52 protein-coding genes (2 of these 52 cut by a window edge) are annotated in these 57,671 nt (G+C 63.5%); 30 read left to right on the top strand and 22 right to left on the bottom strand.

The window, feature by feature from the left end; all coding sequences use genetic code 11:
- From purT to QEN71_RS24485, 6 genes are all read left to right on the top strand, one after another.
- Positions 1-1,170 carry the 3' portion of a formate-dependent phosphoribosylglycinamide formyltransferase gene (purT, locus tag QEN71_RS24510; protein WP_201654050.1) on the top strand. Its footprint begins 45 nt before the window's first position, so only the last 1,170 of its 1,215 coding nucleotides appear in the window; its start codon lies off the left edge, out of view; its stop codon occupies positions 1,168-1,170.
- A 107-nt stretch (positions 1,171-1,277) separates the two neighbouring features.
- On the top strand, positions 1,278-1,415 hold the full coding sequence (locus QEN71_RS24505) for a DUF6726 family protein (RefSeq protein ID WP_322791179.1): 138 nt from the start codon (positions 1,278-1,280) through the stop codon (positions 1,413-1,415).
- A gap of 68 nt (positions 1,416-1,483) precedes the next feature.
- The gene (locus QEN71_RS24500; protein ID WP_201654053.1) at positions 1,484-1,855 is read left to right on the top strand and encodes an MliC family protein; all 372 of its coding nucleotides are present in this window, start codon (positions 1,484-1,486) and stop codon (positions 1,853-1,855) included.
- Between the two features lie 215 nt (positions 1,856-2,070).
- On the top strand, positions 2,071-3,723 hold the full coding sequence (locus QEN71_RS24495) for an acetolactate synthase large subunit (RefSeq protein ID WP_201654056.1): 1,653 nt from the start codon (positions 2,071-2,073) through the stop codon (positions 3,721-3,723).
- Between the two features lie 79 nt (positions 3,724-3,802).
- Positions 3,803-5,239 (top strand): aldehyde dehydrogenase family protein, encoded by a 1,437-nt coding sequence (locus QEN71_RS24490; RefSeq protein ID WP_201654059.1) that lies wholly within the window; start codon positions 3,803-3,805, stop codon positions 5,237-5,239.
- A gap of 430 nt (positions 5,240-5,669) precedes the next feature.
- Positions 5,670-7,121, top strand: a complete 1,452-nt coding sequence (locus tag QEN71_RS24485; protein WP_201654062.1) for a DEAD/DEAH box helicase — start codon at positions 5,670-5,672, stop codon at positions 7,119-7,121.
- A gap of 59 nt (positions 7,122-7,180) precedes the next feature.
- On the opposite strand, the gene gluQRS is transcribed toward QEN71_RS24485, so the two are convergent.
- Positions 7,181-8,065, bottom strand: a complete 885-nt coding sequence (gluQRS, locus tag QEN71_RS24480) for a tRNA glutamyl-Q(34) synthetase GluQRS (RefSeq protein WP_201654065.1) — start codon at positions 8,063-8,065, stop codon at positions 7,181-7,183.
- Positions 8,066-8,134: 69 nt separating this feature from the next.
- Positions 8,135-9,010 carry a sulfurtransferase gene (locus QEN71_RS24475; RefSeq protein WP_201654068.1) on the bottom strand — a complete coding sequence of 292 codons (876 nt, stop codon included), beginning with the start codon at positions 9,008-9,010 and terminating at the stop codon, positions 8,135-8,137.
- 283 nt (positions 9,011-9,293) lie between these two features.
- On the opposite strand from QEN71_RS24475, the gene dnaE reads away from it, so the two are divergent.
- Positions 9,294-12,854: a DNA polymerase III subunit alpha gene (dnaE, locus tag QEN71_RS24470; RefSeq protein WP_201654071.1), complete on the top strand. Its 3,561-nt coding sequence runs from the start codon at positions 9,294-9,296 to the stop codon at positions 12,852-12,854.
- A 46-nt stretch (positions 12,855-12,900) separates the two neighbouring features.
- On the opposite strand, the gene QEN71_RS24465 is transcribed toward dnaE, so the two are convergent.
- A complete protein-coding gene (locus tag QEN71_RS24465; protein ID WP_201654074.1) occupies positions 12,901-13,668 on the bottom strand; it encodes a glycosyltransferase family 2 protein in 768 nt (255 codons plus the stop codon).
- Between the two features lie 341 nt (positions 13,669-14,009).
- Here QEN71_RS24465 and msbA point away from each other — a divergent pair, with 341 nt between their 5' ends.
- The 3 genes from msbA (at position 14,010) to QEN71_RS24450 (ending at position 18,405) form a co-directional block, all read left to right on the top strand.
- Positions 14,010-15,803: a lipid A export permease/ATP-binding protein MsbA gene (gene msbA, locus QEN71_RS24460; RefSeq protein WP_201654077.1), complete on the top strand. Its 1,794-nt coding sequence runs from the start codon at positions 14,010-14,012 to the stop codon at positions 15,801-15,803.
- An 85-nt stretch (positions 15,804-15,888) separates the two neighbouring features.
- Positions 15,889-16,893 (top strand): glycosyltransferase family 4 protein, encoded by a 1,005-nt coding sequence (locus QEN71_RS24455; protein WP_223960739.1) that lies wholly within the window; start codon positions 15,889-15,891, stop codon positions 16,891-16,893.
- A gap of 237 nt (positions 16,894-17,130) precedes the next feature.
- Positions 17,131-18,405: an O-antigen ligase family protein gene (locus QEN71_RS24450; protein ID WP_201654080.1), complete on the top strand. Its 1,275-nt coding sequence runs from the start codon at positions 17,131-17,133 to the stop codon at positions 18,403-18,405.
- A gap of 27 nt (positions 18,406-18,432) precedes the next feature.
- Here QEN71_RS24450 and QEN71_RS24445 read toward each other — a convergent pair whose 3' ends face one another.
- From QEN71_RS24445 to upp, 12 genes are all read right to left on the bottom strand, one after another.
- Positions 18,433-18,729, bottom strand: coding sequence for a hypothetical protein (locus tag QEN71_RS24445; protein WP_201654083.1), 297 nt, complete (start codon positions 18,727-18,729; stop codon positions 18,433-18,435).
- 173 nt (positions 18,730-18,902) lie between these two features.
- Entirely contained in the window at positions 18,903-19,064 is a 162-nt protein-coding gene (locus QEN71_RS24440) for a hypothetical protein (RefSeq protein ID WP_201654086.1), read from the bottom strand.
- Between the two features lie 186 nt (positions 19,065-19,250).
- Positions 19,251-19,439: a hypothetical protein gene (locus tag QEN71_RS24435; protein ID WP_201654089.1), complete on the bottom strand. Its 189-nt coding sequence runs from the start codon at positions 19,437-19,439 to the stop codon at positions 19,251-19,253.
- Positions 19,440-19,507: 68 nt separating this feature from the next.
- On the bottom strand, positions 19,508-20,977 hold the full coding sequence (gene rng, locus QEN71_RS24430; RefSeq protein WP_201654092.1) for a ribonuclease G: 1,470 nt from the start codon (positions 20,975-20,977) through the stop codon (positions 19,508-19,510).
- Positions 20,978-20,986: 9 nt separating this feature from the next.
- Positions 20,987-21,613 carry a Maf family protein gene (locus tag QEN71_RS24425; RefSeq protein ID WP_201654095.1) on the bottom strand — a complete coding sequence of 209 codons (627 nt, stop codon included), beginning with the start codon at positions 21,611-21,613 and terminating at the stop codon, positions 20,987-20,989.
- Between the two features lie 161 nt (positions 21,614-21,774).
- Positions 21,775-22,245, bottom strand: coding sequence for a 23S rRNA (pseudouridine(1915)-N(3))-methyltransferase RlmH (gene rlmH, locus QEN71_RS24420; protein ID WP_042327538.1), 471 nt, complete (start codon positions 22,243-22,245; stop codon positions 21,775-21,777).
- A gap of 70 nt (positions 22,246-22,315) precedes the next feature.
- Positions 22,316-22,774 carry a ribosome silencing factor gene (gene rsfS, locus QEN71_RS24415; protein ID WP_201654098.1) on the bottom strand — a complete coding sequence of 153 codons (459 nt, stop codon included), beginning with the start codon at positions 22,772-22,774 and terminating at the stop codon, positions 22,316-22,318.
- A 2-nt stretch (positions 22,775-22,776) separates the two neighbouring features.
- Positions 22,777-23,496 (bottom strand): nicotinate-nucleotide adenylyltransferase, encoded by a 720-nt coding sequence (locus QEN71_RS24410; RefSeq protein WP_201654335.1) that lies wholly within the window; start codon positions 23,494-23,496, stop codon positions 22,777-22,779.
- A gap of 51 nt (positions 23,497-23,547) precedes the next feature.
- Complete coding sequence (gene hemF, locus QEN71_RS24405) at positions 23,548-24,480, bottom strand: oxygen-dependent coproporphyrinogen oxidase (protein WP_201654101.1); 933 nt, start codon at positions 24,478-24,480, stop codon at positions 23,548-23,550.
- Positions 24,481-24,744: 264 nt separating this feature from the next.
- A complete protein-coding gene (gene purD, locus QEN71_RS24400; protein WP_201654104.1) occupies positions 24,745-26,022 on the bottom strand; it encodes a phosphoribosylamine--glycine ligase in 1,278 nt (425 codons plus the stop codon).
- A 301-nt stretch (positions 26,023-26,323) separates the two neighbouring features.
- Positions 26,324-27,052 carry a YebC/PmpR family DNA-binding transcriptional regulator gene (locus tag QEN71_RS24395; RefSeq protein ID WP_201654107.1) on the bottom strand — a complete coding sequence of 243 codons (729 nt, stop codon included), beginning with the start codon at positions 27,050-27,052 and terminating at the stop codon, positions 26,324-26,326.
- Positions 27,053-28,031: 979 nt separating this feature from the next.
- A complete protein-coding gene (gene upp / locus QEN71_RS24390) occupies positions 28,032-28,682 on the bottom strand; it encodes a uracil phosphoribosyltransferase (protein ID WP_028365561.1) in 651 nt (216 codons plus the stop codon).
- 244 nt (positions 28,683-28,926) lie between these two features.
- Between upp and QEN71_RS24385 the strand changes: the two genes are divergently transcribed.
- From QEN71_RS24385 to QEN71_RS24305, 17 genes are all read left to right on the top strand, one after another.
- Complete coding sequence (locus QEN71_RS24385) at positions 28,927-29,706, top strand: SDR family oxidoreductase (protein ID WP_201654110.1); 780 nt, start codon at positions 28,927-28,929, stop codon at positions 29,704-29,706.
- Positions 29,707-29,783: 77 nt separating this feature from the next.
- On the top strand, positions 29,784-30,173 hold the full coding sequence (locus QEN71_RS24380; RefSeq protein WP_201654113.1) for a methylglyoxal synthase: 390 nt from the start codon (positions 29,784-29,786) through the stop codon (positions 30,171-30,173).
- 63 nt (positions 30,174-30,236) lie between these two features.
- Positions 30,237-31,211 carry a quinone oxidoreductase family protein gene (locus tag QEN71_RS24375; RefSeq protein WP_201654116.1) on the top strand — a complete coding sequence of 325 codons (975 nt, stop codon included), beginning with the start codon at positions 30,237-30,239 and terminating at the stop codon, positions 31,209-31,211.
- A 160-nt stretch (positions 31,212-31,371) separates the two neighbouring features.
- Entirely contained in the window at positions 31,372-31,485 is a 114-nt protein-coding gene (locus QEN71_RS24370) for a potassium ABC transporter ATPase (RefSeq protein ID WP_223960729.1), read from the top strand.
- Entirely contained in the window at positions 31,482-31,574 is a 93-nt protein-coding gene (gene kdpF / locus QEN71_RS24365; protein WP_007583461.1) for a K(+)-transporting ATPase subunit F, read from the top strand. Before QEN71_RS24370 ends, kdpF begins: the two co-directional genes overlap by 4 nt.
- Positions 31,571-33,376, top strand: a complete 1,806-nt coding sequence (gene kdpA / locus QEN71_RS24360; RefSeq protein ID WP_201654119.1) for a potassium-transporting ATPase subunit KdpA — start codon at positions 31,571-31,573, stop codon at positions 33,374-33,376. Before kdpF ends, kdpA begins: the two co-directional genes overlap by 4 nt.
- A 43-nt stretch (positions 33,377-33,419) precedes the next feature.
- A complete protein-coding gene (kdpB, locus tag QEN71_RS24355; protein WP_201654122.1) occupies positions 33,420-35,504 on the top strand; it encodes a potassium-transporting ATPase subunit KdpB in 2,085 nt (694 codons plus the stop codon).
- Between the two features lie 41 nt (positions 35,505-35,545).
- Positions 35,546-36,127, top strand: a complete 582-nt coding sequence (kdpC, locus tag QEN71_RS24350) for a potassium-transporting ATPase subunit KdpC (RefSeq protein ID WP_201654124.1) — start codon at positions 35,546-35,548, stop codon at positions 36,125-36,127.
- Positions 36,128-36,830: 703 nt separating this feature from the next.
- A complete protein-coding gene (locus QEN71_RS24345) occupies positions 36,831-39,686 on the top strand; it encodes a DUF4118 domain-containing protein (protein WP_201654127.1) in 2,856 nt (951 codons plus the stop codon).
- A complete protein-coding gene (kdpE, locus tag QEN71_RS24340) occupies positions 39,683-40,381 on the top strand; it encodes a two-component system response regulator KdpE (protein ID WP_201654130.1) in 699 nt (232 codons plus the stop codon). The genes QEN71_RS24345 and kdpE overlap by 4 nt, the downstream gene beginning before the upstream one ends.
- Positions 40,382-40,521: 140 nt before the next feature.
- Positions 40,522-40,842 carry a quaternary ammonium compound efflux SMR transporter SugE gene (sugE, locus tag QEN71_RS24335; RefSeq protein WP_201654133.1) on the top strand — a complete coding sequence of 107 codons (321 nt, stop codon included), beginning with the start codon at positions 40,522-40,524 and terminating at the stop codon, positions 40,840-40,842.
- A 578-nt stretch (positions 40,843-41,420) separates the two neighbouring features.
- A complete protein-coding gene (locus QEN71_RS24330) occupies positions 41,421-41,660 on the top strand; it encodes a hypothetical protein (protein ID WP_201654136.1) in 240 nt (79 codons plus the stop codon).
- 30 nt (positions 41,661-41,690) lie between these two features.
- The gene (locus QEN71_RS24325) at positions 41,691-42,302 is read left to right on the top strand and encodes a DUF4126 domain-containing protein (RefSeq protein ID WP_201654139.1); all 612 of its coding nucleotides are present in this window, start codon (positions 41,691-41,693) and stop codon (positions 42,300-42,302) included.
- Positions 42,303-42,418: 116 nt separating this feature from the next.
- Entirely contained in the window at positions 42,419-44,908 is a 2,490-nt protein-coding gene (locus tag QEN71_RS24320) for an ABC transporter permease (protein ID WP_233471981.1), read from the top strand.
- Positions 44,909-44,952: 44 nt separating this feature from the next.
- The gene (locus QEN71_RS24315) at positions 44,953-45,363 is read left to right on the top strand and encodes a group II truncated hemoglobin (RefSeq protein ID WP_201654142.1); all 411 of its coding nucleotides are present in this window, start codon (positions 44,953-44,955) and stop codon (positions 45,361-45,363) included.
- A gap of 150 nt (positions 45,364-45,513) precedes the next feature.
- Positions 45,514-46,245 carry an alanyl-tRNA editing protein gene (locus QEN71_RS24310; protein ID WP_201654145.1) on the top strand — a complete coding sequence of 244 codons (732 nt, stop codon included), beginning with the start codon at positions 45,514-45,516 and terminating at the stop codon, positions 46,243-46,245.
- The gene (locus QEN71_RS24305) at positions 46,242-46,877 is read left to right on the top strand and encodes a DUF924 family protein (protein ID WP_201654149.1); all 636 of its coding nucleotides are present in this window, start codon (positions 46,242-46,244) and stop codon (positions 46,875-46,877) included. Before QEN71_RS24310 ends, QEN71_RS24305 begins: the two co-directional genes overlap by 4 nt.
- 9 nt (positions 46,878-46,886) lie before the next feature.
- On the opposite strand, the gene QEN71_RS24300 is transcribed toward QEN71_RS24305, so the two are convergent.
- From QEN71_RS24300 to QEN71_RS24270, 7 genes are all read right to left on the bottom strand, one after another.
- Positions 46,887-48,821 (bottom strand): ArnT family glycosyltransferase, encoded by a 1,935-nt coding sequence (locus QEN71_RS24300; RefSeq protein WP_201654152.1) that lies wholly within the window; start codon positions 48,819-48,821, stop codon positions 46,887-46,889.
- A gap of 245 nt (positions 48,822-49,066) precedes the next feature.
- Positions 49,067-49,813, bottom strand: coding sequence for an SDR family oxidoreductase (locus tag QEN71_RS24295; RefSeq protein ID WP_201654155.1), 747 nt, complete (start codon positions 49,811-49,813; stop codon positions 49,067-49,069).
- A gap of 39 nt (positions 49,814-49,852) precedes the next feature.
- Entirely contained in the window at positions 49,853-50,437 is a 585-nt protein-coding gene (locus QEN71_RS24290; protein WP_201654158.1) for an LOG family protein, read from the bottom strand.
- Between the two features lie 2 nt (positions 50,438-50,439).
- A complete protein-coding gene (locus QEN71_RS24285; RefSeq protein ID WP_201654161.1) occupies positions 50,440-51,156 on the bottom strand; it encodes a TetR/AcrR family transcriptional regulator in 717 nt (238 codons plus the stop codon).
- A gap of 769 nt (positions 51,157-51,925) precedes the next feature.
- A complete protein-coding gene (locus QEN71_RS24280) occupies positions 51,926-52,636 on the bottom strand; it encodes a diacylglycerol kinase (protein WP_201654164.1) in 711 nt (236 codons plus the stop codon).
- A gap of 40 nt (positions 52,637-52,676) precedes the next feature.
- Complete coding sequence (locus QEN71_RS24275) at positions 52,677-53,708, bottom strand: glycosyltransferase family 4 protein (RefSeq protein WP_201654167.1); 1,032 nt, start codon at positions 53,706-53,708, stop codon at positions 52,677-52,679.
- Between the two features lie 34 nt (positions 53,709-53,742).
- Positions 53,743-54,684: a UDP-2,3-diacylglucosamine diphosphatase gene (locus QEN71_RS24270; RefSeq protein ID WP_201654169.1), complete on the bottom strand. Its 942-nt coding sequence runs from the start codon at positions 54,682-54,684 to the stop codon at positions 53,743-53,745.
- A 280-nt stretch (positions 54,685-54,964) separates the two neighbouring features.
- Between QEN71_RS24270 and QEN71_RS24265 the strand changes: the two genes are divergently transcribed.
- The 3 genes from QEN71_RS24265 to QEN71_RS24255 form a co-directional block, all read left to right on the top strand.
- Positions 54,965-56,011 carry a LacI family DNA-binding transcriptional regulator gene (locus QEN71_RS24265; RefSeq protein ID WP_201654172.1) on the top strand — a complete coding sequence of 349 codons (1,047 nt, stop codon included), beginning with the start codon at positions 54,965-54,967 and terminating at the stop codon, positions 56,009-56,011.
- A 120-nt stretch (positions 56,012-56,131) separates the two neighbouring features.
- Positions 56,132-57,088, top strand: coding sequence for a substrate-binding domain-containing protein (locus QEN71_RS24260; protein WP_201654175.1), 957 nt, complete (start codon positions 56,132-56,134; stop codon positions 57,086-57,088).
- A gap of 80 nt (positions 57,089-57,168) precedes the next feature.
- Positions 57,169-57,671: the start of a sugar ABC transporter ATP-binding protein gene (locus QEN71_RS24255; protein ID WP_233471980.1), read on the top strand. It continues 1,063 nt past the right edge of the window; the window shows 503 of its 1,566 coding nt (coding positions 1-503); the start codon lies at positions 57,169-57,171; the stop codon falls past the right edge of the window.

Here is a 57,671-nt window from a genome sequence, read left to right as displayed (position 1 = left end):
ACGCGCGTCATGCTGCTCGGCGCGGGCGAACTGGGCAAGGAAGTGATCATCGCGCTGCAGCGGCTCGGCGTCGAAGTGATCGCGGTCGACCGTTATCCGAACGCGCCGGGGCATCAGGTCGCGCACCGCGCGCACGTGATCGACATGACGGACCCGAAGGCGCTGCGCGCGCTCGTCGAAGAAGAGCAGCCGCACCTGATCGTCCCTGAAATCGAGGCCATCGCCACCGACGCGCTCGCCGCGATCGAAACGGAAGGCGTCGCCGAAGTGATCCCGACGGCGCGCGCCACGCAACTGACGATGAACCGTGAAGGCATCCGCCGCCTCGCTGCCGAAGAACTCGGCCTGCCGACGTCGCCGTACGCATTCGCCGATTCCGTCGACGAACTGAAGGCGGGCATCGCGAAGGTCGGCTATCCGTGCGTCGTGAAGCCGGTGATGTCGTCGTCGGGCAAGGGGCAGTCGGTGCTGCGCAGCGACTCCGACGTCGAACCGGCCTGGCAGTACGCGATGGCGGGCGGCCGCGTGAATCACGGACGCGTGATCGTCGAGGGCTTCATCAACTTCGAATACGAGATCACGCAGCTGACCGTGCGCGCGATCGACCCCGCCACGCAGCAGACGGCCACGTATTTCTGCGAGCCGATCGGCCACGTGCAGGTGGCGGGCGATTACGTCGAGTCGTGGCAGCCGCAGCCGATGAGCCCGCGCGCGCTCGAAAAGTCGCGTGAGATCGCCGACAAGGTCACGACGGCGCTCGGCGGCCGCGGCCTGTTCGGCGTGGAACTTTTCGTGCGCGGCGATGACGTATGGTTCTCGGAAGTGAGCCCGCGTCCGCACGACACGGGGCTCGTCACGCTCGCGTCGCAGCGTCTGTCCGAGTTCGAACTGCATGCTCGCGCGATTCTCGGTCTCCCCGTCGACACGACCTTGCTCGCGCCGGGCGCCTCGGCCGTGATCTACGGCGGGCTCGACGAAACGGGCATCGCGTTCGAAGGCGTCGCGCAGGCGCTCGCCGTGCCGGGCGCGGATCTGCGGCTGTTCGGCAAGCCGGAGAGCTTCGTCAAGCGCCGCATGGGCGTGGCGCTGGCGACGGCGGGCGATATCGGCGAAGCGCTGCAGCGCGCGAAGCAGGCGGCAGCGGCCGTCAAGCCGGTGTCGGCGAAATAAGCAGGGCCGCGCAGCGAAGCAGGCGGCAGGGAGCGGTGAGCGTGAAAGCCAGACAGAAGGACAGCGGATTCGTGCGGCGCGTCGCGCTGCTCACAGCCGCGATTGCAATGATGACGTCGTTGAGCGGCTGCGGGCTGGCTGCTGCGCCGTGCCGGATTGCGTCGGCGGGGCTGAAGATCGTTCCTGTCGTCGGCCACGTCGCCGCTGCGCCGACGGATGCGTGCGCCGACGTCATCGATCCGTAACTGGTCATCGCAAACTTCTCCCCAATCGTGCAGTCATACCAGGACCGCGACAGGAAACGAGGCATTCGATGAGCAGACGGTGGTGTGCAGGGTTGGGCGTGCTGGCGTTGGTTGCCGCATCGGGCGTGGCCAGTGCCGCAGACTTGTTGCCGTTGCCCGATATCCGGACCGCGCATCGCGTGACGCAGAAATACACCTGCGCAACGGGCCGCATTCTCCAGGTCACCTATCTGAACGCAACCAACGGTCAGAGCTTCGCGGTGCTGCCGGTGAAAGGCAAGCAGATGCTGTTCGTCAACGTAATGTCCGGCTCGGGTGCGAAGTATCAGGCGGGCAGCTATACGTGGTGGACCAAGGGTCCGCAGGCCACGCTCTACGATGCGATGCTCGGCGAGGACGCGCCGCCGCTGCTGTCCGATTGCGTGACCATCGTCCGCTAATACCTTCCTGATATCTTTTAGCCGCCAGGCCGCCCGGCCTGCCCGCAAAGCGACACGTTTTTGCCTGCGGTAGTAAGCTGTGTGCCACGCACTGGCCGCGCCCCGTATCGATGCATCGGCGCGGCTGTCATCGTTTTCGATCATCCTTGTCCGCGTGCCGTTGAATCGACTTGTGACGGCCCGGTCTGCGTTCGTTGGTCAAGCGAGACCTTCCCATGAAAGCATCGGATCTGTTCGTCAAATCGCTGGAGGCTGAAGGCGTCGAGTACGTGTTCGGCATTCCTGGCGAAGAAAATCTCGATCTCCTCGAATCGCTGCGCCGCTCCAAGATCAAACTCGTGCTCACGCGCCATGAACAGGCGGCCGGTTTCATGGCCGCGACCTATGGCCGTCTGACGGGACGCACGGGCGTCTGTCTCGCGACGCTCGGCCCCGGCGCTACCAACTTCGTGACGGCCGCCGCGTATGCGCAGCTCGGCGGCATGCCGATGCTGATGGTCACCGGCCAGAAGCCGATCAAGTCGAGCAAGCAGGGCCATTTCCAGATCGTCGACGTCGTGCGGATGATGGAGCCGCTCACCAAGTACACGCGGCAGATCGTGTCGATCGGCAATATTCCGGCGTCGGTGCGCGAGGCGTTCCGCCAGGCCGAAGAAGAACGCCCGGGCGCCACCCACCTTGAGCTGCCCGAAGACGTCGCGCACGAAGAGGGCGACGGCAAGCCGATTCCGAAGAGCTACAGCCGCCGTCCCGTTGCCGAAGAAAAGGCCGTCGAGCACGCGGTGAAAGCGATCGTCGAGGCGAAGCATCCGCTGCTGATGATCGGCGCGGGCGGCAACCGCAAGACCACGCGCAAGATGCTGCGCGAATTCGTCGACCAGATCGGCATTCCGTTCTTCACGACGCAGATGGGCAAGGGCGTGATCGACGAATCGCATCCGCTGTGGCTCGGCAACGCGACGCTGTCGGACGGCGACTTCGTGCACCGCGCGATCGATCACGCCGACTGCATCATCAACGTCGGTCACGATGTGATCGAAAAACCGCCGTTCTTCATGCGCGGCGCGGACGCCAACGAGAAGACCGTGATCCACGTGAACTTCCTCGGCGCGGAAGTCGACACGGTGTATTTCCCGCAGATCGAAGTGGTCGGCGATATCGCGAACGCCGTGTGGCAGATGAAGGAAGCGCTGCAGGGCAAGGGCGAACACTGGGACTTCGCGCGCTTCAAGGAGATCAAGGCGCATTTCGAAGCGCATCTGGCGAAGGGCCAGCACGACGACCGCTTCCCGATGTACCCGGTGCGCGTCGTCAACGACGTGTACGAGACGACGCCGGTGGACGGCATCATCTGTCTCGACAACGGCATGTACAAGATCTGGTTCGCGCGGTATTACCGCGCGCACGAGCCGAATTCGCTGCTGCTCGACAACGCGCTGGCGTCGATGGGCGCGGGGCTGCCGTCGGCGATCGCGACGAAGATCGTGCATCCCGAGCGCAAGGTGATGGCCGTGTGCGGCGACGGCGGCTTCATGATGAATTCGCAGGAACTGGAGACGGCCGTGCGGCTGAAGCTCGATCTCGTCGTGATGATTCTGCGCGACGATGCGTTCGGCATGATCCGCTGGAAGCAGGAAAACATGAATTTCCCGGACTACGGGATGATGCTCAGCAACCCCGATTTCGTCGATTACGCGGAAAGCTACGGCGCGCAGGGACATCGCGTGGCATCGGCGGAGGAACTCGCGCCGCTGTTGCGCGAGTGCTTCGCGACGCCGGGCGTGCATGTGATCGACGTGCCCATCGATTATTCCGATAACGAGCGCGTGCTGAATCGCGAGATCAAGCGCCTGTCCGCGCAGCTTTGAGCCTTTGTGTGCGGCGCGCGGCGGCGCTGTCACGGAACGGCCCTTGCTGCGCTCGCTGGTCGATCAAGGAGAACGAGTCATGTTGCAGAAGAGTTATCCGTACTACCTCGCGAACGAACCCGTCGCGGCGAACACCGATCTCGAAGTCACCGACAAGTTCAGCGGCGAAGTGGCGACGCGCGTCGCCATGGCCGACGCGAAGGCGATCGATAAAGCGATCGGCGCCGCCGTCGACGCGATGCCCGCGATGCGCGCGTTCCCGCCGTTCAAGCGCCAGGCCGTGCTCGAACATTGCGTAAAGCGCTTTCGCGAGCGTTTCGACGAACTGGCGATGGCGCTGTGCATCGAAGCCGGCAAGCCGATCAACGATTCGCGCGGCGAAGCCACGCGTCTGATCGACACGTTCAAGGTTGCGGCGGAAGAGTCGGTGCGCATCGACGGCGACATCGTGAATCTGGAAATCTCGCCGCGCGCGAAGGGTTATCACGCGTATGTGAAGCGCGTGCCTATCGGGCCGTGCTCGTTCATCTCGCCATTCAACTTTCCGCTGAACCTCGCCGCACACAAGGTCGCGCCCGCGCTGGCGGCGGGTGTGCCGTTCGTGCTGAAACCGGCGAGCCGCACGCCGATTGGCGCGCTGATCATCGGCGAAGTGCTCGCGGAGACGGATCTGCCGAAAGGCGCGTTCTCGATTCTGCCCGCGCATCGCGATGGCGCCGACCTCTTCACCACCGACGACCGCTTCAAGCTGCTCTCCTTCACGGGCTCGCCGGCAGTAGGCTGGGACCTGAAGGCGAAGGCGGGCAAGAAAAAGGTGATTCTGGAACTGGGCGGCAACGCGGCCGCTATCGTCGATAGCGATCAGCGCGACAAGCTCGATTACGTCGTCGATCGGCTCGCGTTCGGCGCGTTTTATCAGTCGGGGCAAAGCTGTATCGGCGTGCAGCGGATTCTCGCGCACGCGTCGCTCTACGACGAACTGCGCGACAAGCTGATCGCGAAAACGAAGTCGCTGAAAATGGGCGATCCGAAGGACGAAAAGACCTTCGTCGGGCCGATGATCTCCGAGTCGGAATCGCGGCGTCTCGCCGGCTGGATGGACGGCGCGGTGAAGGCGGGCGCGAAGATCGTCGCGGGCGGCAAGGTCGACGGCGCGATGTTCGAGGCGACGCTGCTGGAGAACGTCGGACGCGAGACGGACCTGTATCGCAAGGAAGCGTTCGGGCCCGTCGCGATCCTCGAAAAATTCGACGACTTCAAAAGCGCGCTCGCGACCGTCAACGACAGCGATTTCGGCCTCCAGGCGGGCGTGTTCACGGATTCGCTCGCGCACGCGCACCAGGCGTGGGATGAACTCGAAGTCGGCGGCGTGGTCATCAACGATGTGCCGTCGTTCCGCGTCGACAACATGCCGTACGGCGGCGTGAAGGACTCGGGACTCGGGCGCGAGGGCATCCGCTACGCGATCGAGGACATGACGGAGTTGCGGCTGATGGTGATGCGCGAAACGTGGTGAAAGAAGTGGGGCGGGAAAAGCCGAGGGTGTGCATCGGGCCGCTGTCACCAGATTGCCTTGTGCGGCGTCTACGCTGCCCGCGTCGGCCGTGGTCCGTCCCCGCTTGAAACAGGCTGTTGTACGTGTGTCGCAGCGGTGATCGGCGAGCCCGCTGCGCGCTCGACAAGGGTTGGAATGCCGAAGTGCTACAATACCGCCCTTTCCGGCGGGTGTTTCCGCCGGCGGGAGCCGTCCGCATGCTTGCCGATACTGGCAGTGACGCAAGCGGGCCTTATACGGGACGCCGTGGCTCCACCTTCATCCTGATGCCCTCCGCGGCCCCGGCCGCTGCAGAAGAAGCTGCAGAAACTGTTTGAGCGGACGCCCACGCGCCCGCCTTTGGCAACGCGCAAGCGGTCCGAGCGCAGGCGCATTTTTAGCGAAAGCCACCATGTCCGATACAGCAACCACGCCTACCAACGCGACCTTCGACCAGTTCGGCCTTCACGGCGACATTCTCAAAGCCATCGCGGAGCAGGGCTACACGACGCCGACGCCGATCCAGGCCCAGGCGATTCCCGTCGTGCTCGGCGGCCGGGACGTGATGGGCGCCGCCCAGACGGGCACGGGCAAGACGGCGAGCTTTTCGCTCCCCATCATCCAGCGTCTGCTGCCGCTCGCGAACACGAGCGCGTCGCCGGCACGTCACCCCGTCCGCGCGCTGATCCTCACGCCGACGCGCGAACTCGCCGACCAGGTCGCCGCGAACGTGCAGTCGTACGCGAAGCACACGGCGCTGCGCAGCACCGTTGTGTTCGGCGGCGTCGACATGAACCCGCAATCGGCGGAACTGCGCCGCGGCGTCGAAATCCTGATCGCGACGCCGGGGCGCCTGCTCGATCACGTGCAGCAGAAGACGGCCAATCTCGGCCAGGTGCAACTTCTCGTGCTCGACGAAGCCGACCGGATGCTCGACATGGGCTTCCTGCCTGATCTGCAGCGCATCCTGAACCTGCTGCCGAGCGAGCGTCAGACGCTGCTGTTCTCGGCCACGTTCTCGCCCGAAATCAAGAAGCTCGCGTCGACGTACCTGCGCAATCCGCAGACGATCGAAGTGGCGCGCAGCAACTCGACGGCAACGAACGTCACGCAGATCGTCTACGAAGTGGCCGAAGGCGACAAGACGGGCGCCGTCGTTCAATTGATCCGCGAGCGCAGCCTCAAGCAGGTGATCGTGTTCTGCAACAGCAAGATCGGCGCGAGCCGTCTCGCGCGTCAGCTGGAACGCGACGGCGTGGTCGCGACGGCGATTCATGGCGACCGCTCGCAAAACGAACGGATGCAGGCACTGGACGCGTTCAAGCGCGGCGAGATCGAAGCCCTCGTCGCGACCGACGTGGCCGCGCGCGGTCTCGATATCGCCGAACTGCCCGCCGTGATCAACTTCGATCTGCCGTTCAACGCGGAAGACTACGTGCACCGGATCGGCCGGACGGGCCGTGCGGGTGCGTCAGGCGATGCGTTGTCGCTGTTCAGCCCGAACGAGCGCAAGCAACTGGCCGATATCGAAAAGCTGATCAAGCGTCCGCTGGAGGTTCAGCGTCTGACGGTCGATACACCCGTGCGTCATCATCACGACGAGCGGGGCTCGCGGCGCGAGCGCGACGATCGCGGCGGCAGCCGCCGTCGGACGACGGGTGCGCACGAGCGTCCGTCGCACGGCTCGCATCATCGTCAGCAGCCCATCGACGATTTCTTCCTCAAGCCCTACGAGCCGTCGCCCTCGTCGGCCGCCAAGCGCGAGGAAGCGCCTGCCGCGCCACAGAAGCCTGCGTCGAAGCAGCCGCTGGCGGCGTTGCTGGGTGGGTTCGGAATGCCGCGCAAGACGACGACGTCGAATTGATGTCGCGGCGGTTGTAGGTTTTGGTTCGTTGAAGATGGCGCCTTTTCAGGCGCCATTTTTTATTGGCGCTTTATGCGCTCGGACCACGCTGCGGTTGCTTCCGTGTAGAACGCGTCGAGCGATGTCGTGGCCGCGTCGCCCAGTTTCAGGCCAAGGTGGCGCGCGGCTTCGTTCAGCGCGACGAGCGGCTTGACGGTATCGAGCGCTGCTGCACCCGTCTGCTTGCTGAGCTTGTCTCCGTCGGCGTTCGTCACGACGGGCACGTGGAGATAAGAGGGCGTGGGCACGCCCAGACAACGCTGCAGATAGATCTGTCGGGCGGTCGAGTCGAGCAGATCGGCGCCACGCACGATATGGGTGATCCCCTGATCCGCATCGTCGACGACGACAGCCAGCTGATAAGCCCACTGATCGTCCGCCCGACGCAGCACGAAGTCACCGACGTCGGTGGCGAGATTCTGGGTCTGACGGCCTTGCCAGCGATCGTCGAACGTCACGATGGCGGCATCGCCGTCGGGCACGCGCAGCCGCCACGCTCGCGCGGGCTTGCCGTGCAGACCGTTGCGGCAGGTGCCGGGATACGCAAGTGTGGTGTGGCGGGCGTGCGCCTGCACGAGCGAATCGGTGATTTCTTTGCGCGTGCAGCCGCATGGATAGACGAGTCCGGTGGTCTGCAGACGTTCGAATTCCCGCTGGTAAAGCGCCATGCGCTGGCTTTGCCAGACGGGCGGTTCATCGGCCACCATGCCGAAGCGAGTGAGCGTGTCGAGTATGTCTTCCGCTGCGCCGGGCACGGTGCGCGGACCGTCGATGTCTTCGATCCGCACGAGCCACGTGCCGCAATGCGCTCGCGCATCGAGCCAGCTGGCGAGCGCGCTGACGAGCGAGCCGATATGCAGCGGGCCCGTCGGCGAGGGCGCGAAACGTCCGCGATAGGTCGTCATGCGAGGACGTCATGAGCCGCAGCGGCGCGGCTCATGCAAAACGGGTTCATGCGGAAACGATGACGCTGCTTATGCCGCGTGGGCCGCATCGGCCTGCGGCTGCGCTTCCGGATGGCAGGACGCGCACGTCTTGCCCGGCACGTAAAACGGCGACTTCTGTTCCTCCGGTGTGACGACGGCGCGACAACCGAAGCATTGCACGGTCGCGGTCGGCTGCAGGCTCGGATCAAGCGCGGTGCGGTAGTCGAACACGAAGCACTCGCCGTTGTAGTGTGCGCCGCCCACTTCCTCGAAATACTTCAGGATTCCGCCTTCGAGCTGATAGACGTTGTCGATGCCGACGTCCTTCATATGGATGGCCGCTTTTTCGCAACGGATGCCGCCCGTGCAGAACGACACCACCGTCTTGCCTTCCAGGTCCGCGCGATTCTGCTCAATGACCTCGGGGAACTCGCTGAACCTGGTGATGCGGTAGTCGAGCGCGTTGTCGAACGTGCCGACGTCGACTTCGAATGCATTACGCGTGTCGAGCATCACGACGGGGCGGCCTGCGTCGTCGTGGCCGCGGTCGAGCCATTCTTTCAGCGTGCGCGCGTCGACGGACGGCGCGCGGCCCAGTTCCGGCTTGATGGCCGGCTTCTTCATGGTGATGATTTCGCGCTTGAGCTTGACGAGCATGCGGCGGAACGGCTGCTTCTCCGACAGGCTTTCCTTGAACTGAAGCTCGGCGAACTTGCCTTCGAACAGCGGATCGTGGCGAACGTAGTGGATGAATTCGCGCACCTGCGCAATTTCACCCGCGACAAACAGGTTGATGCCTTCCGGCGCGAGCAGGATGGTGCCGCGCAGGCCGAGTTCGTTGCAGCGCGCGGTGACGAGCGGCCGCCATTCAACGGTGTTGTCGAGGGTCGAGAACTGGTAGGCCGAAAGATTCAGGATATTCATGCTGGTCCAGCGATAAAGCGCCGTGCCCGGCGCGCGCATCGAGGGCGGGCGCAGCACGCGTACGGCAGAAAATGGATTCGAACGCGTATTATCCCTCATCCTGAGAATCGGCCTGCAATCTGCCGTAAGGCATATTGACCTGCGTCGAAATAGCCGTTCGGCCGACCTCGATTCGCGCAAAGCGCCGTTGACAAACGCGCCAGCCCGAGCATCCCTGGCCGGATGGCCAACGGCGCAGTTTGGGCCCGGTTTCGCCGAAAATTTTCGGAAGGGCGGGGTTACAATGTCGCCCATGTCAGATCCCCGCTTCGTCCATCTCCGCGTTCACTCCGAATTCTCGATTGCCGATGGCATCGTGCGCATCGACGACGTCGTCGATGCCGCTGCCAAAGACGGTCAGGGCGCGCTCGCGCTCACCGATCTCGGCAACGCATTCGGTCTCGTCCGTTTTTACCAGGAAGCCCGTGGCAAAGGGGTCAAACCCATTGCCGGCTGCGACGTCTGGATCACGAATCCCGACGACCGCGACAAGCCTTCGCGACTTCTGCTGCTGGTCAAAAACAAGACCGGCTATCTGAATCTTTGCGAACTGCTGTCGAAGGCGTGGCTCACGAATCAGTATCGCGGGCGCGCGGAAGTGGAAACGGCTTGGCTCGAAAGCGGTCTCGCCGAGGGGCTACTGGCGTTGTCGGGCGCGCAGCATGGCGACGTCGGTCTCGCGCTTGCGGCGGGCAACGATGAAGCCGCACGGCGCAACGCACAGCGCTGGGCGCAGATTTTCCCGAACGGTTTCTACATCGAATTGCAGCGCGGCGGGCAACCCGGCGGAGAAGCCTACGTGCAGCAGGCCGTCTCGCTCGCAGCGGCGCTGAAGCTGCCTGTCGTCGCCACGCATCCGCTGCAGTTCATGACGCCCGACGACTTCACCGCGCACGAAGCGCGCGTGTGCATTTCCGAAGGCGATATTCTCGCGAATCCGCGCCGTCAGAAGCGTTTCACGACGGACCAGTATTTCCGCACGCAAGACGAAATGGCTGCGTTGTATGCGGACATTCCGTCCGCGATTGCGAACACCGTCGAAATCGCGAAACGCTGCAATCTCACGCTCGAACTCGGCAAGCCCAAGCTGCCGTTGTTCCCGACGCCGGACGGCATGTCGCTCGACGACTACCTCGTGCAGCTGTCGAAAGAAGGCCTGGAAAAGCGTCTTGAGCAGCTGTTCCCCGAGCAGACCGAACGCGATGCGCAGCGCGAAAGCTACTACGCGCGCCTCGATTTCGAGTGCGGCACGATCATCAAGATGGGCTTTCCCGGCTACTTCCTGATCGTCGCGGACTTCATCAACTGGGCAAAGAACAACGGCGTGCCAGTCGGCCCTGGCCGGGGCTCGGGTGCCGGTTCGCTGGTCGCGTACGCGCTCGGCATTACCGACCTCGATCCGCTGCGCTACAACCTGCTGTTCGAACGTTTTCTGAATCCGGAGCGGGTGTCGATGCCCGACTTCGACATCGACTTCTGCCAGCACGGCCGCGATCGCGTGATCCAGTACGTGAAGGAGAAATACGGTGCGGATGCCGTGTCGCAGATCGCCACGTTCGGCACGATGGCCGCAAAGGCGGCCGTGCGCGACATCGGCCGCGTGCTCGATCTCGGCTACATGTTCACGGACGGCGTCGCGAAGCTGATTCCGTTCAAGCCGGGCAAGCACGTCACCATCGCCGACGCGATGAAGGAAGAGCCGCTGCTGCAGGAGCGCTTCGACAACGAAGACGAAGTGCACCAGCTGCTCGAACTCGCGCAGCGCGTGGAAGGCCTGACGCGTAACGTCGGCATGCACGCGGGCGGCGTGCTGATCGCGCCCGGCAAGCTGACCGACTTCTGCCCGCTTTACACGCAGGGCGACGAAAGCGGCGTCGTGAGCCAGTACGACAAGGACGACGTCGAAGCCGTCGGCCTCGTGAAGTTCGACTTTCTGGGTCTGACCACGCTGACCATTCTCGACTGGGCCGAGCGCTATATTCGCCGTCTCGATCCGTCGAAGGAAAACTGGTCGCTGGCCCAGGTGCCGCTCGACGATCCCGCTTCGTTCTCGATCCTCAAGAAAGCGAATACGGTCGCCGTGTTCCAGCTGGAAAGCCGCGGCATGCAGGGCATGCTGAAGGACGCGCAGCCCGACCGCTTCGAGGACATCATCGCGCTCGTGGCGTTGTATCGTCCAGGCCCGATGGATCTGATTCCGAGCTTCTGCGCGCGTAAGCACGGCCGCGAAACCGTCGAGTATCCGGATCCGCGCGTTGAACCTGTTCTGAAAGAGACCTACGGCATCATGGTCTATCAGGAGCAGGTGATGCAGATGGCGCAGATCATCGGCGGCTATTCGCTGGGCGGCGCCGACTTGCTGCGTCGCGCGATGGGCAAGAAGAAGCCCGAGGAAATGGCGAAGCATCGCGAGATCTTCGCGGAAGGCGCGGCCAAGAACGGTTTGACGCGCGAGAAGGCCGACGAAACATTCGACCTGATGGAGAAGTTCGCGGGCTACGGCTTCAACAAGTCGCACGCGGCCGCCTATGCGCTACTCGCGTATCACACCGCGTGGCTCAAGGCTCACCATCCCGCCGAATTCATGGCGGCCAACATGTCGCTCGCGATGGACGACACGGACAAGGTCAAGATCCTGTTCGAAGATTGCCTCGCGAACAAGATGGCCGTGCTGCCGCCGGATATCAACCTGTCGGCGTACCGTTTCGAGCCGGTTGCCGAAAGCGACGGCAAGCGCTCGCGCACCATTCGCTACGGTCTTGGCGCAATCAAGGGCAGCGGCCAGAACGCGATCGAAGAAATTCTGCGCGCGCGCGAAGAAAGTCCGTTCATCGATATCTTCGATTTCTGCAACCGGATCGACCGACGCATCGTCAATCGTCGCACGATCGAAGCGCTGATCCGCGCAGGCGCGTTTGACTCTCTGCACGAGAACCGCGCGCAGTTGATCGCGTCTGTCTCGCTCGCGATGGAAGCCGCCGACCAGGCGAGCGCCAACGCGATGCAGGCAGGTCTCTTCGATATGGGCGATGCGCCGTCGCAGGGCCACGAACTCATCGACGAACCCGCGTGGCCGGACAAGCGGCGTCTGCAGGAAGAGAAGACGGCGCTCGGCTTCTATCTGTCGGGCCATCTGTTCGACGCGTACAAGGACGAAGTGCGTCGCTTCGTGCGCCAGAAGATCGGCGAACTGAAGGAAGGGCGCGATAAGCTGGTGGCGGGCGTGATCGTATCGCTGCGCACGCAGATGACTCAGCGCGGCAAGATGCTGATTGCGCTGCTCGACGACGGCACGGGCCAGTGCGAAGTAACCGTCTTCAACGAGCAGTTCGAAGCGCACAAGCAGCTGTTCAAGGAAGACGAACTGCTCGTCGTGCAAGGCCAGGCGCGCAACGACGCGTTCACGGGCGGCATCCGCTTCACCGTCGATACGCCGATGGATCTCGGTCGTGCCCGCACGCGTTACGCGCAGGCTGTGAAGGTGCAGATGAACGGCAACGCGAACGCGCATGCGCTGCGCTCCGTGCTGGAGGCGTATCGCGCGAAACCGGAAGATGCTGAAGTGGCGGCGGCGCCCGTTGCTCGCAGCGGCGGCCGCGGCGGCTTCAATGGGGACTCGGGCGGGCGCTCGCAGCGGCCTTCCGCGCCGATGCCGAACGGGCTCGCCGTGCAGATCGTCTATCGCAGTGACAACGCGGAAGGCGAGGTGCGCCTCGGCGACGCGTGGCGCGTGAAGCCGACGGATGAATTGCTCGCGGCATTGCGCAACGAGTTTTCCGGCAGCGCGATTGAGATCGTGTATTGATCCGTGCGAAGCCCGCTTGAATGGCGGGCGTCGGTTCGGAATGCGGTCAGCGCGCCGAGACGTCCTTGCGGCCCAATTGCGCCAGCTTCATGAACCGGTAGTAGACGGTTTCCGCGTTGAACATCGCGATCATGAAGCCCGCGCGTCCGTCCAGGAATCCGCGGCGCAGCAGGTAGGTCCGCACGAACGCCCACGCGCCTCGCGCGATGGCCTTGCCGAAGCTGCCGCGCTGGCCGGCCGCGTGGCGCTGCTGCGCGCCTGCCGTCGAATACGCGTCGAGCTTGCGCAGCACCGTCTCAAAGTCTTCGTACGAGTGGTGCATCAGTTTGCCTTCCAGACGTTTCGCGGGCGAATCGAACATCAGCCGTTCGTGCACGAGGTCGTCGGAGAAGCGCGCCGAGCCGCGTTTGAACAGACGCGGAATCCAGTCGGGATACCAGCCGCTGTGGTGCACCCAGTGTCCGCAGAACGCCGACAGACGGTCGATCGCATAGACATCCGCGGCAGGCGTGGCGAGCGCACTCGCAATCGAGACGGCCAGTTCCGGCGTGACGATCTCATCGGCGTCGATCGAGAGCACCCAGGTCGTGCCGAGCGCGTCGAGTGCTCGGTTCTTCTGCGGACCAAAGCCCGGCCAGTCGGTATGCGTGAGCACGCGCGCGCCGTGCGATCGGGCGATGTCGATGGTGGCATCCGTGCTGCCGCTGTCGACCACGACGATTTCGTCGGCGAACGCGACTGAGCGCAGGCATTCGTCGAGCCGGAGCGCGGCATTCTTCGTGATGATGGCGACGCCGAGTGTGGGTTGTGTCATGCGAATCGATGCCGGGAGAGACGGGCGTCCGGTCCACACGGCCTGCTGCCGTGGCCGCCGCCCAACGAAAGTTGCGCAAGTATACACAGCGTCCGTGCGCCCACGAAAAGCGCGGGCGGGCATGCAGATGGCCGCTCAGCATGGAGCCGAGCGGGCTCGGGGCCGCTCGAGCCGGGCGCTTGCCCGCGCCGCGCCCGGGGAAATCCGCAAACGCGTGGATTTCCAATCATTTAGCCGGGTCGGGATGACATGCCGGACGGTTTACAATGTCGCATTTGCAATCCGCCCGAGGGGGCGGTCCACGGGTGCCGTGAAGCGCACCCGCATTCCCAGAGGAACTCTTGAGCGCCAAGCCAACGTTAAGCAAGCCCATCGGCTCCGGTGAAACAACGTCGACCATCGTGGTCCTGCGGCGTCTGTGGCCGTATGTCAAGCCGCTCATCTGGATCGTCCTGGCCGGCATTTTCACGATGGGCGTCGTGGCCGCCACCGAGGCAGGGATTCCCGCGCTGCTCAAGCCGCTGCTCGACCACGGTTTCGGCGCGCACGGCAGCGACGCCGCTAAGTGGTACGTGCCGCTCGCCGTGATCGGGCTCGCGCTCGTGCGCGGTGTCGCGCAATACGCGTCGGGCTACCTGCTGTCCTATGTGTCGAACCGCATCCTGCTGGAACTGCGGCTGACCATGTTCAACCGCATGATCCACAGCAGCGTCGCCTTTTTCCAGCGCGAAACGGCCAGCACGGTCATCAACGCGATCGTCTTCGAGGTGAACCAGATCCTGAACGTGCTGACGGGCGTGATCGTCACGCTCGTGCGCGATTCGCTGACGGTCGTGTTCCTGCTCGGCTATCTGTTCTATCTGAACTGGCGCCTGACGCTGATCGTGGCCGTGCTGCTGCCCGGCATCGGCTGGCTGGTCGGCAAGATCAATCGCCGGCTGCGTCGCCTGAACCGTGAACATCAGACGCTCACCAACGAGCTGTCCTATATCGTCGAGGAGACCGTGGGCGGCTACAAGGTCGTCAAGGTGCATAACGGCGAACAGTACGAGATCGACCGTTTCACGGAAATGAGCAAGCGCCTGCGCGGCTACTCGATGCGCATGACGGTGTCGGGCGGGCTCGCGCAGCCGCTCACGCAGTTTCTTGCGTCGATCGCGCTCGCCGTCGTGATCACGATCGCCGTCGTGCAGTCGTCGCACGACCAGACGACGGTTGGCGGCTTTGTCGCGTTCGTCACGTCGATGCTGCTGATCATTTCCCCGCTCAAGCATCTGATGGACGTGAATCAGCCTTTGCAGCGCGGCATGACCGCGGCCGAGCTGATTTTCGGGCTGATCGATGAGCCCTCGGAACCACCGGGCGGCGGCCGCAAGCTGGAGCGCTCGACGGGCGAAGTCGAGTTCCGCGACGTGTCGTTCATGTACGGCGCGAGCGGTCCGATGCAGCGACAGACGCTCGATACCGTGTCGTTCAAGGTTGCGCCTGGTGAGATGGTCGCGCTGGCGGGTCCGTCAGGCAGCGGCAAGACGACGCTCGTGAACCTGCTGCCGCGCTTCTTCGATCCGAGCGGCGGCCAGATTCTCGTCGACGGTGTGGCGCTGCCCGAATACGGCATTCACGAACTGCGCAGCCAGATCGCGATGGTGAGCCAGGACGTCGTGCTGTTCAACGACACGATCGCGAACAACGTCGCCTACGGGCAGACGGCGGACCCGGAGCGCGTGACGGCGGCACTGCGCGCGGCCAATCTGTGGGACACCGTGGCCGCGATGCCGAACGGCATCGAAACGCTGATCGGCGACAACGGCATGATGCTGTCGGGCGGCCAGCGCCAGCGTCTCGCCATTGCTCGCGCGGTCTACAAGGACGCGCCCATCCTCATTCTCGACGAAGCCACGTCGGCGCTCGATTCCGAATCCGAGCGCCACGTGCAGGCCGCGCTCGAAACGCTGATGAAGGGTCGCACGACTCTAGTGATCGCGCATCGTCTGTCGACCATCGAGCGTGCCGACCGCATTCTTGTGCTGGACGCGGGACGTATCGTCGAACGCGGCAGCCACCGCGAACTGCTGGCGCAGAACGGCTTGTATGCACATCTGCATCGAATCCAGTTTCAGCAGCACGCGGCATGAGAACGTCTGCGTGAGCATCCTATAGAGAGCGCACCTGCACGGCCTGGCGCCGCATGCGGGTGCGTCCGCCGCTGCGACATATCCGATGCAGCCGGTGACTATTCAGACAGAAGGCATGATTCACATCTTCAACGGGTTTCACAATCCGAACGGCGGCAGCGAGCGGGAGGCGCTGAGCCTGTACGAACTGCTGCGCGGCAAGAGCGATGTGCAGCTATGGAGCACGTCGTCGCGGACGTCGGAGGAACTGGCGGCTGCCTATCCGATTCGCCGCGTCGCGCCGCTAAAGGCGAGCGTGCCGAGGGGCGGCACCTACGTGTTCGTGGGCGCGCATTGGCGCAACCGGTTGTGGCCGTATTTTGCGGGCCGTCCCGAGCGGCTCGTGTATGTGTTCAACACGTTTCATCCGAAGCTGCTCGCGCTTACTTCGACGCAGCCGCCGCTCTTGCGCTGGCCCGCGACCGAGTTCGTGCTGATCTCGTCGTTCCAGGCTCACCTGCTCGGTGTGAAGGGCGAGATCCAGCCTTCGCCAATCGATATCAGCCGCTTTGCACCGCGCGTGCGTGAACCGCATGCGCAACCCGTCATCGGCCGCTTGAGCCGCGATACGGCCGACAAGCATCATCCCGACGACATCGGCGTGTACAAGGCGCTCGCCGCGCGTGGCTGCAAGCTGCTGCTGCAGGGCGCGACGACGCTGGCGGGTGCCTTGCCGCAAGGCGACGCGATCCGGGTTTTGCCCGAAGGCGCGATGGCCGCGCCGGACTTTCTGCACGAGCTCGACATTTTTTATTACCGGACGGGCGAGCATGTCGAGACGTTCGGCCGCGTGGTGCTCGAAGCGATGGCCTGCGGTTTGCCCGTGGTATGTCATCGTCATGGCGGCTATGCGGACGTCGTTCGTCATGGCGAGAACGGCTATCTGTTCGATACGTCCGAAGAAGCGCTGGCGATACTCGATCAGTTGATCGGGCAACCGGCGCTGCGCGCGCAGATCGGCGCGGCCGCGCGCAGGACAGTCGAGCAACTGTATTCGCGCGAGGCGCTCGACGCACGCACGGCGTTCTATCTGCGCGATGCATCGCGATAAATTTCCGGGCCTTACTGCTGCCTGTTCGTCTGACGGACGTGAAACCAAAACGCATGCACGCCGTGAGATGATGGTGACGGTGTGACCCGGTCGCCCGGGTGCGACCGGCAGAGGTAGCGGGCAAGATCGATAAGTTCGACAAAAAGGCATCGGCCGTAAGAAGCCGGGCCACTGACGCAGCGAGCCGACGGTCGACGGCTACGCGAGCGCACATCGTCAATGAGAGTTGAAGCACACATGCAACACGCCAGAACAGATTCGTATCCGTTGATCCTCGCGCGAACTTTCGCGCTCGTCGCCCTGTTTGCCATTCCGCTATCCACCGCCGGTGTCAACATCGCGGCGACGCTGTTTGCAGTGTGCGCGCTGCTGTCGCCTGAAGTGTGGCGCAACTGGCGCGCGATTTTCACGGACCGCGTGAGCGTGGCCGCGCTGATGCTTGCCGCCGTGCTCACGTTGAGCCTTGCGTGGACGTCGGCGGATCGCATGCATGCATTCGACTTCCTGACGAAGTACCGCAAGCTGATCTATCTGCCGCTGCTGATGCTGACGTTCAGAGATTGCCGTACGACGGCCTGGACGACCGTCGCGAAGTGGGCTCTGTTCGGGGCACTGACGTTTGCGCTGCTGCTGTCGTGTTCGAATTACTTCGGCTGGACGTCGATCGGCCCGTGGCACTCGAATACCGATCCCATCCGCCGGGCGTGGGTCTTCAAGGATCACATTGCGGCGGGCATCATGACGGCGCTGCTGTTCTATCTGGCGCTGAACTTCGCGAAACACGCGCGCTCGCGTGCGGCCAAGGCGGCGCTCTATGTCGTCGCGCTGCTCGCGATCGTCAATGTTCTGCTGATGATGCAGGGGCGTACGGGGCAGATCATCGCGATTCTCTTTATCGTGATCTATGTCGTGACGTACTTCGTGTCGCTGCGCGGCATGAAACCCTGGGTGCGATGGGGGAGTGGCGTCGTGCTGGTCGCCGTCGCGGGCAGCCTCGTCTACGCGGCGCTGCATTCGCACGGCTCGCGTCTCGCGGAAACGAATCAGGAAATCAGCGCGTACGAGACGTCGAACAAGAACACGTCGATGGGCGTGCGCATTGTGTTCTACCGGCGCAGTCTCGAACTGATGGCCGAGCGTCCCGTCATCGGTCATGGTGTAGGCACCGTGCAGGAAGAGTTCGATGCGTTCGCGCGTAACGCGACGGGCGCGGCCGCCGCGACGGCGGGTAATCCGCACAACGAATTCCTGCTGATGGGGATTCAACTGGGGGCGCTCGGTATTGCGCTGTTCGTGTTCTTCCTCGTGCAGATCGGACGCTCCGCGCTGGAGTTGCGCGAGCCGGCGCGCACGATTGTGCTCGCTTATCTGTTCGCCTTTGCGATCGGCTGCTTTGCGAATTCGCTGCTGCTGAACTTTACCGAGGGCAATCTGTTCATTTTCCTCGTTGGCATTTTCCTGAGTTGCCGCAAAGGTACGCCGTCGAAGGCGGACGAACGCGCGGTTCGCTAAGCGCCTGCCTGGACGAGCCGACTTCTTTCAAACGCCGCTCGTCACCAGCGACAACACCGACAAATCGGGATGCGTGCCTTCGACGATCGCCTTGCCGACGTGCACGGCTTCGTCGCTAGCATCGTCGAGCGTCTTGAACGATTCCTCGCCGTCCGCGTGAAACGGAACCGTGTGGCCGGGCAGTTTGGGATTGGCGCCGGGATGACAGACGTAGCCGATATACGTGTAGCGCGCGGTGCCTTCTTTCAGCGACGGCGCGACGTGGATCTCGAAGCCTTCATAGTCGACTTGTTGCCAGCTCAGGGTTGCGGCTTCGTCGGGCATGATCGCCTCCGTGCGGGGCGGCGCGTCGAGCGGCCTGAAGATGACGGGCGGGGCTGACGCTTGCCGCGTGTCGTGCGCCGCTCAGAGCGGCGCGGGTGAGTGTGAATGGATAGTATGCGGATCGGCCCGATGTTCGTCGCAAAGGACTCGCGCGAATATCCGGCCGACGGGACTCAGTGACGATGCCGCAGGCGTTCCCACCAGCGATGCCCGTCGAAGCGCCCCGACATCCCTTCGCGATAGTGATGCTCGCGCTTTAATTGATGCGACAACAGCGTCACGATCACCGCCAGCACGACGATGCCGACCACGATGCCCACCATTGATTCAGCCATGGCAGCCTCCGTCTATTGCAACTGCATACGGAAAGTCTAGTTGATTTGCCGGAAGAGGGCGTCTCGCCCATAACGGGCCGTGCGGCGTCTCTCATGTCGCATGCCGTGCGCGATCGATCTCTGTAACCTCTACACGGAAGCGATTGAAAATTCGTATCGCGCGCCGATGCAGGTTGCATCGTCGGATCAGTTTTCATCCTCGGAAAGCAGCGCTTCGAGACCGAATAACCAGGCGATGCCGAAGGTCAGCATGCCGGCTGCCGTGCGTTTGCGTCGGGTGTCCTTTTCACGGACGGCCTGGCTGTAAAGCCCGTCGTAGCAAGGGCTTGGTAGAGATGTCGGATCGTCGTTGTAGTCGTATTGTTCGGAGCGCATGTCGCCTCCCGCGTGCGGTATCGCCTGCAATAAAGCAAGCGATGTGCCCGAAGGTTGAGGCGATGCGGTTACATCAGAACGATATCGTATTGCTCCTGGCTCAAATTCGACTCGACCTGCAAGGACACCGGCTTGCCGATGAAATCGATCAGCATGGCCAGATGCTGGGATTCTTCCTCCAGAAACAGATCGATGACCTGCTGCGAAGCGACTACGCGAAACTCGCGCGGATTGAACTGACGCGACTCTCGGAGAATTTCGCGCAGCACGTCATAGCAGACGGTCCGCGCCGTCTTCACCTGACCCTTGCCCTGACAAACCGGGCAGGGCTCGCACAGCACATGCGCGAGCGACTCGCGCGTGCGCTTTCTCGTCATCTCGACGAGCCCCAGTTGCGAGAACCCGTTGACCGTCACACGCGTCCGGTCGCGCGCCAGGGCTTTCTTCAATTCGCCAAGCACCTGATCGCGATGCTCAGCGTTCTCCATGTCGATGAAGTCGATGATGATCACGCCGCCCAGATTGCGCAGCCGCAATTGCCGCGCGATCGTATGCGCTGCTTCGAGATTGGTCTTGAAGATCGTATCGTCGAAATTGCGCGCGCCGACATAGCCGCCCGTGTTCACGTCGATGGTCGTCATCGCTTCCGTCTGGTCGATCACCAGATAGCCGCCCGACTTCAGATCGACGCGCCGCGATAGCGCACGCTGGATTTCCGTCTCGATGTTGTACAGATCGAAAAGGGGACGCTCGCCCGTGTAGTGATGCAGCTTCGACGACACAGCGGGCGTGAACTCGGCGGCGAACTCCGTGAGCATCTGGAACGTCTCGCGCGAATCGACCTGGATGCGCGTGGTCTCGTCGTTGACGAAGTCGCGCAGCACGCGCTGCGCAAGGTTCAGATCCTGATAGAGCAGGCTCGTCGGCGGCATGCGTTGGGCCTGCGAGAGTATCGTCGCCCATGTTTTGCGCAGATACGCGACGTCGGCGGCCAGTTCTTCGCTCGTCGCGTCTTCGGCGATGGTGCGCACGATGTAGCCGCCTTTCTCGTCGACAGGCAACACCGACGTGAGCCGCGCGCGCACGGCTTCGCGCTCGGCCTCGCTTTCGATCTTCTGCGAAATGCCGATATGCGGTTCCTGCGGCAGATAGACGAGCGTGCGCCCGGCAATGCTCACCTGCGTCGACAGACGCGCGCCCTTCGTGCCGATGGGATCCTTGACGACCTGCACCATCAAGGATTGCCCTTCGAAGACGATTTTCTCGATGGGCTGATGCGGCACCTGCTGCTGCGGTTCGCCCGCGAGCCGCGGATGCCAGATGTCGGCAACGTGCAGAAACGCAGCACGTTCCAGACCGATATCGATGAACGCGGACTGCATGCCCGGCAGCACGCGCACGACCTTGCCGAGGTAGACATTGCCGACCCGCCCGCGCGACAGCGTGCGTTCGACGTGAAGCTCCTGTACCGCGCCCTGCTGGACCAACGCTACGCGCGTCTCCTGCGGCGTAACGTTAATCAGGATTTCTTCGTTCATGGTGTTGTTTTAGAAGTCGATGCGCGCCGCACGTAGAAGGGCAGCGGTTTCAAACAATGGCAAACCCATGATACCTGAATAGGACCCGTCGATATGCTCGATGAACTCCGCCGCGCGCCCCTGAATGCCATACGCCCCTGCCTTTCCGAGCGGCTCGCCGCTTGCTGCATAACGACGCAGCACATCGCTTTGCGCTGCAGCAAAACGTACGCGTGAAACCGATAGCACAGGCGCGAGCAATTCGCCTTGTGCATCGACGACGGCCACGGCTGTCAGCACTTCGTGATCGCGGCCGGCAAGACGCGTGAGCATCGCGACGGCGTCGTCGGCATCGATCGGCTTGCCGAGGATCGCATCGTCGATCGTGACGGTTGTATCGGCAACCAGAACGGGCGCATTCGCGTGACCGCCTGCAACGAGCCGCTCGCGCGCCGCATGGGCCTTCGCGACGCACACGCGCATCACGTAGTCGTGCGCACGCTCGCCGGGCAGTTCGGCTTCGAGCGCTTCGGCGTCTTCATCGGGACGCGGTAACAGCAGTTCGAAGCGCACGCCCAGCTGCGTCAACAGTTCCTGACGGCGCGGGCTCTGCGAAGCGAGATAGACGAACGGAAAAGCGGCACTCTGAATCGACATGAATGGATCACCAGCGAAGTAGGGCGGCCCGGCCTCAGAAGATGAAGCCGACGACAGGTGTTGAGCGTAACAGACGGGGAAAGCGGTGCGCACCCTGGCCGTTCGGCCAGGTTGTACGCAAGGACGCGGGACCTGAAGATATCCGAAAGTTCAGACGGAGTTCAGACCCGATGATACGGATGGTTCTGCGTGATGGTCCACGCGCGATACAGCTGTTCGGCAAGCAGTACGCGGACCATCGCGTGCGGCAACGTGAGGCTCGACACGCGCAGCAGCATGTCGGCACGCGCTTTCAGATCGGGGTCCAGTCCATCGGCGCCGCCAATCAGAAACGCGACGTCGCGTCCGTCCTGTTGCCACGTGGGCAGCGCGTTCGCGAGCTGCATCGTGGTCCAGTCCTTGCCGCGTTCGTCGAGCGCGACGATGCGCGCGTTCTTCGGCAACGCCGCTTCGATCTTCTGCCGCTCGGCGGCCATCACGCTTTCGGCGGAACGGCCCGACGACCGTTGTTCGGGCTTGATTTCACGCAGTTCGATGCGCAGCTCGGGCGGCATGCGCTTCGCGTATTCATCGAAGCCCGTGGCGATCCAGTCCGGCATCTTGTGGCCGACCGCGAGGATATGCAGTTTCATCGTCAGCCTCGCGCCGCGTCGGAAACACTGACAACGGATCGACCGGACGTCGGCCCGATCATGAAAGCGATCACGAGCGGCGGCGAGCCGGTGCCTTGCGCGCCGGACGTGCGACGGGGGCTTCTTCTTCCTCGTCTTCGTCGTCGAGCGGCTCGGACGGACGGGCGCCGCCGAACGGGTTCGGCGTCGACAGCTTCACGCGAACCGGCTTGTCGCCCCAGATCTCTTCGAGGTTGTAGTACTGGCGCAGCGCCGGTTGCAGGATGTGCACGACGGCGTCGCCGCAATCCACCAGAACCCATTCGCCGATGTCTTCGCCTTCCGTGCTGACGATGTCGCCGCCTGCTTCCTTGACCTTCTCGCGCACGCTGGAGGCGAGCGCCTTGGTCTGGCGGTTCGACGTGCCGCTCGCGACGACTACGCGGTCGAACAGTTCAGTGAGGTGGCTGGTGTTGAACACCCGGATGTCTTGCGCCTTGACGTCTTCGAGTGCGTCGACGATGGCACGTTGCAGCTTGCGTATATCCATGATTACCGATGGTACAGATGATGTTGAACAATATAGTCCCACACGGCCGTGGGGACATGATTCTGTGCAGCTTGACCGTTGCCCGACGCTGCCGCGTTTTCGAGCGACGTGCGCAGATGCGCGCGAATATCGGTGGCCGACACATCGAATGCGAGCGACGTATCGATCAGCAGATGCCCGGCCGGCGTTGCCTGCAGCGTGTCGGCGTCAGCCGCGCGTTGCGCGATCGTCGCCGCGACGACGGGCGGCACGGCCGACACGTCGAAGCCCGGACGCGTTGCCGCGGCGACATGCGCGTAGTCGAACAGTTGCTGCCAGTCGCGCCAGGTACCGAGCCGAACCAGTTGGTCCGCGCCGATCAGCAGCGAGATCGACACGTCCGCACCTTCGCGTTCGCGCCAGCGCCGCAGCGTTTCGACAGTGTACGTGGGGCCGTCGTGCTCGATTTCATCCGTGGCGACGCTGACCGTCACTCCTGGCAGCGTCAGCGACGCAGCGGCGGCGCGGGCCATCGCGAGCCGGTGCGTGGCCGCCGATACATCCGCTTTCTGCCACGGCTGGCCGGCCGGCATCAGCACGAGTTCGGTCAGAGCGAGCGCATCGGCGAAACGCCGCGCGAGCGCGAGATGACCGTCGTGGATCGGGTCGAACGTGCCGCCGAGTATGCCGATACGGCGGCGCAATGCCTGTTTCACAGCGGCGGATTGAACGGTCGGATTCAGTTGCGGTTCCTTTGCCTGTCGATGAGAGCGGAGTTGGCGCGGCGCAGCGCGTCAGACCCACTCGCGCTGCACGAGAAAGTCGCTGTACAGGCGCGCTTCCGGCGTGCCCGGCTCGGGCTGCCAGTTGTAGCGCCAGTTCACGACGGGCGGCATCGACATCAGGATCGATTCCGTGCGCCCGCCGCTTTGCAGCCCGAACAGTGTGCCACGGTCGAAGACGAGGTTGAATTCGACGTAGCGGCCTCGCCGGTAAGCCTGAAAGTCACGCTGGGCTTCGCCGTACGGCATGTCGCGGCGTTTTTCGATGATGGGCAGATACGCATCCAGGAACGAATCGCCGACGCTCTTGACCATCGCGAACGATTTATCGAAGCCGGGCTCGGCGAAATCGTCGAAGAAAATCCCGCCGATGCCGCGCGGTTCGTTCCGATGCTTCAGGAAGAAGTAGTCGTCACACCAGCGCTTGAAGCGCGGATAGAGGTCGTCACCGTACGGTTGCAGCGCGTCGCGGCAGACGCGGTGGAAATGCTGCGCGTCTTCCTCGAAGCCGTAATAGGGCGTCAGATCCATGCCGCCACCGAACCAGAACACGGGCGCTTCGCCCGCTTTCGTGGCGACGAGGAGGCGCACGTTCATGTGCACGGTCGGGCAGTACGGGTTGCGCGGATGCAGCACCAGCGACACGCCCATCGCTTCGAACCCGCGCCCCGCCAGTTGCGGACGCAGCGCGCTCGCCGAGCCGGGCAGCGCGTCGCCTTGCACGTCCGAGAAGCCGATGCCCGCGCGCTCGAAGAATGCACCATCTTCCAGAATGCGCGTGCAGCCGCCGCCGCGCAGCTTCTCGCCGGGCTTGCGCTGCCAGCTGTCGGTGGCGAGCGGCGTGCCGTCGAATGCACCGAGCGCGTCGGCGATCCGCGTCTGCAAGCCTTGCATCCAGGTGCGGACGGTCTGGGTGTCGTGAGCGTCGTGAATCGAATCGGTCATGGTATGTGGGGCGCGGCAGGCGGGAAACACTGGCGCGGTCGAGACTCAACGGGACGGTTTGGGCGCTATGCGCCGTTCGCGGCACACGTTCTGGCAATTGCCGGCGCTGCTCAGCCGGGTTTCACCCATTGCGGCAAACATCTGCCGACAGACCCAAGTGTAGCGCCGGCGCGGCCATATGGCCCCGAAGGGCGGTGTCGTGCATCCGGGCAGACTGCCCCGGATGCCGCGCCGGGAAGCGCTTTCGCGCAGAAAGTGGCCGGTTTAGCCGTGCTTGCGATTGGCCGCGCGATAACCGATATCGCGGCGATACTGCATGCCGTCGAACGAAATGTGGTTGATCGCCTCGTAAGCGACCGACTGCGCGCTGCGCACCGAATCCGCCAGGCCGACGACGCACAGCACGCGTCCGCCCGACGTCGTCAGCTTGCCATCCGCGAGCGTCGTGCCCGCGTGGAACGTGACGGCGTCGGCTGTTTCGGGCGGAATGCCGCTGATGAAATCGCCCTTGCGCGGCGCTTCGGGATAGTTGTGCGCGGCCAGCACCACGCCGAGCGCGGTGCGGCGGTCCCATTCCAGTTCAACCGTGTCCAGCGTGCCCGCGATCGCCTGCTCGACGACCTTCGAGAAATCGCCCTTCAGGCGAGCCATGATCGGCTGCGTTTCGGGGTCACCCATCCGGCAATTGAATTCGAGCGTCTTCGGGTTGCCTTGCGCGTCGATCATCAGACCGGCGTACAGGAAGCCTGTGAAGCGGATGCCTTCTTTCTCCATGCCGCGCACCGTCGGCAGGATGATTTCGCGCATTACGCGTGCGTGCAACTGCGGCGTGACGATAGGTGCGGGCGAGTAGGCGCCCATGCCGCCCGTGTTCGGGCCCTGATCGCCGTCGAGCAGACGCTTGTGATCCTGGCTCGATGCCAGCGCCAGCACGTTCTTGCCGTCGACCATCACGATGAAGCTGGCTTCTTCGCCCGCCAGGAACTCTTCGATCACGACGCGCGCGCCGGCATCGCCGAGCTTGTTGTCCGACAGCATCATGTCGACGGCGTGGTGCGCTTCTTCGAGCGTCAGCGCGACGACCACGCCCTTGCCGGCTGCGAGGCCGTCCGCCTTGATGACGATGGGCGCGCCTTTTGCATCGATGTACGCGTGTGCTGCTGCGACGTCGGAGAAAGTCTCGTACTCGGCCGTGGGAATGGCGTGGCGCTTCATGAACGCCTTCGCAAAGTCCTTCGAGCTTTCGAGCTGCGCCGCTTCCTTCGACGGCCCAAAAATCTTCATGCCGCGTGCGCGGAAAATATTGACGATGCCCGCCGCCAGCGGCTGTTCCGGGCCGACCAGCGTGAACGCGATCTGTTCTTTCTCGACGAAGTCGGCGAGTGCGTTCGGATCGGTGATGTCGATGTTGCGCAGACGGTCGTCCTGCGCGGTGCCGCCGTTGCCCGGCGCGACATAGACGAGCTGCACGCGCGGCGACTGCGCGAGTTTCCACGCGAGCGCATGTTCGCGACCGCCGGAACCGACGACGAGTAACTTCATGTGATTCCCCGAATACTAAAAACCGTGAACGGCCCGCGCATCGGCGCAAGCCGTGGATGTCCATCTCTACCTTCGCACAACGCGAACGGGTTGCCTGTGACGCAGGCCACAAAGCAGGGCGTTGTGGCGGAAAAGGCCGCGAAATACGTCGCCGGATACTCGATCAACGGCGGCGCTCAATAGTCGCGCTCAACGGCGTGCGGACATTCATACGAAACGCCCGCGCGGTGAGCGGGAGGAGCGCTGCGACGGCCCGGGTACGCGGAAAACGTCGACCCGGGCGGAGCGCTCACTCCGGGCCTCACTCGTCGGCGATGGCCGCGTTCGTATAGACCTCTTGCACGTCGTCCAGATTTTCCAGCGCGTCGAGCAGCTTTTGCATCTTGACGGCGTCGTCGCCCGTGAATTCGACTTCCGTCTGGGGCTTCATCGTCACTTCGGCGAGTTCCGCCTTGAAGCTTGCAGCTTCGAGCGCGGCCTTGACCTTCGGGAAATCGTTCGGCGGGCAGATCACTTCGATGCTGCCGTCTTCGTTCGTGACGACGTCGTCGGCGCCTGCTTCGAGTGCGGCTTCCATCAGCTTGTCTTCGGGCGTGCCGGGTGCGAACAGGAACTGGCCAACGTGATCGAACATGAACGACACCGAGCCGTCCGTGCCCATATTGCCGCCGAACTTCGAGAACGCGTGGCGCACTTCCGCGACGGTGCGCGTGCGGTTGTCCGTCATCGTATCGACGATGACGGCCGCGCCGCCGATGCCATAGCCTTCGTAGCGGATTTCCTCGTAGTTCGCGCCGTCGACGCCGCCGACGCCGCGCTGGATCGCGCGGTTGATGTTGTCCTTCGGCATGTTGGCGTCATACGCCTTGTCGACAGCGAGCCGCAGACGCGGGTTCGAGTCGATTTCGCCGCCGCCCATGCGGGCCGCGACCTGGATTTCCTTGATGAGCCGCGTCCAGACCTTGCCCTTCTTGGCATCGGCCGCTGCTTTCTTATGCTTGATGTTGGCCCATTTCGAATGACCCGCCATACCTTTCTCCGTGGCGCGCGCCAGCGGGGCGCGCGCAGTGTGCAAATGTCGTCAGTCTGGTCGCACCCTGTGCGTTTTTGTGTCGCTTCGGCGATGTGCGCCGGGAGTTCCGGCGCTGCGGGATAGTTGCCGCGCGAGCGTCGCCGCTAGTGACAGTCTTGGCCTGCGGCCGGGGAAGGGTGAACTGCCTTGGTTCATGGCAGACCGCAATTTTATCATGGCAGGGTGGGGCGCCTTGGCGGCGTGGTTCGGTTTTTTGGTGTTTCGGGATGTGGTTCGGTTTTTTGGCTGCGCTGGCATCCGCGTTGTCGTATCGGTTTGCTAGCGTCGCCCCTGTGCGGGGCGGCACCTACTTTTCTTTGCAGCGGCAAAGAAAAGTAGGCAAAAGAAAGCCGCTCACACCGCCAATTCTTGTGTTTGCCCCAGGGGCTCTCAACATCCCCGTCCTTCGGGCGGCAACACACTTTTTCGTGCCCGTTGCCAGCGTGCTAACTGCACGCATCACCCGCTTCGCACGCCCGCGTCACTTACCGCGTTACCAGGCAGTCCACGGCCGCCCAGGTGGCAAACTGTGTGTAGGCGGTCGCGACACAAGTGCACCACTCCGGACTGAAAAGCGGGATCGGTGTCGTAGAAGCGCCAACGCGTCAGGCGCGGCAACCTGCACACCGTTTGCCACCTGGGCGGCGCGGACGGTTCGACGCCGCTGTCTGCGCTACGAGTGATTGAAGTGGGTGATGCGCCTGTTTAAAGGCGCTGGCAACGAGCATCGATTGACGCGCTGCCACGTGAGGTGCGGGACCCGTAGGGGGCCCGCAGGCAATCACAAGCACTGGCGGTGTGAGCGGCTTTCTTTTGCCTACTTTCTTTGCCGCTGCAAAGAAAAGTAGGTGCTGCCCCGCACAGGGGCAACGCTAGCAAACCGACATGACAAAGCGGATGCCAGCGAACCAGCAAAAAAACCAGGCCCCCGCGAAGGCTAATTCTTGGTCCCGAACAACCGATCCCCCGCATCCCCAAGCCCAGGAATAATGTAAGCATGCTCATTGAGCCGGGTATCGAGCGAAGCCACATAAAGCTTCACATCAGGATGCGCATCCTGGAACACCTGCACACCCTCAGGCGCCGCCACCAGCGCGAGGAACGAAATATTCTCGCCGGCGACACCGCGACGCTTGAGCACGTCGATCGCATGCACGGCCGAATAGCCCGTCGCGACCATCGGATCGCACAGAATGAAAATCCGGTCCTCGAGATCGGGCAGACGCACGAGATACTCGACAGGCCGATGATCGTCGTCGCGATACACGCCGATATGGCCGACGCGCGCCGACGGAATCAGCTCGAGCAATCCATCCGACATGCCGATGCCCGCGCGCAGCACGGGCACGATCGCGAGCTTCTTGCCGGCGATCACGGGCGCATCGATATCGACGAGCGGCGTGCTCACGCGACGCGTCGTCATCGGTAGATTGCGGGTGATTTCGTAGCCCATCAGCAGCGTGATCTCGCGCAGCAGCTCACGGAACGTCCGCGTGGACGTGTCGCGGTCGCGCATGTGCGACAGCTTGTGCTGGATCAGCGGGTGATCGAGGATGAAAAGATTGGGAAAACGGCTGTCCTGAGTCATGACGAGGCGCCTCGCGGCGAAGTTGTGCTGGCTGATGATGGTCTCGCACGGCGTCCGCGCGGCCCGTAAGGTAACGGGCGGCAGCGAACGGCTGTGCCGTGACCGCAAGTTTACCGGAAGGGGCGGCCGCTGATGAAAGGTATTGCAGCAGGGTCAGGCAGCGCCGCGTCGATTCTTCTAGAATCAGGGGACAGTTGACCGACCACGCGCGAATGCTTGCGCGCATCACGACAGGACAAAACACATGGATCTGGGCATCGCAGGAAAAACCGCGCTGGTCTGCGCGGCAAGCAAGGGACTGGGGCGCGGCTGCGCCGAGGCGCTGGCGGCCGAAGGCGTGAATGTGACGATCGTCGCGCGAACGGCCGAGACGCTCGAAGCGACGGCGTCGGCGATCCGCGCGAAAACGGGCGTCGACGTGAAGGCCGTGGCCTGCGATATCACCACGCCCGAAGGCCGTACGGCGGCGCTCGCCGTCTGCCCGCAGCCGGATATCCTCGTCAACAACGCGGGCGGTCCGCCGCCCGGCGACTTCCGCAACTTCACGCACGACGACTGGATCCGCGCGCTCGAAGCGAACATGCTCACGCCCATCGAACTGATCCGCGCGACGATCGACGGGATGATCGCGCGCGGCTTCGGGCGCGTGGTGAACATCACGAGTTCGTCGGTGAAAGCGCCCATCGACGTGCTCGGCCTGTCGAACGGCGCGCGCTCGGGGCTGACGGGCTTCGTCGCGGGCGTCGCGCGCAAGGTCGCGCCCGATGGCGTGACGATCAACAACCTGCTGCCGGGCATCTTCGATACGGACCGCATCGCCGTGACCTTCGATGCCGCGGCGAAATCGCAGAACATTTCGGTCGATGATGCGCGCAAGCAGCGCATGGCGACGATTCCCGCGCGCCGCTTCGGTACGCCCGACGAGTTCGGCCGCGCCTGCGCCTTCCTGTGCAGCGTGCACGCCGGCTATATCACGGGGCAGAACTGGCTGATCGACGGCGGCGCTTATCCGGGCACGTATTGACGCACGGCGCTTCGCGACGCCACGAACATCAAAACGTCAAAACGAAAGCGACAACGACAACCCAGAGGAACAACGACATGACAACACGCGTCGCGCTGATCGCGCACGATCACAAGAAGGACGACATCGTCAAACTGGCGGGCGAGTACGCGGATACGCTCGCGCGCTGCGAACTGCTCGCGACGGGCACGACGGGCGGCCGTATCAGCGATGCGCACGGGCTGAAGGTCGAGCGGATGCTGTCGGGCCCGCACGGCGGCGACCTGCAGATCGGCGCGCAACTGGCGGAAGGCCGCGTCGACATGGTGATTTTCCTGCGCGACCCGATGACGCCGCAGCCGCATGAACCTGACATCAACGCGCTCGTGCGCGCGTGCGACGTCCACAACGTGCCGTGCGCGACGAACATCTCGACGGCGCGGATGATCCTCGATGTGCTGACGCTGCGTCTGTCGCAGCAGGTCTGACGGCGTCGTCCGCTTCCATTCACTCAATGCGCGCCACGCGGCGCAAACGAATCTGGAGACAACATGACCAAGGCAATTCGATTCGACAGGACAGGCGGCCCCGAAGTGATGAAGTGGGTCGACGTCGAGGTGGGCGAGCCAGGCAATGGCGAGATCCGCATCAAACAGCATGCGGTCGGTCTGAACTATATCGATGTGTATTTCCGTACTGGGCTCTATCCGCTGCCGCTGCCGGGCGGTCTCGGCATGGAAGCGGCGGGCGAGGTGGTCGCAGTCGGTCCCGACGTGACGGACTTGAAGACGGGCGACCGCGTCGCGTATGTCGCGCGGCCGCCGGGCGCCTACGCGCAGGAGCGCGTGCTGCCCGCCGCGCAGGTCGTGAAGCTGCCCGACGCGATCGGCTATGAAGAAGCGGCTTCCGTCATGCTGCAAGGGCTGACGGCGCAATATCTGCTGCGTCGCACGTATCCCGTGAAGCCGGGCGACACGATCCTGATCCAGGCGGCCGCGGGCGGCGTCGGCCTGCTCGCGTGCCAGTGGGCGAAGGCGCTGGGCGCGACGGTGATCGGCACGGTCGGTTCCGACGAGAAGGCGGAGATTGCGCAGGCGCACGGCTGCGACTATCCGATTGTCTACACGCGCGAAAACTTCACGAAGCGCGTTCGCGAAATCACGAACGGCGCGGGCGTGCCCGTCGTGTACGACTCGATCGGCAAGGATACGTTTACGGCTTCGCTCGATTGCCTCGCGCCGCTCGGTATGTTCGTGAGCTTCGGCAATGCGTCGGGCCCGCTGCCGCCGATCGATTCGTCCGAGTTCGCCGGGCGCGGTTCGCTGTTCTTCACGCGGCCGACGCTGTTTACGTACATGGGCAAGCGTAGCGACTACGACGCGATGGCGGCGGATCTGTTCGACGTGATCGCGACGGGCAAGGTGAAGACGAGCATCAACCAGCGCTATGCGCTCGCTGACGTCGGCAAGGCGCATGCGGATCTGGAAGCACGGAAGACGACGGGGTCGACGGTTTTGTTGCCGTAACGCCTGCCAGCCTTCATAAAAAGGCCGCTTCACGCGCGACGTGAAGCGGCCTTTTCCGTTTACGCGTTTTTTACACCCATCAACAAATCTTTGACCAGCCCTTTACGCCGATCGGCATAACGTTCCGGACATCCATCGCCCAACAAATGGAGAACATGAAATGGATGTGCTGTACGTCGGGGGCATCGCGCTATTCGCTGCGCTGACCTTTGGATTGATCGCCGGGTGCGAGAAGTTGACGCGCGTCGGCCGTGGTCAGGGAGCGCGCTCATGAACTGGATCCTCTGGCTCTCGGGGGCGGCCACCGCGCTGCTGTTCGCTTATCTCGTCTATGCGCTGCTGCGCGCGGAGGACATTGAATGAACTTCAACAATGTCCTGCAGCCGGCGCTCTTCATCGTCGTGCTGCTCGCGGCTGCCATTCCCGTCTCGCGCTATCTGTCGCGCGTGATGGACGGCAGCTCGCGCGTCGTCAAACTGGGCGGTCCCATCGAGCGTCTGCTGTACCGTCTCGCAGGCGTCGATCCTTCGCACGAAATGAGCTGGAAGCACTACGCGATCGCCACGCTCGCGTTCAATCTGCTCGGCGTCGTGTTTCTCTACGTGCTGCTGCGCGTGCAGGGCGGATTGCCCGCCAATCCGCAGCAGTTCGCCGCGATGACCGTCGACGGCGCATTCAACACGGCCGTCAGCTTCGTCACCAACACGAACTGGCAGGACTATTCGGGCGAACAGGCCGTCAGCTATCTGACGCAGATGCTCGGCCTCACGGTGCAGAACTTCCTGTCGGCGGCGACGGGCATCGTCGTCGTGATCGCGCTGGTGCGCGGCTTCGCGCGCCACACGGCGCAGACCATCGGCAACTTCTGGGTCGACATCACGCGCGTGACGCTCTACGTGCTGCTGCCGATGGCGGCGATCATCGCCGCGCTGCTGATGAGCCAGGGCGTGATCCAGAACTTCAAGGCCTATCAGGACGTGCCGACGCTGCAGACCACGACGTACTCCGCGCCGAAAACGGATGCGCAGGGCAACGCCGTGAAGGACGCGAAGGGCAACCCCGTGATGGTCGATACGCCCGTGAAAACGCAGACGATCGCGATGGGCCCCGTCGCTTCGCAGGAAGCGATCAAGATGCTCGGCACGAACGGCGGCGGCTTCTTCAACGGCAACTCCGCGCATCCGTACGAGAACCCGACGCCGTTCTCGAACTTCGTGCAGATCTTCTCGATTCTGATCATCCCGGCCGCGTTGTGTCTCGTGTTCGGCCGCATGATCGGCGATCGCCGGCAAGGTGTCGCGGTGCTCGCCGTGATGACGATCGCGTTCGCCGTGTGCATCGCGGGCGAAATCGGCGCGGAGCAAAGCGGCAATCCGCTCTTCACGTCGCTGCATGTCGATCAGACTGCGAGCGCGTTGCAGGCGGGCGGCAACATGGAAGGCAAGGAAACGCGCTTCGGCATCGCGCAGTCGGGCATCTTCACGGTCGCGACGACGGCGGCTTCGTGCGGCGCCGTGGCCAACACGCATGACTCGCTGACGCCGCTCGGCGGCCTCGTGCCGATGCTGCTGATGCAACTCGGCGAAGTGATCTTCGGCGGCGTGGGTTCGGGTCTCTACGGGATGCTCGTGTTCGCGATGCTCGCCGTGTTCGTCGCGGGCCTGATGATCGGCCGCACGCCTGAATACGTCGGCAAGAAGATCGAAGCGTACGAGATGAAGATGGTGTCGATCGTCGTGTTGCTGACGCCGCTGCTGGTGCTCGTCGCGACGTCGATCGCCGTGCTCACCGATGCGGGCAAGGCAGGCATCCTGAACCCCGGCGCGCACGGTTTCTCGGAGATTCTCTACGCGTTCAGCTCGGCGGCGAACAACAACGGCAGCGCGTTCGCGGGCCTGACGGTGAGCACACCGTTCTACAACTGGCTGACGGCGATTGCGATGTGGTTCGGCCGCTTCGGCACGATCGTCCCGGTGCTCGCGATTGCCGGTTCGCTGGCCGCGAAGAAGCGCATCGCGGTGACGGGCGGCACGCTGCCGACGCATGGTCCGCTGTTCGTCGTGCTGCTGCTCGGCACGGTGCTGCTGGTCGGCGCGTTGACGTACGTACCTGCGCTTGCGCTCGGTCCTGGCGTCGAACATCTGATGATGATCGCGGGCCATTGATACGCCACGCGACATAAAAACGGCGAAGCAATTAGAGGAAGAAATGACTGACCATTCCGCCACCCGGTCCATGTTCGATCCGGCGCTCGTGCGCCCGGCGATCGTGGACTCGTTCAAGAAACTCAAACCGCACACGCAGTTCCGCAATCCGGTGATGTTCTGCGTGTACGTCGGCAGCATCCTGACGACGATCCTCTGGATCGCCGCGCTGATGGGCCAGGCCGAGGCGCCCGCGGGCTTCATTCTCGCGGTCACGCTGTGGCTGTGGTTCACGGTGCTGTTCGCGAACTTTGCCGAAGCGCTCGCGGAAGGGCGCTCGAAAGCGCAGGCGGCATCGCTGCGCAGCGCAAAGAAAGACGTGATGGCGAAGAAGCTCAACGAGCCGCATCCGAAGTCGCCCATCCGCATCATGACGGCCTCGGATCTTCGTAAAGGCGACGTCGTGCTCGTCGAAACGGGCGACGTGATTCCCGCCGACGGCGAAGTGATCGAAGGTGTCGCGTCCGTCGACGAGTCGGCGATTACGGGTGAATCCGCGCCTGTGATCCGCGAGTCGGGCGGCGACTTTTCGTCGGTGACGGGCGGCACGCGCGTGCTGTCCGACTGGATCGTCGTGAAGGTGACGGCGAACCCCGGTGAAGCGTTCCTCGACCGCATGATCGCGATGGTCGAAGGCGCGAAGCGTCAGAAGACGCCGAACGAAATCGCGCTGACCATTCTGCTCGTCGCGCTGACCATCGTGCTGCTGCTCGCCACGGCGACGCTGCTGCCGTTCTCGATGTTCTCCGTCGAAGCCGCAAAGGAGGGTCACGTGGTGACGATCACCGCGCTCGTCGCGCTGCTCGTGTGCCTGATTCCGACGACGATCGGCGGCTTGTTGTCCGCGATCGGCGTCGCAGGCATGAGCCGCATGATGCAGGCGAACGTGATCGCCACGTCGGGCCGCGCAGTCGAAGCGGCGGGCGACGTCGACGTGTTGCTGCTCGACAAGACGGGCACGATCACGCTCGGCAATCGCCAGGCGTCGCAGTTCATTCCGGCTTCGGGCGTCGCGGAAGAAGCGCTCGCCGATGCCGCGCAACTGTCGTCGCTGTCGGACGAAACGCCGGAAGGCCGCAGCATCGTCGTGCTCGCTAAGCAGCGCTTCAACATCCGTCAGCGCGACATGGCTGCGTTGCATCCTGTGTTTCTTGCGTTCAGCGCGCAGACGCGCATGAGTGGCGTCGATCTGCCGGGCCGTGAGATCCGCAAAGGCGCGGCGGATGCCGTGAAGCATTACGTCGAAGCGCACGGCGGCCGTTTCCCCGCAGAACTGTCGATGGCCGTCGCGGAAGTCGCGCGTCGCGGCAGCACGCCGCTCGTCGTCGCAGAGAAGACGGAAGGCGCGGCGCGCGTGCTCGGCGTGATCGAACTGAAGGACGTGGTGAAGGGCGGCATCAAGGAGCGCTTTGCCGAACTGCGCAAGATGGGCATCAAGACCGTGATGGTGACGGGCGACAACCGTCTGACGGCGGCGGCGATTGCGGCTGAAGCGGGCGTCGACGATTTCCTCGCCGAAGCCACGCCGGAGACGAAGCTCGCGACGATCCGCGCGCATCAGTCGGAAGGGAAGCTGGTCGCGATGACGGGCGACGGCACCAACGATGCCCCCGCGCTCGCGCAGGCCGACGTTGCTGTCGCGATGAACACGGGCACGCAGGCCGCGAAGGAAGCGGGCAACATGGTCGATCTCGATTCGAATCCGACCAAGCTGATCGAGATCGTCGAGATCGGCAAGCAGATGCTGATGACGCGCGGCTCGCTGACGACGTTCTCGATTGCAAACGACGTCGCCAAGTACTTCGCGATCATTCCGGCCGCGTTCGCGACGACGTATCCGGCGTTGAACGCGCTGAACGTGATGCATCTGGCGACGCCGACGTCCGCGATCATGTCGGCCGTGATTTTCAACGCGCTGATCATCGTGCTGCTGATTCCGTTGGCGCTGAAGGGCGTGAAGTACCGGCCGCTTGGCGCGGCGATTTTGTTGAGGCGCAATCTGCTGGTCTACGGTTTGGGCGGCATCATCGTGCCGTTCATCGGGATCAAGCTGATCGACATGGTGCTGGCCGCGTTCGGCTGGGTGTGAGCGCAGCGCGCGCTTGGATGAGAGAACAAGGAAGCTGAATCATGAAATCGCTTTTTCGCCCGATGGTCGTGATATTTGCCGTGCTGACGGCTGTGACGGGGCTGGCGTATCCCGCTGTGATGACGGCCTTCGGTCAGGCTGTTTTTCACGATCAGGTTAATGGCAGTCTGATCGAAAAGGACGGCAAGGTTGTCGGCTCGCGGCTGATCGGGCAGCAGTTCGATGCGCCGCAGTACTTCTGGGGGCGTCTGTCGGCGACGTCGCCGATGCCGTACAACGCGCAGGGTTCGAGCGGGTCGAATCTCGGGCCGATCAATCCTGCTCTTGCCGATGAGGTGAAGGGACGTATTTCTGCCTTGCAGGCGGCTGGACATTTGCCTTCGGGCGTTGACGTTCCTGTCGATCTTGTTACTTCCTCCGGGAGCGGGTTGGACCCGGAGATTTCGCCTGCTGCGGCGGCTTATCAGGTTGAGCGCGTTGCTGCTGCGCGGAAGATGAATGTTAATGATGTTGCTGCGCTTGTTGATCGCTATACGCGTGGTCGGCAGTTTGGGCTCTTCGGTGAGGCGCGGGTCAATGTGCTCGAGCTTAATCTTGCGCTTGATGATGCGCAGCGGGGTTAAGGTTTGTTGATGTCTGCGACGCTGGTTGGTTTTTGGTTTTTGCTGTCGCTGGCATCCGCGTTTTCATGTCTGTGCTTCATGCGTTGCCCCTGTGCGGGGCGGCACCTACTTTTCTTTGCAGCGGCAAAGAAAAGTAGGCAAAAGAAAGCCGCTTTTGTACCTCCGGTGCCCGCCAGGGCAGCGCCGCGGCATGCCGTAGTTGAACTATCGCGCTGCGACGTCCGCACTCTGTAGAAAGCCCGCAGTCAACCGCGCACAGCGCGAAAACCTCACACAGTCTGGAGCACATACCGCCGTAATCAGAGCGACGGCAAACACACGAAAACAAGCCGACCGAATGTGCCCCGAGTGGATGTCATCTTTCGCGCCGCGCACGGTTGACTGCGGGCTTTCTACGGAGTGTTTGCGTTGTTGCGCGACAGCTCAAAGACCGTGTGCCGTGGCGTTATCCTGGCGGGGCACCGGAGGTTTGAAGCGGCTTTCTTTTGCCTACTTTTCTTTGCCGCTGCAAAGAAAAGTAGGTGCCGCCCCGCACAGGGGCGACGCCTGAAGCACGGATACGAATTCGCGGATGCCAAAGAAAACCTAAACACCGACTGCGTCGCAGACAAAAGCAAAAACAAGAACAAAAAACCAGAATGGCGACTGCGTCGCAGACAAAAAACTGTCACCATACCCGCACGAAAGTGCATCCCGACCGACCATGCCCCGCCCCGACCCCGACGAGCTCCTCGACAAACTCCAGCGTGAAGAAGAAAAACGCCAGCGCGGCAAGCTCAAAGTTTTCTTTGGCGCATCGGCCGGCGTCGGCAAGACCTATGCAATGCTGCAAGCGGCAAAGCGCCGTAAAGAAGAGGGTATCGACGTCGTCGTCGGCATAGCGGAAACCCACGGTCGCAGCGAAACGGCGGCATTGCTCGAAGGCCTCGAAGTCCTGCCGCTCGCGCGCATCGAATACAGAAACAGACTGCTAGCCGAATTCGACCTCGACAAAGCGCTAGAAAGAAAACCGCAACTGATCCTCGTCGACGAACTCGCACACTCGAACGTGCAGGGCGCCCGCCATGCCAAACGCTGGCAGGACGTCTACGAACTCCTCGATGCAGGCATCGACGTCTACACGACTGTCAACGTCCAGCACCTGGAAAGCCTCAACGACGTGGTCGGTCAGATCACGGGCATCCGCGTGTGGGAGACGGTGCCCGACCGTGTGTTCGATCGCGCCGACGAAGTGACGCTCGTCGATCTTCCCGCCGAAGAACTGCTCGACCGGATGCGCGACGGCAAGGTCTACATGCCGCAGCAAGCCGAGCGCGCGGTGCGCAACTTCTTTCGCAAAGGCAATCTGATCGCGCTACGCGAACTGGCGCTGCGGCGCACTGCGGATCGCGTCGATGCGCAGATGCGCGAGTACCGCGCCGATCGTTCGATCGAGCGCATCTGGCAGGCGCGCGAACGTCTGCTCGTGTGCGTCGGTCCCGGCCCTGAGGCGCCGCTGCTGGTGCGCGCGGCCGCGCGCCTCGCGGCGAGCCTGAAGGCCGACTGGATCGCCGTCTATGTCGAAACGCCGAAGCTGCAGCGTCTGTCAGACGCGCGCCGCGAACGTACTCTCGACGCGCTCAAGCTCGCCGCCGAACTCGGCGCCGAAACGGCAACACTCGCGGGCGCCGATGCCGTCTCGACGTTGATCGGCTATGCGCGCGTGCGCAACGTGTCGAAGCTGGTGGCGGGCGGCTCGTCGGCGACGGGCTTCGTGCGCTGGCTGCGTCGTCCGTTCGGCGAGCGTCTCGCGGAACGCGCGAGCGATCTCGATCTCACGCTGATCCGCGCGAGCAGCGACGAAACGGGAGGCACGACGCGCGAGCGCCTCGCCGACGAGGAAGGGCGTGCCTGGCGCGACGCGCTGATCGCTGCACGCGACCGGCGCTCGCCGCCGCGCAGCTACGCGTGGGCCGTCGCGATCTGCGCGGGCGTGACGCTGATCGCGAGTCAGCTGATCGACCGGATCGATCTCGCGAATCTCGTGATGCTGTATCTGCTCGGCGTGATCTTCACGGCCGTGAGGTTGGGACGCGGGCCTGGCGTGATGCTGTCGTTCCTGTCCGTCGCCGCGTTCGACTTTTTTTTCGTGCCGCCGCGCATGTCACTCTCTGTGAGCGATACGCAATATCTGCTGACGTTCCTGGGCATGCTGCTGACTTCGCTTGTGATCGGCCATCTGACGTCGAGTCTGCGGCGCGAGGCGAGTGTCGCGCGGCGGCGCGAGCAGCGCACGGGCGCGATGTACGCGATGGCGCGCGAACTCGCGGCGGCGCTGACGACGGAGCAGATCGTCGGCATCGGCAGCCGGCATGTGAGCGAGGTGTTTCGCGCACGCGTCGCCGTGCTGCTGCCCGACAGCGCGGATCAGGTGAAGCAGAAGATCGACGATCCCGACACCAACATCATGCTCGACGGCGCGTCGCTCGATGTCGATGTCGGCCAGTGGGTCTACGACCAGCAGAAGCCCGCGGGCCACGGCACGGACACGCTGCCCGCCGCAAAGGCGCTGTATCTGCCGCTGCGCGCGCCGATGCGCACGCGCGGTGTGCTCGCCGTCGCGATGCAGGACGAGCGCGAACTCGATGTGCCCGAACAGCAGCGGATGCTCGACGCGTTCGCCGCGCAGATCGCGCTCGCGCTGGAACGCGTGCATTACGTCGATATCGCGCGCGATGCGCTTGTCAGCATGGAGTCGGAGCGGCTGCGCAACTCGCTGCTGTCGGCGATTTCGCACGATCTGCGCACGCCGCTCACGGCGATCGTCGGTTTTTCGTCGATGCTGGCCGCACAGCGCGATGCGCAGACCGACAAGCACAACGAGGCACAGGGTGAACTGGTCGACGCGATCCACGAAGAAGCGCTGCGGATGACGGGCATCGTCACGAATCTGCTCGACATGGCGCGCCTGCAGGCGGGCAGCCTGAAGCTGAACCGTCAGTGGTCGCTGCTCGAAGAGACGGTCGGTTCGGCGTTGCGCGACTGCCGGCGCACGCTCGCGCGGCATCCGGTGAAAGTGTCGCTGCCCGCCGATCTGCCGCTGCTGCAACTCGATGCCGTGCTGATGGAGCGGCTCTTCGCGAACCTGTTCGAGAACGCCGCGAAGTACGTGCCGCCCGACACGCCGTTGACGATCAGCGCGCAATGTATCGACGAGAACGACAAGCCGTTTGTGCGTGTGACCGTCGACGATACGGGACCGGGCTTGCCGGCCGGCATGGAAGCCCGCATCTTCGAGAAGTTCACGCGCGGCGAGAAGGAGTCGGCGAAGCCGGGCATCGGCCTCGGACTCGCGATCTGTCGCGCGATCGCCGAAGCGCATGGCGGTAAAATCGGCGCGACGAATCGCATTGCAGCCGATGGCCGCGTCGAGGGCGCGCGTTTCTGGTTCACGCTGCCGATCGAAACGCCGCCGCCCGTGCCCGACGTGTCCGATGTCTCCGACGACGCAGCGGGCGAGCCCGAACCTGCGCAACGCCTTCCACAACAAGCCGATACGCATCCGCATACTGACTCATGAGCGACCTGAGCATTACCGTCGTACTGATCGAAGACGAACAACAGATCCGCCGCTTCGTGCGGGCGTCGCTGGAAGGCGAGGGCATCGTCGTGCACGACGCGCCGACGGGCAAGCAGGGGCTGATCGAAGCGGCGACGCGCAAGCCCGATCTCGTGATCGTCGACCTCGGTTTGCCCGACACGGACGGTCTCGACGTGATCCGCGAATTGCGCGGCTGGAGCGAGTTGCCGGTGATCGTGCTGTCGGCGCGCACGCAGGAGAGCGAGAAGGTTGCCGCGCTCGACGCAGGCGCCGACGACTATCTGACCAAACCCTTCGGCGTGTCGGAACTGCTGGCGCGGATACGCGCGCATCTGCGGCGGCGCAATCAGGGCGGTCCGGCCGAGACGCCGCAGGTGCATTTCGGCGGCGTGACCGTCGATCTGGGCTTGCGGCAGGTGTCGCGCGACGGCGAGCCCGTGCATCTGACGCCGCTCGAATATCGGCTGCTCGCGACGCTTGTGCGGCATGCGGGGCGAGTGCTGACGCATCGTCAGTTGCTGCGCGACGTGTGGGGGCCGTCGCATGTCGAGAGCCATCACTATCTGCGGATTTACATGGCGCATTTGCGGCAAAAGCTGGAGCGGGATCCGGCGCAGCCCGAGCATATCGTTACCGAGACGGGCGTTGGTTATAGGCTGGTCGGGGTTGTTTGACGCGTTTTGTTTTATATCGGTTCGCGTATGTGGTGGTGCTTATGGCTGCCTCATTTTGATATGATTGTCAGCGGCAAGGACGACCTTGCTGCATCCGCTTTCAACGGGGACGGCCCCATCCATCAATGGGAGTTCGTCTCATGTCCTGGATTCTTCTCTTTATCGCCGGTCTGCTGGAAGTCGCGTGGGCGGCTGGTCTTAAAACCTCCGAAGGTTTCACCCGGTTCTGGCCGTCGGTGTTCACCGTCGTGACGGCGCTCGGCAGTTTTGTTTTGCTCGCTATGGCGATGCGGCAGTTGCCGCTCGGAACTGCTTATGCCGTGTGGACTGGCATCGGCGCCGTCGGTGCTTTTATTTTTGGCATCGTGGTCATGGGGGAAGCGCTTTCCATTGCGCGTGTTGGCAGTGCGGTGCTTATTGTTGTTGGGTTGATTGGGCTTAAGTTGTCGTCCGGGCATTAGTGGTTTTTTTTGTCTGCGACGCTAGTCGCCATTCTCGTTTTTCGCTTTTCTTCTTTGCTGGCGTCCGCGATTTCGTATCGGTGCTTCACGCGTTGCCCCTGTGCGGGGCGGCACCTACTTTTCTTTGCAGCGGCAAAGAAAAGTAGGCAAAAGAAAGCCGCTTCAAACCTCCGGTGCCGGCCAGGATGGCGCTGCGGCGTACCGCAGTTGAGCTATCGCGCAGCGACGTTCGCACTCTGTAGATAGCCCGTAGTCAACCACGCACGGCGCGAAAGCCCCACACAGTCTGGAGCACATACCGCCGCAATCAACCGAGGGAAAACGCAAAAAAACGTGCTGACCGAATGTGCTCCAGGTGGATGTCATGCTTCGCGCCGCGCGCGCCTGACTGCGGGCTTTCTACGGAGTGTTTGCGTCACTGCGTGACAGCTCAAAGACCGTGAGCCGTGGCGGTATCCTGGCCGGCACCGGAGGTACAAAAGCGGCTTTCTTTTGCCTACTTTTCTTTGCCGCTGCAAAGAAAAGTAGGTGCCGCCCCGCACAGGGGCAACGCGTGAAGTACAGATACGAAATCGCGGATGCCAGCGCAGCAAAAAGCGGATGCCAGCGCAGCAAAAAGCAAAAACCCAGATTGGCGACTAACGTCGCAGACCAAAAGCCGCAAAACCCGCCGCCAACGCCCGCGCCGCGAAGCTAGCTATAATGAGACCAAACTCATCCTGAAATTGCTCCGCGCGGCCTTGATGCGCGGATCCGGCGGCTTCGGCACGGCGGAGCCTCTGGCACTTCCCGTCCCTGGCACGAGCCGCTGGAACTGACGGCACGCGACGCGCGCCTCGGAGGCGGCCATGCTTGAACCTCTTTCGCTTGCGGCGGGCCTGTCGTGGGGCAGCGGCTTGCGGCTTTATCTGACCGTCCTGCTCGCGGGTGTCTTCGGACGCGCCGGCTTCATCCATCTCCCCGATACGCTCTCCGTCCTGCAGTCGCCATGGGTCATCGGTGCGGCGGCGGTGCTGACCCTCGCCGAATTTCTCGCCGACAAAATCCCCGCGTTCGATTCGCTGTGGGACGCCGTCCATACCTTCATCCGCATTCCGGCGGGCGCCGTGCTGGCCGTCGGCGCGCTCGGCCACGCCGATCCCGCCATGATGACGATCGCCGCGCTGGCAGGCGGCACGCTCGCGGGCGCGTCGCATCTGACGAAGGCGGGCACCCGCGCGCTGATCAACCTGTCGCCGGAACCCGTGTCGAATGTCGTCACGTCGTCGGCTGAGGACGGGCTCGTGTTCGGTGGCCTGTTGCTCGCGCTGTTCGTTCCCGTACTGTTCCTCGTGCTGCTGGTCGGCTTCCTCGTGCTCGCAAGCTGGGCGCTGCCGCGTCTGTGGCGCGGCGTGCAGGGCGGTTTCCGTGGCATGGCGACGCATATGGTGTCGCGACTCGCGCGGAGCCGTCACGATTGAGCGAAGCCGAACGCGTCACCACCGAGGCTCCCCTCGAGCTTCCTCCCGAACACCGCAGGCCGCATGCCCCCGCGCATCGGCTGTCGCTCGGCCATCTGCTGCATCAGTCGCTGCGCATGACGGCGCGCGACTGGCGCGCGGGCGAACTGACAATGCTGCTGCTCGCGCTCGTGCTTGCCGTCGCCGCGCTTTCCAGCGTCGGCTTTCTCGCTGACCGTCTGCATCAAGGGCTTGAGCGCGATGCGCGGCGCATGATCGCTGCCGATTTCATCGTCCGCGCCGATCATCCTGTCGATACCCAATTCGTCGATAAAGCCAAAACCCTCGGCCTCGAAACCGCGACGACGGCGATTTTCCCGAGCATGGTCAACTCGACGGCGGCGAAACCGGTGTCGCGGCTCGCGGCCGTGAAAGCCGTATCGGCGGGCTATCCGCTGCGCGGCGAGCTGAAGATCGCGCTCACGCCCGGCGCGCCCGATCGCGAAGTGCGCGGCATTCCGCCGCCCGGCGACGTGTGGGTTGATCAACAGATGCTCGACGCGCTGAAGGCGCACATCGGCGACAAGGTGAAAGTGGGCGGGCGCGAATTCACGATCGGCGCGCTGATCACGCGCGAACTGGACCGCGGCTTCGCGTTCGTCAATTTCTCGCCGCGTCTGATGATGCGCGCCGACGATCTCGCGTCGACGGGACTGGTCGGCTACGGCAGTCGCGTCACGTACCGGCTGCTGGTGGCGGGCGGCGACGAAGGCGTCGCGTCGTTCGCGAAGTGGGCGCATGAACGCGTCGATAACGGCAAGATGCGCGGCTACGCGCTGGAATCGCTGCAGGATGGCCAGCCGCAGGTGCGACAGACGCTCGATCGCGCGAGCCACTTCCTGACGCTCGTGTCGTTGCTGACGGCGCTGCTGGCCGCCGTCGCGATCGCGATGGCCGCGCATCGCTATATGCGCCGGCATCTGGACAGTTGCGCGGCGATGCGTTGCCTCGGCGCGAGCCAGCGGACCTTGCGCGCGCTGTTCGTGTTCGAGTTCGCGGGCCTCGGTCTGCTTGGCGGGATTGCGGGCGTCGTGCTCGGTTTCGGCGGACATCTGGCGCTGTTCTGGTGGCTCGGCAGTCTGATCGACGTTTCGCTGCCTTATCCGTCGATCTGGCCTGCGCTCGAAGGCATCGCGGCGGGTCTCGTGTTGCTGATCGGTTTCGCGCTGCCGCCGCTGCTGCCGTTGACGCATGTGCCGCCCGTGCGCGTGCTGCGCCGCGAGTGGGGCGACGAAGGGCGTACGGCGTGGGCTGCGTATGCGCTTGGCATAGCGCTCTTTGCGGGCTTGCTGATTCTCGCGGCGGGCGAACTGAAGCTGGGCGGCATCGTCGCGGGCGGTTTCGCGGGCGGGCTGCTGCTGTTCGCGCTGCTCGCGCGCGCCGCGTTGTGGGGCGCAGCGCGCATCGTACGCAGCGAGCGTTTTCATATCGGCATCGGCTGGCGTTACGCGCTGGCGTCGCTGGAGCGGCGCGCAAATTCGAGCGCGCTGCAGATCACCGCGCTCGCGATCGGCCTGATGTGCCTGCTGCTGATCGGCATGACGCGCAACGATCTGATCGAAGGGTGGCATCGCTCGACGCCGCCCGACGCGCCCAACGAATTCATCATCGATATCCAGCCCGACCAGCGCGATCTCGTGACGAACTATCTGTCGGCGCACGGCTTTCCGGGCGTCGACCTCGAGCCGATGGTGCGCGGCCGGCTGATCGCGATCAACAGCAAACCCGTCAATCCCGACGACTACAAGAGCGAGGACGCGCGGCGTCTCGTCGATCGCGAGTTCAACCTGTCGTACACGACGCAGCTGCCGGACGACAACCGCATCGTATCGGGCGACTGGTACGGCGACGCGACGAAGCCGCAGATTTCGATCGAGCAGGGCCTCGCGAAAATCCTGAACGTGAAGGTCGGCGACACGATGCGCTTCGACGTGACGGGCCTGCAGGTCGACGCGCCCGTGACGAGCGTGCGCAAGCTCGATTGGGGTTCGTTCAAGGTCAACTTCTTCGTCGTGATGCCGCCTGCCGCGCTGAAGGACTATCCGGCGACCTTCATCACGAGCTTCCATGTGCCGCCCGAACAGCGGCCCGTGATCGACGGGCTGATCGGCCAGTATCCGAACCTCACCGCGATCGATACCGCGCCGATTCTCGCGCAGGTGCAGCGCGTGATCGGTCAGGTGATCGGCGCGGTGCAGTTCCTGTTCGCGTTCACGCTGATCGCGGGCGTGCTGGTGCTGTACGCCGCGCTGGCGGGCACGCGCGACGAGCGTATGCGAGAATCCGCGCTGCTGCGCGCGCTCGGCGCGTCGCACGCGCAGGTGCGCGCGGTGCAGGTCGCCGAGTTCGTCGTGGTCGGCGCGCTGTCGGGTCTGATGGCGGCCGTCGGCTCGCAGGTGATCGGCTTCATTCTCGCGGCGCGCGTGTTCGATTTTTCGATCGAATTCAACCCGTGGCTCGTGCCCGCGGGCATCGCGGCGGGCGTCGTGTGCTCGGCCGTCGGCGGCTGGCTTAGCTTGCGTCATGTGTTGATGCGGCCTGCGCTGCAATCGCTGCGCGATGCGTGACGTTAGGCCCGTCCTTGAACTCTCTTTGACTGTGTTTTGCCCGTATGACTGATCCGATTGACGAAGCGCCGTCGCAGCCGACGGCCTTCGAACTCGTAGGCGGCGAGACGCGCGTGCGCGAACTCGTCGACCGTTTTTACGACCTGATGGACCTCGAGGCCGATTTCGCCGGCATCCGCAAGCTGCATCCGCCGACGCTCGAAGGATCGCGCGACAAGCTGTTCTGGTTCCTGTGCGGCTGGCTCGGCGGCCCCGATCACTACATCAGCCGCTTCGGTCATCCGCGTCTGCGCGCGCGGCATCTGCCGTTCCAGATCGCGTCGGTGGAGCGCGACCAGTGGCTGCGCTGCATGGCGTGGGCGATGGAAGACGTCGGCCTGCCCGAGCCGCTGCGCGAGCGTCTGCTGCATTCGTTCTTCGATACGGCCGACTGGATGCGCAATCATCCCGGTTGACGGGCGATGTGTTGCACGCGGTAAAACCGTCGTGTCAAAGCGGCCAGTACAGTTCGGTCGGGAGCGCGTCGATCTGAACGCGGCGGGCGTTACGCGCGTCGGCATAATGTCCGCTGGCACGATGCACGTACAACGCAAAGGAGACTCCCCATGACGACGCGCGCGCTCTTTCGCGACGACGCCTATCTGACCCGCTGCGACGCGACCATCACCGCGATCGACGAGCAGGGCATTCATCTCGATCAAACCGTGTTCTATCCGCTCGGCGGCGGCCAGGCGGGCGACGCCGGCGTGCTGACGCTCGCGGACGGCACGCGCATCGAGATCGCCGACACGCGCAAGGCGAAGTTCGAAGGCGCGACGCCCGACGACGCCGTCCACGTTCCCGGGCCCGGCCAGGAAGCTCTGCTGGTGCAACTCGCCGCCGGCCAGCCGCTCACGGCGGAGATCGACTGGTCGAGACGCTACCGCCACATGCGCCTGCACACGGCGAGCCATCTGATGTGCGCGGTGCTGCCGTATCCCGTCGACGGCTGCAGCATCACGGCTGAGTACGCGCGCCTCGACTTCGCGACCGTCGAGCCGATCGGGCGCGACGATGTCGAAGCACGGCTTGCCGAACTGGTTGGCGGCGCACACGATGTCGCGACGCAATGGATCACCGACGACGAAATGGCAGCCCGCCCCGAACTCGTGCGCACGATGAGCGTGAAGCCGCCGATGGGCCTTGGCCGCGTGCGTCTGTTGCGCATTGAAGGCGTCGATCTGCAGCCGTGCGGCGGCACGCACGTGCGCAACACACAGGAAATCGGTGCATTGCGCGTCGCGAAGCTGGAAAAGAAAAGCGCGCGCACGCGACGTCTGGTGCTGGAGCTTGCATGACCGTACGCGTCGACACGGCGGCATATTCGACTGACGCGGACTACGCCGCGCTCGATCCTCGCGCGCGCGATGTGCTCGACTGCTGGTTCGGTACACCCGGCTCGGACGAATACGGCAAGGATCAGAAGCGCTGGTTCAAGCGCAGCGACGCGTTCGACACGATGCTGCGCGAGCGCTTCGGCGCGCTGATCGAAGCAGCGCTCGCGCTTGAACTCGATGCGTGGCGCACGACGCCGCTAGGCGCGCTGGCGCTGGTGATCGTGCTCGACCAGTTCACGCGCAACTGTCGACGGAAAACGGCGCACATGTACGACGGCGACGCGCAGGCGCTGGGCATCGCGCGTCGGATGATAGAAGAGGGTAGCGACGTGCTGCTGCCGACCGTCTATCACCGCGCATTCGCCTACATCCCGTTCGAGCATGACGAGACGATCGAAGGTCAGCGCGAGGGCGTGCGTCTGTACACGCAACTCGAAGCGCTCGGACTCGATCCGTCGTATGCGCGCTCGGCTGTGCGGCACGCGCAGGTGATCGAGCGCTTCGGACGCTTTCCGCATCGCAATGCGCTGCTTGGCCGTGAGTCGAGCGACGAAGAGATCGCGTTTCTGCGCGAACCGGGTTCGTCGTTCTAAAACGCGAGTTCAGTCGTCGCCGCCGATGTCCGACGGCGTACGCACGAACACGCGCAGCAGTTCATCGTTGTCACCGGGACGCGCGCCCGACCAGAACAGTTGCCAGCCGTCTCCCGGCTGCGCCGGATTCTGACGGCGCGTCTGCACGATCAGCCACGTGCAGGCTTCCCTGCCATCCGAACCGGTTTGAGCATCCGCCGACTGCACAGGCACGTGCTCGATATGAGCGAAGTATTTCAGCATCGGCGCTTCCGATTCGCCGAGCCCGAGGCTCGCCATGCAATCGCTGTCGTTCCATTGCGCATCGAGGTGCGTGCGCAGATCTTCGAACACAGAGCGATAGCTTTTCGCGAGATCGAGCCACGGCAGCAGCAGCGTGCTGACGAGACCCCACGCGACGATCGCGCCTGCACACCAGCTCAGCGCGCCGCGCCATTTGCCTGCGTGCCGGACGAGCGGCAGCAGCCACAACCAGCCGATGGTCAGCGCGAGCGCCGCGGCTACTTCGACGGGATGGATCGGCAGCGTCCAGTCGAGCGGCAGCCAGCGGCCGAGCAGGTGAAGCCATGCGCGGCTGCTGGCGGGATTGGTCATCGTCGACCAGATCGCCCACGCGAGCGCGACGAGCACGCCGAACAGCGCACGGCTCGTCATGTCCCAGACGGTATGCAGACGTTGCGGCAAGCGTTCGATTGCACGCGCCGCGAGCGGCGCAAGCGGCGCGATGAACGGCAGGATGTACAGCTCGCGGATCGTCGCCGAGGTTTGCAGCACCGCGAAACCCGTCCCCGCGAAAATCAGCGGCAGCGCGATGCGCGGCTCGCGCCATTGCCGCCATCCGCTGCGCGCCAATCGGGCGAACGCGATCACCGCCAGCGGCACGACAGGAAAGCCGACGGTGAGCATCGTCTTCAGCACGAACAGCCGGTCGTCGTTTTCCGAACCCAGTTCGGGCACGGAGAAACCGAAGAAGCGGCCGACGTTGTTGTCCCACAGCCAGACCTTGAAGAGCGCTTCGGAGCGCAGATAGAAGCAGATCGGCCAGATCAGCGCGAAGGGCGCGAAGACCAGCGCCGCCAACGCGAGCGCGCGGGCGAAGCGCGCGCTGCGGCAGGCCGGATACAGCGCGATCGAAGCGCAGAGCGTCGCACCGAACACGAGCGGCACGAACAGCCCCTTAGACATCAGCGCGATGCCGACGCCCGCGCCGAACATCGCGGCGGCCTGTCGGTCGCGTGGCGCAGCGTGGGGAGGTGAATCATCGCTGTCGGTACTCTGCATCGATAGCACCAGTTCGAACAGTCCGCAAAAGCCCAGTGCGGCGCCCGCCATCAGCGCGACGTCCGTCATCATGTCGTGCGCATGCTTGACGACGACGAGCGTCCCCGCGAACAGCGCGAGCGAACCGATTACGCGCAGATCGAGCCAGCGCGTTGCGTCCGTCGAACGCCGCGCGAAGCGCGCAAGACACAGCAGCGTCAGCGCGCCGAAGAGGGCGCTGGCGATGCGCGCGCCATCGTGCAGCGGCAGATAGCGATTGAAGAGCCATGCCGTGCCTGCCGCCACCCAGTCGTAGATGGGCGGCTTTTCGACGAAGGGTTGGCCCGCGTTGGTCGGCACCACGAGATCGCCCGTATCGAGCATGTGCTGGACGATGCCGAACGTGTAGGTCTCGTCCTGCTTCCATGGATCGTGACCGAGCGTGCCCGGCAGCAGCCACGCGCAGACGAGCGCGATGCCGATCACCCACCGCGCCGCGCGCGAAGCGGCGAGCCTGCGGGTCAGGCGTTGTGTGGCAGGAGCGGGGGGAAGCGGCGTCGCGGTATCGGCGCCGGTGCCTTGAGCCGGATGGGATGGTGCCGCCGGCCCGGCGATGAAGCGGGCCAGCGCTGACAAGGCGGTCGCTCCCCAGCGCCACCGCTTCGATGGATTCTGCTGCTGCATGACGAAAGATCTCTGGCCTCGGAGCGCGGCAACGTGGGCCACGATCCTTTTTGTTCGCACGACATTCCGCCGCTTTCGGAAGCGGCTGGTTGCATTCTATCGATCGAATATTACGAATGGTTACAAGAATGCCCCGGGGCGTCGAAATCGGTCAGCGAGTGTGGGGAAAGGCGCGAAATGCCACGACGCACGGCGCGTCGTGACGAAGCGCCGCGCGATCTACTTGAAAGGGGAGGAGAGGTGCGTCAGCGGCCGGCGCTGACATCGAGCAGCGCGCCGTTCACATACGATGACGCATCGCTGAGCAACCAGACGATCGCTTCGGCGACTTCGTCGGCGGTACCGGGGCGGCCGAGCGGCGTTTGCGCGCCGAGCACCGCTGCGCGATCCGGACGGCCGCCGCTCGCGTGGATGTCGGTATCGATCAGGCCGGGGCGGACGGCGTTCACGCGGATGCCCTGCGGGCCGAGTTCCTTCGCGAGACCGATGGTCATCGTATCGACGGCGCCTTTCGAGCCCGCGTAATCGACGTATTCGTTCGGCGAGCCGAGCCGCGACGCCGCCGACGACACGTTCACGATCGAGCCGCCATGCCCGCCGCGATCCTTCGACATGCGTCGCGCGGCCTCGCGCGCGCACAGATACGCGCCGTACACGTTGACGTCGAACATGCGCTTCAGACGTGCGGCATCCATGTCGGCGAGCGGCATTGAAGGCGCGACGATGCCCGCGTTGTTCACGAGCGCGTCGATGCGGCCATAGGCCTGTTCCAGCGCATCGAACATCGCGACGACTTGTGTTTCGTCGGCGACGTCACCCGGGATCAGACGCGCATGTCCGCCCGCGCGTCCGACTTCGGCGGCCGCTTCTTTCGCCGCCGCTTCGTTGCTCGCGTAGTTCACGCCGACCGACCAGCCGCGCGCGCCGAGCATGTGCGCGGTTGCGCGGCCGATGCCGCGGCTCGCGCCCGTGATCAGAACCACTTTCGTCATGTGAACTCCCGGCTCAGGTAGCGAGAGATGCGGCGTGCGTCAGACGCGTTCGCGCTGGACCGCCCACTTGTCCTGCGACGGCGGCTGATAGCGTTGCAGCTTTTCGATCAGACGGGCGGGGTCGCTCTCGACCTGCAGGATGTCGAAATATGTCTGGCGCATGAAGCCTTCCTGCACCGTGTGTTCGAGCATCGAGATCAGCGGATCGTAGAAGCCGTCGATGTTCAGCACGGCCACGGCTTTCTGGTGATAGCCGAGCTGCGCCCACGTGAACACCTCGAACAGTTCTTCGAGCGTGCCTGCGCCGCCGGGCATCGCGACGAACGCATCGGAGAGATCGGCCATCATCTTCTTGCGATGATGCATATCGGGTACGACGTGCAGTTCCGACAGACCGTTGTGGCCGACTTCCTTGTTGACGAGCAACTCGGGGATCACGCCGATCGCGCGGCCGCCGGCGGCCATGACTTCATCGGCGATCACGCCCATCAGGCCGACCTTGCCGCCGCCGTAGACGAGCGACAGATTCGCCGCGACGAGTGCGCGGCCGAATGCCTTGGCGGCTTCGCGATACAGCGGTTTGGCTCCGTCCGATGAGCCGCAATAGACGCAGACTGCCTTCATCTTCAACTGTCCTTCGATTCGTTACGAGGTTCGCGCGGCGGCAGATAGTCGTAGAACACGCGCTGCGGATGCTTGCCCGACACCAGATCGTCGAACAGTTCGCGCGAGCGGCCGCGCAGATACGGCGCCATCAGCGACACGATCTGCACGCTGACCTGATGCAGTTCCGCCTGAATCGCTTCCTGCTCGTTGTACTTGCGCGGGTTCATCACGAACTGGTACGACAGCCAGTACGTCGCGATCACGCCGATGTTGGTCGCGATGACCTTGATCTCGTCGGGTGTGGCGACCATTTCGCCATCGGCGACGAGCTGCTCGCAGAACTGGCTCGCGAACCGCACCTTATGGCTGATGATCTGCTTGAAGTGCGTTTCGAGCGTGCGGTTGCGCGCGAGCAGATCGTTGAGATCGCGATACAGGAAACGATAGCGCCAGGTGAAATCGACCATGTATTGCAGATACGACCACATTTCGTCGATGGTCGCGCGGTGGTCTTCCGGGAAACGCAGACGCTTTTCGATCTCCTGCTCGAACTGGCTGAAGATGCTGTTGATGATGTCGTCTTTGTTGCGGAAGTGGTAGTACAGGTTGCCTGGACTGATCTCCATTTCCTCGGCGATGGTCGTCGTCGTGACGTTCGGCTCGCCGATTTCGTTGAAGAGCTTCAACGAGAGTTCGAGAATCCGTTCGCGCGTGCGGCGGGGAGGTTTGGGTTCCATGTCGTCCGGGCCTGGGTCTTGGGTGGGCTGTGTTTGAGGTTTTTGCGCTCGTGCGACGATTATAAACCGAGCGTTCTGGAGGGAGGTTTTGCTGTCTGCGACGCAGTCGCTGTTCTGGGTTCTTGTTTTTGTCTGCGACGCAGTCGCCAGTTTTTTTGTTTTGATTTTTGGTTTTGGCTGGCGTCCGCGTTGACGTGTCGGTTTGCTAGCGTTGCCCCTGTGCGGGGCGGCACCTACTTTTCTTTGCAGCGGCAAAGAAAAGTAGGCAAAAGAAAGCCGCTTCAAACCTCCGGTGCCCGCCTGGATAACGGCACGGCGCGCGTTCTTTGAGCTGTCGCGCAGCGACGCAAACACTTCGTAGAAAGCCCGCAGTCAGGCGCGCGCGGCGCGAAACATGACATCCACCTGGAGCACATTCGGTCGCACGTTTTTTTGAATTTGCCCTCGGTTGATTGCGGCGGTATGTGCTCCAGACTGTGTGGGGTTTTCGCGCCGTGCGCGGTTGACTGCGGGCTTTCTACAGAGTGCGGACGTTGCTGCACGATGGCTCAACTGCGGCACGCCGCAGCGCTATGCTGGCAGGCACCGGAGGTACAAAAGCGGCTTTCTTTTGCCTACTTTTCTTTGCCGCGGCAAAGAAAAGTAGGTGCCGCCCCGCACAGGGGCAACGCGTGAAGTACGGATACGAAATCGCGGATGCCAGCGCAGCAAAAAGCAAGAAGCAAAACCAAAAACCAGAATGGCGACTGCGTCGCAGACAAAAAAACCACTAACGCAAAGCAGAACCAATCCACCGCACAACAATCGGCCCAACCAACAAACCCCAAGTCATAACACAAATAAAAAGCGCAACCATCACAGCAGCGCTGCCAAGATCCTTAGCCCGCCGCGACAGCTCATGTCGCTCAAGAGAAATCCGATCAATAGCAGCCTCAACGCTAGAGTTGAGCAACTCGACGATCAGCACAAGAAACACCGACCCCAGCAGCAAAACACGAGAAACGGCATCGACGGGCACAAAAACCCCACACGGCACGAGAATCGCCGCCAGCGTCAGCTCCTGCCGAAACGCACTTTCCTCACGAATCGCAACACGAAAGCCGGCAAACGAATTCTTCATCGCGTGCCACGCACGCGTCACACCGCGATTGCCCTTGTACGGATTGAAGGGCAACGGCGCGAGCGGATCGTCGGGGCCGAGCGGTTCGTGCGGCTCCTGCGCGTCGGCCTGAGAGGACGCACCTTCGTCGGACGAAGAATCGGCCGATGTGCGCGCACGCGTCGTGGATGACATGGCTGATGAATTCGCTGAAACAGGTCTGGACTGTCCAGCATAACGCGAGCGCGGCGCGCCGTCTTCGTGCAGGTCATGCACGTCGTCGAACGGCTCGCCGTAGTGCTCCGTTTGCGATGCTGCAGTCTTCGCGTCGCGCAGCGATTCCTGCGGAGCGCGCAATGCGTTCGATTGTCTCGTTTGCATGGGCTTGGCGAGAGGTGAGGGCGCTTGCGCGTCGGACGGATCAGGCGGCGGCGCTTTCCTCGCTATACGTGGAGCGCGAAAGCGGCTTCAGATGCGCGGCGAATTGTTCGGATGCAGCTGTCCACGAGAATCGCTCGGCCCACGCGCGCGCATGGTTGCGATCGATCTTCAACGCCTGCAGGCACGCTTCGCGCAGATCGTCGTGCATCGCACCCGCGCCGCCGTCGCCGAGCACGTCGATCGGGCCCGTCACGGGATACGCTGCAACGGGCGTGCCGCACGCAAGCGCTTCGAGCAACACGAGGCCGAACGTGTCGGTCCTGCTCGGGAACACGAAGACATCGGCGGCCGCATAAACCTTCGCAAGTTCGGCCTGCGTCAGCACGCCGAGATAGTTTGCCGTCGGATAGCGCGACTTCAGTTCGGCGAGCGCCGGACCTTCACCGCATACCCATTTCGAACCGGGCAGATCGAGCTTCAGGAACGCCTCGACATTCTTCTCGACAGCCACGCGTCCCACGTACAGGAAGATCGGCCGCGCGGTGTTGAGCACCTTCGATTCCATCTGCCGGAAGATCTCGAGATCGACGCCGCGCGTCCACAGCACCACGTTCGTGAAGCCGAACTTTTCGAGGTCGGACTTGACGACAGGCGTGGGCGCCATCACGGCCAGCGACGCCTTGTGGAACCAGTGCAAAAAGCGGTACGTCCACGCGACGGGAACACCGAAGCGCGCCTGCACGTATTCAGGAAAGCGCGTGTGATACGCCGTCGTGAACGGCAAGTTGTGTTCGATCGCATAGGCGCGCGCCGCGAGTCCGAGCGGACCTTCCGTCGCGATGTGCAGCGCATCGGGTTTGAATTCGTCGATGCGTTTGCGCAGATGGCGTTTCGGCAGCAGCGAGAGACGAATCTCCGGGTACGTGGGGCACGGAATCGTCTTGAACTCGAGCGGCGTCAGCAGATCGACTGTGTGGCCGATCTCCGTCAGTTCGCGCGTCGTGTTCTTCAGCGTGCGAACAACGCCATTGACCTGCGGTTCCCACGCATCGGTGACGATCATGATCTTCATGCGATTGGCCCTCTCGTAGTAGTGGTGGTGCGTGTCACGCTGTTGCTGCGCGAGCCTTCGTCGCGTTCGCCTCGGGCGAGCGCATCACGGTCCAGTAGACCACCTTCAGCTCGCCTTCATACGTCTCGACGAGCGCCGACAGGCTTTCGACCCAGTCGCCGTCGTTGCAATAGAGCACGCCGTCGATCTCGCGGATCTCGGCCTTGTGAATGTGCCCGCACACGACGCCGTCGCAGCCGCGGCGGCGCGCTTCGTCGGTCATCACAGTCTCGAATGCGGAGATGAAGTTGACGGCGTTCTTCACCTGATGCTTCAGGTACTGCGACAACGACCAGTACTGGAAGCCGAGCTTGATGCGGATCCGGTTGAACCAGCGGTTCAGCACGAGAATCATCGTGTACAGCGTGTCGCCGAGATACGCGAGCCACTTCGCGTGCTGGATCACACCGTCGAACAGATCGCCGTGCACGATCCACAAACGCTTGCCTTGCAGCGTCGTATGAAACGCTTCGCCGCGCACGTGAATGTCGCCGAATGCGAGATCGCAGAACTGGCGCGCGCCTTCGTCGTGATTGCCGGGGATGTACACGACCTGCGTGCCCTTGCGCGCCTTGCGCAAGATCTTCTGCACGACGTCGTTGTGCGCCTGCGGCCAGTACCAGCCTTTCTTCAGTTGCCATCCGTCGATGATGTCGCCGACCAGATACAGGTACTCCGACTCGTTGTGCCGCAGGAAGTCGAGCAGATACTTCGCCTGACAGCCGCTGGAGCCGAGGTGAATGTCGGAGAGCCAGATCGTGCGATAGCGATGCGAAGCTTCGTGATCGTCGTCGTGATGTTCTGACGGCGTCGGTGTCGTCGGCAGATGCGGTATCGGCGGCAGGCCGACTGAGGGGGAGCGGGGGCCGAAAGCGCCGGGATCGACGCTCGGGCCAGTCTGGCGGAAGAGGGAAGTCGCGGACGTGTTGTTGTCCATGGCTCACGCGTCGAGTTGCAGTACCCGCATTGCGCCATTGCTGCATGACGGAGCCGTGACATTCACGAGAAGTTCTTATTACGTATCGCGAACTGTCGGCTCGATGCAACGCAACATGACGCGCGCAATTGCTGCAGATGCGCAATCGCGCATCGGGAAAGTCCTGAGAGGACGCGCCTTGTACTCATGTAATCGATTGCATATGCTCTGAAACGTTTCAATCTCCACGACCGGTTTCGTTCTTTGCGACGAACCGCACCGCCAGAGGAGCCGACGCAACATGAGCTTGCCCGACCGGCCGTTGCCCACGCTGCGCGATGTCGCGAATGCCGCCGAGGTGTCGGTGGGCACGGCATCGAAGGTGCTGTCGGGTGCGTCCGGCGTGAGCGAAGCGCGTGCACAGCGCGTGTGGGACGCGGCGCGCCGGCTCGGTTATCGTCGCAACGGCATCGCCGCCGATTTGCGGCGCGGGCGGCCCAGTTCGATCGGCTTCGTGCTACCCGATCTCACCAACCAGTTCTTCGTCGACATTGCCCGCGCGCTCGAAAATCACGCGCTGGAGCATGGTTACCGCCTGATCATGGCGCACGCCGATGAAGATCCCGCGCGCGAAATGGAGCGCATCCGTTTCGTGATGTCGGGTCAGGTCGCGGGCATGATCATCATTCCGTGCCGTGGTTACGAACATGCGATCGACGAAGTGCGCGAGTGCAATGTGCCGCTCGTGATGGCCGATCGCGTCGACGATTCCTTTCCCGCCGATACGGTCACGACGGACAGCCATGCAGCGACGTTCGATGGCACCGTGCATCTCATCGGCCTCGGCCACAAACGCATCACGTTCCTCGTCAATACGCTTGATCTCGTGAATTCGCGCGAGCGCGCGGACGGCTATGTCGATGCGATGAAACGCGCGGGACTCGACAGCTACATACGCGTCGTCGAATGCGGAATGACGGCCGCAGAGATTCACGCGTCGACGCTCGATGTGCTGTCGAATGCGCTGCGTCCTACTGCACTCTTTGCAGGCGGCAACGTGACGACGCTCGGCGCATTGCGCGCGATCCGCGATGCCGAATTGCGCCTGCCTGAAGACATTTCGTTGTTGTCGTTCGACGACGCGCCGTGGATGTCGGTGCTGCGTCCCTATCTGAGTTCGATCCGGCAGCCCGTCGAGGCGATCGGTCACGCAATCTGGCAACTGATGCTGAAGCTGCTGAATGGCGAGCGCAATGCGCCCGTGCATCTGAGTTTCAAGGCCGAGTTGCTGGTGCGCGAGAGCACGGCGGCCGCGCCCGCCGTGCAGGCTGTACTGGATGGTGCGTGAGGAAACCAGCAGGACTAAAACGTTTCAATTTCAAAGAGCAGACAAAAGCAAAAGCAGAAAGGCAAGACCAAGGGAGACGCACAACGCGCATCACGCAATGCGCAACGAATGGAGACAAACATGAACCGCAATCGCCGTCTGATCACGGGCGCGCTCGTTACGGCGCCTTTTGCCGGGCTGATCGTCAAGGCCGGCTATGTGCACGCGCAAGGCAAGAAATACCGCTTCGGTTTCTCGCAGGTGACGACCGTCGAGCCGTGGCGCGTGCAGTTCAACAAGGACATGAAGGCCGAGGCCGCGAAGCATCCGAACGTCGAACTCGTGATCGCCGATGCAAACGATCGCACCGACAAGCAGAACGCCGACATGGAGAACTTCATCGCGCAGAAGATGGACGTCATCTTCATTTCGCCGAAGGAGTCGGCGGGACTGACGGGCGTGGTCGAAAAGGCGTACAAGGCAGGCATTCCCGTGTTCGTGCTCGATCGCGAAGTGAACGGCGATCAGTACACGCAGTTCGTCGGCGGCGACAACGTGCTGATCGGCAAGGGCGCGGGCGAGTTCATCGTGAAGACGCAAGGCGGTGCGGGCAAGGCGAAAGGCAATATCGTCGAAGTGTGGGGCGGCTTCGGCACGCAGGCGTCGCACGATCGTCACGACGGGATGATGTCGTTCGTCGGCAAGGAGTCGGGCCTGAAGATCGTCGGGCAGCGCGTCGATTGCGACTGGAAGCAGGACAAGGCCTACGACTACATGAAGACCGTGCTGCGCGTGAACCCGCAGGTCGATCTCGTGTTCGCGCACAACGACCCCATGGCGTACGGCGCGTATCTCGCGGCGAAGGACGCGGGCGTCGAGAAGAAGATGAAGTTCGTCGGCGCGGACGGCCTGCCGAACGAAGGCGCGGTGTGGGTCGAGAAGGGCATTCTCACGGCGACGTTCGTGTATCCGACGCCGGGCGGCGAAGCGATGCGCCAGGCGCTGAAGATGCTCGGCGGTGAAAAGATTCCGAAGAAAGTGATCATGCCGACGCAAGGGATCTTCGCGGACAACGCGAAGCAGTTTGTCGCGAGTTGAGTGATGCGTGAACGCGTCGCGCGGGCAGGTGCCGATGCCCGCCGCGCGACGCGTCGTGCATGCGAGAGCGGAAGGAATTCATGACGCAAGGTGTCACGAGCATCGATCCACCTGTTGTTGTCGCGACCCACGCCATGAGCGCGACACAGCTCGTTGCCGCGACGCGCATCTCGATCGCGTTCAACGGCACACCCGCGCTCACCGATGTCGATTTCGACATCGTGGCGGGCGAGGTGCATGCGCTCGTCGGCGAGAACGGCGCAGGCAAGTCGAGCCTGATGAAGATACTGGGCGGCCTGTATCTGCCCGATGCTGGTTCTATCGACGTAGCAGGCACGCGAGTCGACTTTAGAACCACAGCCGATGCGATGAACGCAGGCATCGCGATCATTCACCAGGAACTGAATCTGGTGGACAGCCTGTCCGTGGTCGACAATCTCTTTCTCGGCAAGGAAATCACGACGCGCTTCGGCTTTCCCGATCATCGCGCGATGCGAGCGAAAGCGCTCGACGTGCTCGCGCAATTGCAGTTCAGGCCGTCGCCGGATGAGCTCGTCGGCGCATTGCGGATCGGCGAAAAGCA

The organism is Paraburkholderia sabiae (assembly GCF_030412785.1).
Lineage (GTDB): Bacteria > Pseudomonadota > Gammaproteobacteria > Burkholderiales > Burkholderiaceae > Paraburkholderia > Paraburkholderia sabiae.
Note: the sequence above shows the minus strand (reverse complement) of the source record. Positions and strands in the feature narration are given on the sequence as shown.

Excerpts from the sequence above, each read along its gene's own strand:
- QEN71_RS24285 (WP_201654161.1), bottom strand. The coding sequence starts at position 51,156 with ATGGAACCCAAACCTCCCCGCCGCACGCGCGAACGGATTCTCGAACTC.
- QEN71_RS24275 (WP_201654167.1), bottom strand. The coding sequence starts at position 53,708 with ATGAAGATCATGATCGTCACCGATGCGTGGGAACCGCAGGTCAATGGC.
- QEN71_RS24345 (WP_201654127.1), top strand. The coding sequence starts at position 36,831 with ATGCCCCGCCCCGACCCCGACGAGCTCCTCGACAAACTCCAGCGTGAA.
- QEN71_RS24280 (WP_201654164.1), bottom strand. The coding sequence starts at position 52,636 with ATGCAAACGAGACAATCGAACGCATTGCGCGCTCCGCAGGAATCGCTG.
- kdpF (WP_007583461.1), top strand. The coding sequence starts at position 31,482 with ATGAACTGGATCCTCTGGCTCTCGGGGGCGGCCACCGCGCTGCTGTTC.
- dnaE (WP_201654071.1), top strand. The coding sequence starts at position 9,294 with ATGTCGCCCATGTCAGATCCCCGCTTCGTCCATCTCCGCGTTCACTCC.
- QEN71_RS24290 (WP_201654158.1), bottom strand. The coding sequence starts at position 50,437 with ATGAAGGCAGTCTGCGTCTATTGCGGCTCATCGGACGGAGCCAAACCG.
- QEN71_RS24435 (WP_201654089.1), bottom strand. The coding sequence starts at position 19,439 with ATGCGCTCCGAACAATACGACTACAACGACGATCCGACATCTCTACCA.
- rng (WP_201654092.1), bottom strand. The coding sequence starts at position 20,977 with ATGAACGAAGAAATCCTGATTAACGTTACGCCGCAGGAGACGCGCGTA.
- QEN71_RS24260 (WP_201654175.1), top strand. The coding sequence starts at position 56,132 with ATGAACCGCAATCGCCGTCTGATCACGGGCGCGCTCGTTACGGCGCCT.
- QEN71_RS24505 (WP_322791179.1), top strand. The coding sequence starts at position 1,278 with ATGATGACGTCGTTGAGCGGCTGCGGGCTGGCTGCTGCGCCGTGCCGG.
- QEN71_RS24330 (WP_201654136.1), top strand. The coding sequence starts at position 41,421 with ATGCCAGCGCAGCAAAAAGCGGATGCCAGCGCAGCAAAAAGCAAAAAC.
- QEN71_RS24295 (WP_201654155.1), bottom strand. The coding sequence starts at position 49,813 with ATGACGAAAGTGGTTCTGATCACGGGCGCGAGCCGCGGCATCGGCCGC.
- QEN71_RS24395 (WP_201654107.1), bottom strand. The coding sequence starts at position 27,052 with ATGGCGGGTCATTCGAAATGGGCCAACATCAAGCATAAGAAAGCAGCG.
- rlmH (WP_042327538.1), bottom strand. The coding sequence starts at position 22,245 with ATGAAACTGCATATCCTCGCGGTCGGCCACAAGATGCCGGACTGGATC.
- gluQRS (WP_201654065.1), bottom strand. The coding sequence starts at position 8,065 with ATGACGACCTATCGCGGACGTTTCGCGCCCTCGCCGACGGGCCCGCTG.
- QEN71_RS24265 (WP_201654172.1), top strand. The coding sequence starts at position 54,965 with ATGAGCTTGCCCGACCGGCCGTTGCCCACGCTGCGCGATGTCGCGAAT.
- kdpE (WP_201654130.1), top strand. The coding sequence starts at position 39,683 with ATGAGCGACCTGAGCATTACCGTCGTACTGATCGAAGACGAACAACAG.
- QEN71_RS24465 (WP_201654074.1), bottom strand. The coding sequence starts at position 13,668 with ATGACACAACCCACACTCGGCGTCGCCATCATCACGAAGAATGCCGCG.
- QEN71_RS24445 (WP_201654083.1), bottom strand. The coding sequence starts at position 18,729 with ATGCCCGACGAAGCCGCAACCCTGAGCTGGCAACAAGTCGACTATGAA.
- rsfS (WP_201654098.1), bottom strand. The coding sequence starts at position 22,774 with ATGGATATACGCAAGCTGCAACGTGCCATCGTCGACGCACTCGAAGAC.
- hemF (WP_201654101.1), bottom strand. The coding sequence starts at position 24,480 with ATGACCGATTCGATTCACGACGCTCACGACACCCAGACCGTCCGCACC.
- QEN71_RS24490 (WP_201654059.1), top strand. The coding sequence starts at position 3,803 with ATGTTGCAGAAGAGTTATCCGTACTACCTCGCGAACGAACCCGTCGCG.
- QEN71_RS24305 (WP_201654149.1), top strand. The coding sequence starts at position 46,242 with ATGACCGTACGCGTCGACACGGCGGCATATTCGACTGACGCGGACTAC.
- QEN71_RS24475 (WP_201654068.1), bottom strand. The coding sequence starts at position 9,010 with ATGAATATCCTGAATCTTTCGGCCTACCAGTTCTCGACCCTCGACAAC.
- QEN71_RS24500 (WP_201654053.1), top strand. The coding sequence starts at position 1,484 with ATGAGCAGACGGTGGTGTGCAGGGTTGGGCGTGCTGGCGTTGGTTGCC.
- QEN71_RS24270 (WP_201654169.1), bottom strand. The coding sequence starts at position 54,684 with ATGGACAACAACACGTCCGCGACTTCCCTCTTCCGCCAGACTGGCCCG.
- QEN71_RS24485 (WP_201654062.1), top strand. The coding sequence starts at position 5,670 with ATGTCCGATACAGCAACCACGCCTACCAACGCGACCTTCGACCAGTTC.
- sugE (WP_201654133.1), top strand. The coding sequence starts at position 40,522 with ATGTCCTGGATTCTTCTCTTTATCGCCGGTCTGCTGGAAGTCGCGTGG.
- QEN71_RS24495 (WP_201654056.1), top strand. The coding sequence starts at position 2,071 with ATGAAAGCATCGGATCTGTTCGTCAAATCGCTGGAGGCTGAAGGCGTC.
- QEN71_RS24310 (WP_201654145.1), top strand. The coding sequence starts at position 45,514 with ATGACGACGCGCGCGCTCTTTCGCGACGACGCCTATCTGACCCGCTGC.
- QEN71_RS24380 (WP_201654113.1), top strand. The coding sequence starts at position 29,784 with ATGACAACACGCGTCGCGCTGATCGCGCACGATCACAAGAAGGACGAC.
- QEN71_RS24370 (WP_223960729.1), top strand. The coding sequence starts at position 31,372 with ATGGATGTGCTGTACGTCGGGGGCATCGCGCTATTCGCTGCGCTGACC.
- kdpC (WP_201654124.1), top strand. The coding sequence starts at position 35,546 with ATGAAATCGCTTTTTCGCCCGATGGTCGTGATATTTGCCGTGCTGACG.
- QEN71_RS24315 (WP_201654142.1), top strand. The coding sequence starts at position 44,953 with ATGACTGATCCGATTGACGAAGCGCCGTCGCAGCCGACGGCCTTCGAA.
- QEN71_RS24425 (WP_201654095.1), bottom strand. The coding sequence starts at position 21,613 with ATGTCGATTCAGAGTGCCGCTTTTCCGTTCGTCTATCTCGCTTCGCAG.
- kdpA (WP_201654119.1), top strand. The coding sequence starts at position 31,571 with ATGAACTTCAACAATGTCCTGCAGCCGGCGCTCTTCATCGTCGTGCTG.
- kdpB (WP_201654122.1), top strand. The coding sequence starts at position 33,420 with ATGACTGACCATTCCGCCACCCGGTCCATGTTCGATCCGGCGCTCGTG.
- purD (WP_201654104.1), bottom strand. The coding sequence starts at position 26,022 with ATGAAGTTACTCGTCGTCGGTTCCGGCGGTCGCGAACATGCGCTCGCG.
- upp (WP_028365561.1), bottom strand. The coding sequence starts at position 28,682 with ATGACTCAGGACAGCCGTTTTCCCAATCTTTTCATCCTCGATCACCCG.
- QEN71_RS24325 (WP_201654139.1), top strand. The coding sequence starts at position 41,691 with ATGCTTGAACCTCTTTCGCTTGCGGCGGGCCTGTCGTGGGGCAGCGGC.
- QEN71_RS24450 (WP_201654080.1), top strand. The coding sequence starts at position 17,131 with ATGCAACACGCCAGAACAGATTCGTATCCGTTGATCCTCGCGCGAACT.
- QEN71_RS24440 (WP_201654086.1), bottom strand. The coding sequence starts at position 19,064 with ATGGCTGAATCAATGGTGGGCATCGTGGTCGGCATCGTCGTGCTGGCG.
- QEN71_RS24455 (WP_223960739.1), top strand. The coding sequence starts at position 15,889 with ATGCAGCCGGTGACTATTCAGACAGAAGGCATGATTCACATCTTCAAC.
- QEN71_RS24320 (WP_233471981.1), top strand. The coding sequence starts at position 42,419 with ATGACGGCGCGCGACTGGCGCGCGGGCGAACTGACAATGCTGCTGCTC.
- QEN71_RS24375 (WP_201654116.1), top strand. The coding sequence starts at position 30,237 with ATGACCAAGGCAATTCGATTCGACAGGACAGGCGGCCCCGAAGTGATG.
- QEN71_RS24300 (WP_201654152.1), bottom strand. The coding sequence starts at position 48,821 with ATGCAGCAGCAGAATCCATCGAAGCGGTGGCGCTGGGGAGCGACCGCC.
- QEN71_RS24385 (WP_201654110.1), top strand. The coding sequence starts at position 28,927 with ATGGATCTGGGCATCGCAGGAAAAACCGCGCTGGTCTGCGCGGCAAGC.